Genomic DNA, 57,671 nt, shown 5'->3' with positions numbered 1-57,671 from the left:
AATCCCCCGACAGGCGATGCTTTTGCTTCAAGGAATGAATTTGCCATGCAAATTGATTATGAGCAACAGCCACCGATGTTTAAGGTGTCTGATACACATTACGCGGCAACATGGCTTTTGCATCCCAAAGCACCCAAAATTGAGCCGCCGTCTATTGTCAGAGAAAAGTTAAAGGAACAGGTGAAAACTACTGCCACATCATCTCAAGTTCCAAAGAAGGAACAAGTACCCCTTGTGAAAATTCAAAACTTGAAAAAATATTTTAAAGTTAATGAGAAAGATTCTTTAAAAGCAGTAAATAATATTAGTTTTGATATTTATCGTGGAGAGACCTTAGGTATAGTAGGCGAGTCGGGTTGTGGAAAATCTACCACTGGCCGAACAATCATGAGATTATACGAGGCGACTAGCGGCGAGGTATTTTATAATGGAAAACCAATCCATGGGAAGCTGAGTCAAAAAGAGGAGAGTTTACTTAAACGAAAGATGCAAATGATTTTCCAGGATCCGTATGCTTCATTGGATCCGCGCAAAACGGTAGAGGATACGATTGCGGAAGGTCTGGACATTCATGGTTTAGTGGGAAATCAGGCACAAAGAAAAGCGAAAGTAAAGGAACTGTTGGAAACAGTTGGTTTGAACAAAGAACACGCGAGTAGGTACCCCCATGAATTTTCAGGCGGTCAGCGCCAACGGATTGGGATTGCCCGTGCGCTAGCTGTTGACCCAGAATTTATTATTGCCGATGAGCCGATTTCGGCACTAGACGTTTCTATCCAAGCACAAGTTGTGAATTTGTTGAAAAAACTTCAGAAGGAGAAAGGGCTAACTTATTTATTTATTGCCCATGATCTTTCGATGGTGAAGTATATAAGTGACAGGATAGGGGTCATGTATCTGGGGAATCTAGTAGAGCTTGCGACCTCAGATGATTTATATGACGAACCGCTTCATCCTTATACGCAAGCGCTACTCTCCGCGATACCTATTCCGAATCCAAACGTAGAGAGAGAGCGTGAAAGAATCATGCTGGAAGGCGAATTGCCGAACGCAATTGATCCTCCAACGGGTTGTCCTTTCCGAACACGTTGTCCGGCAGCGATGGAAGTATGTAGTCAACCGCCAATTTGGAAAGAAGCGAAACCGAATCATTGGGTCGCCTGCCATTTGGTTAATGAAAATTGAGATGTGGAAAGTTCAAGGTAATGCCATTTCTTATATAAAAGCATTACTAAGTGCAGTTCCAATATTGCGAGGTTAACTGGATGCGAAAACTTCATGTTATATCCATACAAAAAGCTTATTTAGACACCGTGGTCAATCAATTAGCAGAGATATTCGGGGACGAAATCGAGTTATCCGCAATCACATTGCAAGAGCTCACAATGGATGTCATTGAGGAACAGGATATCGTTATCCTTTCTAAAGGGATATTAAAGGGAATCACTCGTCCGTTCATTCCGGAGTCATGTCCAATCATTATAGCTAATCGCGAAGTAAATATAGCAGCAACGAAAGACTTGTATAAACTGCTAGGAGGACAACGGATTTTAGTCATAAATGATACGATTGAACATGCGGTAGAAACAGCGACTTCCCTTAAAAGTATCTATTTTGAGCATGATTATATTGCTTATGATCCTATGAATTTAATGCCATCCAATATCGATTGGATTGTTACTCCTGGAGAGATGGAACTTGTTCCAAGGGAATTTGGAAATGTGATTGATATTGGACCGAGGACACTGGATTTCAAAACTGTGCTGGAGGCAGCTAAATTCGTAAAATGTGAAATGGAACAGGTTTTATTAATGAATCGATTTTTCAAATCGCAATTGGCATTGGCGGAAAAATTGAATGATAAAAACGGAATTCAGTATAAGGAAGTGTTGATTCAACAGACTGATGAGCGTTTAAAAGTCGAGGATAGTAGAGAAAGGTATGGCTGCTTGCCGGAAGAAACGATGAGTTCGATTATCGATAAAATCGAAGAACATGGTTTTTTAGAAGAGAGTATAGCAATCTTAGCTGTCTACAAAGAAGCCAAGGGGAATTTCGAATCCTTTGGTCGTGCGAAAGTGAAACTGAAATTGCGCGATGCTGGTTTTACGTTTTCTGATCAGCAACTCCGACTTCGATTAGAAATAATGCAGGAGATAGGTTTGGTCAATGCGCGTCAAGGGAGGGGTGGGACGAAGTTATCGGATAAAGGCGAAACGTTTTTGAAGCAGCGCAATGAAGTACCAAGCGCTGGGTTTTAGGAGTTGGCTCTGATATAGACAAACTAAATCTTTGGCATTTACCAGTCCACTAGGCTAATAACAACGCACTATCTTAAAGAGAATTATTAAATGACGATTGGTTATTTAATGGTGAATTCATTTCAGTTGAGCAGCTTGTTACTTCCATCGACGAACGAGGTCATCAATTTGGCGATGGTGTTTCTGCATACTTGATGGGCATTCATCTGAAAAAACGCTACTGCTTGGAGTGAATAAAAATGAAGCTACAAGAACCCCAAAAAATTAGGGCTAGAGGTATCACGATTGGTCGTCTTCCGGTCGGGATAAAAAACTGTATTACGGATGTAGATGGTGTGAAAGTTGGACATGTCACACTGGATAATCCATTGCGGGGGGATGAATTTGCTGCTACAGGCGTGACGGCTATTCTACCGCATGGCGACAATCTATTTTTGAATAAAGTAGTGGGTGCGAGCTATGTATTGAATGGTTTCGGTAAGACAACAGGACTCGTTCAAGTGGATGAATTAGGTCTGATTGAGTCCCCGATTATGCTGACCAATACGTTTGGTGTTCCCGCAGTTACACAAGGGACGCTCCACTATATGTTAGAACAAAACCCTGAGATTGGAGATACAACTGGAACGATTAATTTGGTTGTCGGGGAATGTAATGACAGCAGGCTAAACTCAATCCGCGAGCTACCGATTCAACCAAGTCACGCGGTTGCTTCTATTAAAGGAGCTTCCACTGATGCTTCCGGGGAAGGGGCGGTTGGAGCTGGAAAAGGCATGATTTGTTTTGGTTATAAAGGCGGAATCGGCTCTTCATCACGAATTATTAAAGACGGTGAAAGTGGAAGGACCTATACAATTGGTTGTTTAGTTCTTAGTAATTTTGGGCGGAAAGAAGATTTTCAAATTGACAGATATAAACTGAGTGACAATCAGGATGTGCCTACCTATCCTAAACCTGCTGACGGATCCATCATGATTGTTTTGGCTACAGATGCACCGCTGGGGAGCAGGCAGCTAAGGCGGGTGGCGAAAAGATGTGGCATCGGACTAGGAAGAACGGGCAGTCATTTTAGTAATGGTAGTGGTGACATTGTCATCGCTTTTTCGACGGCACATAAAATACCGCATTTCACTACGGATACTGTTGAGACAAGGCTAGAGCTAAGAGAAGATCATCCGATTATGAATGACCTTTTCTCTGGTGCATCGGATGTTACAGAGGAAGCGATTTTAAATTCATTATCACAGGCCGGGACGACTACGGGACGGATGGGGAATACCGTTTACGCCTTTCCGTTTAGGTGAACAAGCATAGAGTTGGAATGAAGTATGGGCCTTTTCAAGCATATGGAATTAACAAAGCAATTCGCCGTGCAGACAACATTTTGATTGTTACAATCGACTTGTCTAGCGAGCTTCTTTCTATTGAACAATAACTGCAACACTTAAATATGCAGATGGCAAAAATGTTGAAAATGCGTCAGATTCTAATAGGAAAGTACTTCGCGTTACAAAAGCCGAACTAGCTCATCTTGAGCGCGTTCGGCTTTTATTTGTCTTGGTGACTGTCACACAGGCAACATAATGATGTGAACGATATGTGAAAGGTCTGGTTAGTTATTTGACAATGTGAATCTATAAGCTAATATAGAAAGAGTAATAGTTGATAATCATTCTCACAATGAAATCTTCCACTGTGGAGGGGGGAGGTATTATCTTTTTGAACAAGAAACTAGTTATTCCGTTTTCATTCATCCTATATCTAAGCATGATGGTTGGTTTTCATACGCCAAGGGTCATCGCCGCTGACTTATCGGATGGTACGTATGTTGTCGACTACGAAATGTTGCAAGCTGAGAATGATTCCGTCTCGATTGCAAATGATTATTTCGAAAAGCCCGCAAAGTTGACGATTGATAAGGATGGGCAGTATTTACAATTCACGTTGAACCATGCTAAATGGGTCAAGTTCATAAAATCGGTAAGTGGTGAATCGTTTGCTGACGTGGATGTGGTCAATGAAGATCTTGAAAATGACAAGCGTGTAATTGCATTTAAAATAGACGGGGACGTTACAGAGCCGTTGCTTATGCAAATGCATGTCATCATTAAAGAGATGGAACCGTCGTATGACCACAAATACTCGGTTCGTTTGAATCTTGACTTAGAAACAATGGAAGTAACAGACGCTCCAGCTGTTGTTGTGAATACTTCTGTTGCTGAATCAAAGTCCGTCGACACGAATGAAAAGCAGGATGAACCAACAAGCAACAATGCAGTAATTTATATGCTGCTCGCAGTAGTCGCTATCATTGCAATACTATTTGTACGCAAGACTAGATCATTGAAACAAAAAAATAAAACACCAAAAGGGGATTAACGAATGAAAAAGCTAATAATGACGTTATTTTCAGCACTACTAGTATTATTTACAGTACTACCTTCTATTCAACCTGAAGCAGCTGAAGTGACTATACAAGCAAAACAAGAATTTGAATTGCCGTTTGAAATATTAAAAGCTGAAAATGATGAGAAGTCTACAGCAGGAGATTTTGTGAAAAGTCCAGCAAAAGTTGTTGTTGAAGACGGAAAGACGTATGTTTATGTGACATTGTTGCAAAGTAAGTTTTGGCAGTCGCTAAAAGTTCAAACGACGCAACCTGGTACATTTAAAGAAAATAACTTTGTAGATGCGGTAGAAGTAAGTCAAGATGAAAAAGAAGATACAAAAGTTGTTAAATTTGAAGTTCGGGATGTTACGAAAATATTGAATGTAAAAGCTCATATTATCGTTACGGGTGTACCAGGAATAGGGAAGTATGATCACAGCTATGATCTTCGTTTGAAGCTTGATAGCAGCAAAATCCCTACAACTCCGGTATCAGAAGTAGTTAAAGATGGCGCATACACAATCGACTTTAAAACATTACATGCAGAGAAAGATGAAGCGTCTACAATGGCTAGATATATCGAAACACCAGCAGCGCTTTCAGTAAAAGACGGTAAAAATTTTGTAGCACTAACACTTAATGACAATGAACAAATTACAGCATTCCAAGCAGAACAAAATGGTAAACTTGTTGATGCTACTGTGATCAAAGTAGATGAGAAAACGAACAAAAGAGTTGTAGAATTCGAAGTAGCTGATTTGTCAGCAATCATCAATGCCAAAGTTTCAGTTTATGTGGCATCAGCAAACCATACAGGTAACTATACTATCCGACTTTCATTTGATAAAGCTAGCATTAAAGCCATAAAAGGTGAAGAAACACCGGCAGTAAAAGTATTATTTACAGATATCAAAAATTCATTTGCAAAAACATATATTGAGTCACTTACTTCAAAACAGATCATAAAAGGACTATCGGCAACAACATTCGCTCCGGATGCACAAATTACAAGAGCTCAGTTCACTGTAATTTTATCCCGTGCGCTAGAGTTACCGAAGCAAGAATATAAAGGGACATTTTCTGATGTAACAACTAATATGGAGTGGGCTGTTTCTGAAATTGAAGCGGCAAGTCGTGCAGGTATCGCAAATGGTAGTGGTGGAAAATTCATTCCGAATGAACCAATCACACGCGAACAAATGGCGGCAATGATTATCCGTTCGATTGAATACAAAGACGCTAGCGTATTAACAGGCGTAAAAAATGATGTGTTATTCACAGATGCGAAAAACATTAGTGCTTATGCAAAAACATCTGTCGACTTGGCAGCTGGTCTTGGGATCATTAGTGGTAAAGAAATAAACGGTAAAAAGGTATTTGAACCGAAAGAGAAGGCAACACGTGCACACTCAGCTAAAATGGTTTATTATCTACTTGAAAAGCTAGAAAAATAAAATTAAAATCAATCAATGCCGGCGTCACTGCATCATTCGTGACAGCCGGCTTTGTACTGATTAAAATGGTTTGGTAAAGGAGCTAGTAAATTGGGGAAAAAAGTGAGTTTTACAATGGCGATATTGTTCGCTTTATTTATGATATTACCTGCGTTTGCACCTGAAAAAGCTGCGGCGGCATCTAAATTTGCCGATGGCGAGTATACAGTTCCGTTTACGGTGCTAAAAGATACAGGTAATGAACAGTCAACGACAGCCGAATATATGGTTAGTCCAGCGAAAGTGATCGTTCAAAACGATAAAACGTATGCCGTTGTTACATTGAAAAACAGTTCTTGGTGGCAATACTTTAAAGTGCAAGTCGGTGGTGGTTTTGCCGATGTGCAAGTAGTAAGCAATGATACAGCAAATGACAAACGCGTTGTGAAATTTGAAGTGAAAGACATTGAGCAATTGGTAAATGCCAAAATTCATGTCATTGTAACGGGCATCCCCGGTTTTGCATATGACAACAAATACGATATCCGCTTCAAATTTAACAGTACTGCCATTCCTTTGGCGCCTGTCGCCGAGAAGCCCGCAACACCTCCAGCTTCTAAACCAACACCTAAACCGGTACAACCAACGCCTAAACCAACGCCTAAACCAGCGCCTCAACCTGCAGTGACGGAAAAGGCAACTGCAACACCTAAACCAGTTGAAAACAACCAAGCTGTAACAAAAGTAGAAACGAAAACTGAAGAAAAAAACGAAGCAAAACCAGTAGAATCTAAAGAAGTTGCAAGTGAAAAATCAGATACAACAACAGAAGAAAAAGCCCCTGAATCAGCTGAAGCAACCGAGCAGCCGAAAGATGAAGCTAAGTCTGAGGCAAGCGAAGAAGAACTTGTAGCCGAAGATCAAGCAGTGGCAAAAGAAGAGTCAGCCGAAGTAACGAAAGAAGCCAATGATGCTGAGGTTGAAGCAGATTCAACATCTGAGTCGGAATCAAGTTCTACATGGTTTATCGTCATTTTCGCAGTTGTAATTCTTGGTGGAGCTATCATCTTTGCTATGAGACAGCGCACAAGGACTGAAAAGTAAGAGGAATATGGTAGTTGGGTCTTGAGAGCAAACAGCGAGACCCTTTTTTATATTAGCTACAAGGAGTTGTGATTGAAAATGCAAAAAGTACGTACTATTCTCTATATGCTTCTAGTCATTGTAGTTCTGGCTGGTTGTTCGTCTCAAAAAGGCACTTCATCCCATGAAGAAAATGCCAATCCAGCGGGTGAGCGGGTTGTTGCAACTACGGTCGCGTTGACGGAAATTATGGATGCCCTAGAAATCGATTTAGTCGGGATACCATCGAGTTACAAAGAGTTGCCGAAACGCTACGCTGACGCGCAAGAAGTTGGGAATCCGATGAGTCCTGATATGGAAATGCTGTTGTCACTGAAACCGACAGAAATTCTGTCTGTTACAACACTAAAATATGATTTGCAAGAGATGTTTGACGAGCGTGACATCGATATGACTTATGTAAATTTGGAAAGCATAGACGCGATGCACAGCGAAATCTTAAAATTAGGTGAGAAGTATGATCGCCAAGAACAAGCGAAAGCGATTGTTGATCAATTCGAAGAGAAAGTTGCCGAAATTGATAAGCTGTCAGAAGGCAAAGAGCAGCCGTCCGTGCTCATTTTACTTGGTATTCCAGGGAGTTATCTAGTTGCAACAGAACATTCCTATATCGGAGACCTTGTTAAACGAAGCGGCGGTAAAAATGTCATTACGGGAGAAAAAGTAGAGTTTCTTTCTTCTAATACAGAATACTTACAGCAAGCAAAACCGGATATCATTTTGAGAGCATCACATGGTATGCCAGAACAGGTCATTCAAATGTTTGATGAAGAGTTCAAATCGAATGATGTTTGGCAACATTTCGAAGCCGTTAAAAATGACCGTGTGTATGATTTAGACGAACTGCTATTTGGAACGACAGGCAGTCTAGCGGCAGTCGAAGCACTTGGCGAACTGCAAAAAATGTTGTATCCAAACTAAAAGGTAGGGATAATAATGTTTCGGAAAAATAAAAAGGCGCTTAGTTTTATCAGCGTCATTATTCTACTCATACTAGTTAGCATTCAATCTGCACTTACGGGAAGTATTAAAGTTACACCGTTCGAACTGATTCATGGACTAGTAACGGGGACAAATGATCAGGTTGCCATCATTAAGGATTTGCGGCTTCCGCGGATTCTAATCGCTTTATTTGCAGGAGCAGCTTTATCCGTGGCGGGTGTACTTTTACAAGCAGTTATGCGTAACCCATTAGCAGACCCAGGAATTATTGGCGTTTCTGCTGGTGCCGGGTTTATGTCTATAGTTGTTGTCGCGTTCTTCCCGACACTGTACTTTTTCGTGCCGCTTTTTGCTTTCTTAGGCGGGGCTTTGGCGTTTTTCCTCGTGTACTCACTATCGTGGAGATCTGGACTTGATCCACTGCGCATGATTTTAATCGGAATAGCGGTGAATGCCTTATTTACAGGGCTGAGCCAAGGGCTTGGTTTTAGCGGAAGTGCACTTACACAATCGATGAGCCAAGTGATGACTTCGACACTTACGATGAAAAAGTGGAGTGATGTCGATGTACTCCTTTTATATGGAACGATTGGCCTCGTGTTAGCGTTTGTCGTTTATTCATGGTGCAATTACTTGGCATTAGATGATAAGACAGCAAAGAATCTTGGGATTAATGTAAACCTGGCGCGATTGGTGATTTCGTTAGTGGCTGTACTGCTTGCTTCCGTTGCAACTGCAGTCGCAGGTCTATTTGCATTTGTCGGCTTGCTTATACCTCATATTGGGCGGTCATTGGTCGGAACGGACCACAAGGTGCTTATTCCGTTTTCAGCACTGGCAGGGGCCTTGCTGATCTTAACAGCGGATACGCTAGGCAGAACGATTATCGCGCCGAATGAGATTCCAGCTTCTATTATTATGGCCGTCATCGGGGGACCTTTCCTTATATTCTTGCTGAGAAAGAGTGATCGTATTTATGGACATTAAGGCTATTACTTTCTCCTACGATAAAAAAGTAAATACGTTACATGGCGTCAACAGTACGATTGATAGTGGGAAAGTGACGACGATTATTGGGCCGAACGGTTGTGGGAAATCGACACTACTTAGCGTGATGGCCAATAATAATCATCCGCAAAGTGGACAGGTTCTATTAGAGGGAAAAGCACTCGCTGATTTTAAACCGAAAGAGCTGGCGAAAAAATTAGCCGTTGTTCATCAACAAAATAATGCTCCGTCCGATATGACCGTCGAAAAACTAACGGGTTATGGCCGGATTCCATATAAGAGTTTGTTCACTTCAGCAACGGATGACGATGAACAGGCAATTGAGTGGGCGCTCGCGTGTACCAATCTGACGGATAAGCGAACAGTACCAATAGACGAATTGTCTGGAGGTCAAATGCAGCGCGTCTGGATTGCGATGGCGTTAGCGCAAAAAACGCCTTTCCTCCTATTAGATGAACCGACGACTTATCTTGATATTTATTACCAATATGAATTATTGGAACTGATCAAGGGCTTGAATCGCGCACATGGTATGTCAATCGTCATGGTTTTACACGACATTAATCAGGCGATACGTTATAGTGACATCATTATTGCGATGAAAGATGGAGAAATCGTTGCCAAAGGTACACCGAGTGAAGTGATCACTGTTCAAACCGTGAAAGAGATTTACGGAGTTGACGTAGTTGTGAAAAATGATGAAGAAACAGGGATGTATATCATTCCTATAGGGATTTGAATCACGTGGGTGATTGTCGACCACATAAGTAGCCACTCCAGTAAACAACTTTGGAGTGGTTTTTTATCGTTTAGACTCCTTCTAGCCCCACACGAAGTGGGTTAGAGGCCGCTGGAAAGTTCTTGATATATGGGGAATGAATCAGAAATCCTGCTAATACCGCTTTGGCGCTTTGTGGATGCCTCCCGCGATAAGCCGGAAAGAAGACCGCTTTCAGCCTTATCGCTCCGGCTACCACGAAGACGCGCCTGCGCTGGATGGTCTATGTAAGGAGGCGTATTTCGGTATCGGGGGTGAGAGTGACAGTCGCAATACATGGAGTGAATCAGAAATCCTACTAATACCGCTTTGGCGCTTTGTGGATGCCTCCCGCGATAAGCCGAAAAGGAGACCGCTTTTAGTCTTATCGCTCCGGCTACCACGAAGACGCGCCTGCGCTGGATGGTCTATGTAAGGAGGCGCATTTCGGTATCGGGGGTGAGAGTGTCAGTCGCAATACATGGAGTGAATCAGAAATCCTACTAATACCGCTTTGGCGCTTTGTGGATGCCTCCCGCGATAAGCCAAAAAGAAGACCGCTTTTAGTCTTATCGCTCCGGCTACCACGAAGACGCGCCTGCGCTGAATGGTCTATGTAAGGAGGCGCATTTCGGTATCGGGGGTGAGAGTGACAGTCGCAATACATGGAGTGAATCAGAAATCCTACTAATACCGCTTTGGCGCTTTGTGGATGCCTCCCGCGATAAGCCGAAAAGGAGACCGCTTTTAGTCTTATCGCTCCGGCTACCACGAAGACGCGCCTGTGCTTGATGTGTCTATGTAAGAAAGCACATTTCGGTATCGGGGACTAAACCTGGAAATTGTAGTGCTTCCTTCTTCCAGTTAAATTAGTGTCAAATAGTAATCACATTATAATTTCAGCATATCCATCCCAAAATCATTTTGAAATCCACACCTCGAATCACAACTCTCCCGATATTGAACACTCTAGCGCAGGCGCGGCAAAGGGGTAGCCGAAGTCCTAAGACTGGATGTGAAGCGCCAATCCAGGCTTAGGGCGAGAGGCATCCCCAAAGCGCCAAGCGATCTATAATCGACACTCCGAATCACAACACTCTCTATAATGAACAACCCCAGCGCAGGCGCGGCAAAGGGGTAGCCGAAGTCGTGAGACTGGATGCGAAGCGCTAATCCAGGCTCAGGGCGAGAGGCATCCCCAAAGCGCCAAGTGATCTATAATCGACACTCCGAATCACAACACTCTCTATAATGAACAACCCCAGCGCAGGCGCGGCAAAGGGGTAGCCGAAGTCCTAAGACTGGATGTGAAGCGCCAATCCAGGCTTAGGGCGAGAGGCATCCCCAAAGCGCCAAGCGATCTACAATCGACACTCCGAATCACAACACTCTCTATAATGAACACCCCAGCGCAGGCGCGGCAAAGGGGTAGCCGAAGTCGTAAGCCTGGATGCGAAGCGCTAATCCAGGCTCAGGGCGAGAGGCATCCCCAAAGCGCCAAGAGATCAACAATTTTCACTCAGAACCACAACACTCTCAATAATGAACAATTATAGCGAAGGCGCTTGCGCGGCTTTTAGAAAAGTCCCAATTCCGGAAAAATCATTAAAAATAGAATTCATAAAAAAAAGTTTGAAAGTTTTTTTAAATGTGCTATATGCGATATATCGCTATATAACTAGCATGTAAGCGGATACATTTAAATGTACTATTCATAATTGGTTAACAATTTTAAAAACACTGTTGACTCCAGCCGGTATCCAAGATATGATGACATCAATCCAATATCAGTTCGTGATTCAATTCACAAACTACATAACCTAGACAGCAAGATAAACAGAATTTCAACATGTAAGTGATTTGATGAGGGGTGACTACAATGGAAAAACCAATGAGAAGTGACATGATTAAAAAAGGTGTAGATCGTGCACCGCATAGAAGTCTGCTGTACGCTACAGGCGTTAGAATGAAAGATATGCACAAACCTTTCATCGGTGTCTGTAACTCCTATATTGATATTATTCCGGGACATATGCATTTGAACAAATTCGCAGAAGTCGTCAAAGAGGCGATTCGTGAAGCTGGCGGGATCCCGTTCGAGTTCAACACAATCGGTGTTGACGATGGGATTGCAATGGGACATATCGGAATGCGCTATTCATTACCAAGTCGTGAACTCATCGCAGACTCTGCAGAGACGGTTATCAACGCTCACTGGTTCGACGGTGTATTCTACATTCCAAACTGCGACAAAATTACGCCGGGTATGTTGATGGCAGCAGTTCGTACGAACGTTCCATCCGTATTCGTCTCAGGCGGACCAATGGAAGGCGGCGTATCATCGACTGGTAAGCCTTTATCGCTCGTCTCCGTATTCGAGGGTGTTGGAGCTTACAAACAAGGTACGATGACAGCAGAAGAGCTGCTCGACATTGAACAGAGTGCATGCCCGTCATGCGGATCATGCTCCGGAATGTTCACAGCAAACTCCATGAACTCTTTAATGGAAATGCTGGGAGTAACAGTTCCGGGTAACGGTACAATTCTTGCTACTTCGAATGAACGACATAGACTCATTAAAGAAGCCGCGGAACATCTTGTTCGCATGGTGAAAGAAGATATTAAACCGCGTGACATTATAACAAAAGAAACAATTGATGATGCATTTGCACTTGATATGGCAATGGGCGGTTCTACAAACACAGTGCTCCATACACTTGCAATCGCACACGAAGCAGAAATTGAATACGATGTCCGTGATATCAACAAAGTTGCCGAACGGATTCCGTATTTATCCAAAATCAGTCCATCTTCTGACTACACCATGCACGATGTCCATCTTGCAGGCGGTGTCAGCTCCATTATTAAAGAGCTATGTGAAATTGAGGGAGCGGTTCATCCAGACCGGATGACGATTACCGGAAAATCACTTTATGAAAACGTAAAAGACTCTCACATACTTAACGATGAAGTCATTCGACGTCACGATAATGCATACAGTCCTGTAGGTGGCTTGTCCGTCCTATTCGGTAATATTGCACCGGACGGCGGCGTCATCAAAGTAGGAGCCGTTGACCCATCGATTACAGCGTTTCGAGGAAAAGCCATTGTGTTTGAATCGCAAGAAGATACACAAGAAGGTATTGACAACGGAACAGTAAAAGAAGGCGATGTTGTTGTTATTCGTTACGAAGGTCCGAAAGGTGGACCGGGAATGCCTGAAATGCTCGCACCGACTGCTGCAATTGCAGGACGTGGGCTGGCGACGAAAGTAGCGCTCATTACAGATGGACGTTTCTCAGGGGCATCCCGAGGCATCTCGATTGGCCATATATCACCTGAAGCGGCTGAAGGCGGACCAATCGCGTTAGTTGAAGATGGTGATATCATCTCAATCGACTTAACAAACCGGACAATTGAACTTGAAGTTTCTGATGAAGAACTTGAAAAACGTAGAGCAAACTTAAAGCCATTCGAACCTAAAATTAAAAAAGGCTATCTAGCCAGATATTCAGCGCTTGTCACATCTGCAAGTACAGGCGGAGTTATGAAAATTTAATAGTTAAAATCAATGATGGGGCAAAAGTAATTAGAGCCTGTATTCACAGAGAGCCGGTAATGCTGAAAGCCGGTAATACAACTAGTTACGACATCACCCCGGAGTGGATTGCTGAAAGTAAAGTAGGCAATCCCGGGCGACGAGAAATCGGCGCTCGTTATAAAAAGAATAGACCTAGTCTATTCATGAGGCGGCTAGATTGCTGCGAACAAGGGTGGTACCATGAAAAGTTTTTTCATCCCTATGTAAAGGAGAAGTTCTTTGCGTGGGATGAAAAGGCTTTTTTTTTCGACAAGAAGATTGATTATTCAAAAGTATGAGTAAGGAGGAGTTTATAGATGAATGCTGACGTTCAAACGAAGCAAGTGGTAAAGGAAACGGCGCCAGAGACTGTGCAGGAGCCACAACAGACTGTACAACCGAAAGATGGGTCTGCTGTACTCATTCAAGCTTTGAAGGATCAGGGTGTCGACGTTATTTTCGGTTATCCTGGAGGAGCTGTATTACCGATTTATGATGCATTGTATCAAAACCCTATTTCCCACATACTTGCACGTCACGAACAAGGCGCGATTCATGCGGCTGAAGGATATGCACGTGTTTCAGGAAAACCTGGTGTCGTCATTGCGACATCTGGACCTGGGGCGACGAACTTGGTGACGGGAATTACCGATGCAATGATGGATTCACTGCCACTCGTCATCTTCACCGGGCAAGTGGCAAATACAGTCATTGGTACCGATGCGTTCCAAGAAGCGGATATTATTGGGATCACGCAACCAATCACAAAGCATAACTACCAAGTGAATGATGTAGCTGATTTCCCAAGAATTATCAAAGAGGCATTCCACATTGCTTCAACAGGACGCCCAGGACCCGTACTCGTTGATATTCCTAAAAATATTGCAACGGGGCTCTTCATTCCAACGGGCGATATGGACGCGGAAGTAGATTTACCGGGTTATCAGCCGACAACGACTCCGAACTATTTACAAATACAAAAAGCAGCAGAAGCCATTTCTGGGGCGAAAAAACCACTGATCCTAGCAGGTGCAGGTATCTTGCATGCGCAGGCGATGGATGAATTGAAAGAACTTGTAGAGAAACATCAGATTCCTGTGACGAATACACTTCTTGGTCTTGGCGGTATCCGTGGTGATCATGAACTATTCCTAGGAATGGCCGGCATGCATGGAACGGTTACATCCAATATGGCGCTCAGTGAATGTGATGTACTTGTCAATATCGGCGCACGTTTCGACGACAGGCTGACAGGTAATCTGGCATCATTCGCTCCGAATGCAAAGATTATCCACATCGATATCGATCCTGCTGAAATCGGGAAAAATGTACCGACGGAAATCCCGATTGTAGCGGACGCTAAAGAAGCACTGCAAGCCCTGTTGAAACAACAATTCTCGTCACCGGAAACAGCGCTTTGGCTGACATACTTAAAAGAATCGGCCGAGAAGTTTCCATTGTGGTACAACAACGATGATGAAGGAGCAATTCTTCCACAACAGGCGCTTGAAATCATCCACCGCATTACAAAGGGTGATGCAATCGTCACAACGGATGTCGGACAGCATCAGATGTGGACGGCTCAATACTATTCACTGAATAATCCGGACCATTGGGTAACTTCAGGCGGTCTTGGCACTATGGGCTTCGGCTTCCCGGCAGCAATTGGTGCACAAATCGCCAAGCCGGATGCACGCGTCATTGCAATTGTTGGAGATGCTGGATTCCAAATGACAGCGCAAGAGTTGTCGCTGTTACAAGAAATGCGCATTCCAGTCAAAATTATTATTCTAAACAATGGCTGTCTTGGAATGGTTCGCCAATGGCAAGAAACATTTTACGAAAAGCGTTACTCCCAATCATTGATGCCCGTTCAGCCAAACTTTGTGAAATTAGCAGAGGCGTATGACATTAAAGGGTATCGGATCGACACATTGGAAGAAGCAGAAGCAGTATTTCAAGAAGCACTGTTGTCTGATGAACCCGTTCTCATCGATTGCCGTGTAAAACAACTCGAAAACGTCTATCCAATGGTTGCACCAGGTAGAGGACTACATGAAATGATCGGGGTGAGTAAACTATGAAACGAGTTATTACAGTAACTGTAATCAACCAAAGTGGCGTGCTCAACAGGGTGACCGGCTTGCTGATGAAAAGGCAGTTCAATATCGAAAGCATCACAGTCGGTCACACCGAAATAGCAGGCAGGTCCAAAATGACGTTCATCGTCAATGTAGAAGACGAACGGAAAATCGAACAGCTCGTTAAACAGCTGCAAAAACAAATCGATGTTCTTAAAGTCAATGACATCACGGATAAAGCGATCGTTATGCGAGAGCTTGCGCTAGTGAAAGTCATTTCACCGCCACATGTTAGAAGTGAAATGAACAGCATTATCGAACCATTCCGGGCAACGGTTATCGACACTGGGAAAAACGTCGTCACCTACCAAGTGATTGGAAATCCGGAAAAGATTGAGGCATTTATCGATTTACTTAGGCCTTATGGCATCAAAGAATTGACAAGAACAGGCGCTACGGCATTTGTTCGTGAAACACAAAAGGTTCAATCACCTCAGCTATCTATATTAAAGTAGGAAAAGCGAAGGGCATCCCCTAGCGCCGTAGCAGATTCAATGAAATTCATTATTACAACCTATCTAGACAGAATTACCAAACTAAAAAAACCCAACTATTAGGAGGAAAACAATTATGGCTAAAATGTATTATAACCAAGATATCAACGAAGGACTTTTGAAAGATAAGCTTGTAGCAATCATCGGATACGGATCACAAGGTCATGCACACGCACAAAACTTGAATGACTCTGGATTCAATGTCGTTGTCGGCGTCCGCGAAGGTAAATCATTTGATCAGGCAAAACAAGATGGACTACAAGTATTGACTGTTCGTGAGGCTGCTGAAAAAGCGGACGTTATCATGATCCTACTTCCGGATGAAAGACAGAAACAAGTCTATGACGCAGAAATCGAGCCAGCACTTAAAGCAGGTAAATCACTTGTTTTCGCACACGGATTCAACGTTCACTTCGGTCAAATCGTACCACCTGCTGATGTTGACGTATTCCTAGTTGCACCAAAAGGACCTGGACACCTTGTTCGTAGAACATTCGAAGCGGGCGCAGGTGTTCCAGCATTGTTCGCAGTCTATCAAGACGTTTCGGGCCAAGCGAAAGACGTAGCTCTTGCTTATGCAAAAGCGATTGGATCTGCACGTGGCGGCGTACTTGAAACGACGTTCAAAGAAGAAACAGAAACAGATCTATTCGGCGAACAAGCGGTACTATGTGGCGGACTGACTTCACTTGTTAAAGCTGGTTTTGAAACACTAGTAGAAGCAGGTTACCAACCAGAACTTGCTTACTTCGAAACATTGCACGAAACAAAACTGATTGTTGATCTTATGTATGAAGGCGGAATGGCAGGCATGCGCTACTCGATCTCAGATACAGCTGAGTGGGGAGATTTCGTTTCAGGACCACGTATTGTTGACGCGGATACAAAAGCGCGTATGAAAGATGTACTAACAGACATTCAATCAGGTAAATTTGCGAGAGAATGGATTGAAGAAAACGAAAATGGTCGTCCGAACTTCAATCGATTTGAAGAAACGGAAGCACAGCATGAAATTGAAATTGTTGGTAAAAAACTTCGCGCAATGATGCCTTTCGTCAATGAAGGTGCAAAATCAAAAGAGGAAGAAGTGGTGGGTAGTGCGAAAAATTGACATATTTGACACAACTCTTCGGGACGGTGAACAATCTGCAGGTATTAACCTAAATACAGCGGAGAAGTTAGAAATTGCACGGCAGCTTGAAAAATTCGGGGCAACAATCATCGAAGCAGGGTTTCCTGCTTCATCCCCGGGTGATTTTGAAGCGGTACAGAAAATCGCAAACGCAGTGAAGAAGTCGACGGTAACTGGTCTTGCCCGCGCAATGAAAAGCGATATCGAAACATCTTGGGAAGCACTTCGCGGTGCGGAACAACCTCATCTACATGTGTTTTTAGCAACTTCACCTATCCATATGGAATATAAGCTTCAGAAAACACCTGACCAGGTCGTAGAAATTGCAGTAGAAGCCGTGAAATATGCCCGTAAGTTCTTCCCGCAAGTTCAATGGTCTGCTGAAGATGCATTCCGCTCAGATCGGGAGTTCCTAGTGCGTATCATCAATCAAGTAATCGCAGCTGGCGCATCCGTTATCAATATTCCTGATACGGTCGGCTACGCAACACCACAAGAATACGGTGCATTATTCAAGTTCCTGAAAGAAAACGTCACAGGCATCGATAAAGTGAAGCTTTCTGCACATTGTCATGATGACCTAGGTTTTGCAGTAGCCAACTCAATCGCAGCGATTGAAAATGGTGCCGATCAAGTCGAAGGTACAATCAATGGGATCGGAGAGCGTGCAGGAAATGCAGCGCTTGAAGAAATTGCTGTTGCACTCCATATCCGCAAAGATTATTACGGATTGGAAACGGGTATTAATTTACACGAAATTAAACGCACAAGCCAACTTGTCAGTCAATTAACAGGCGTTGTCATCCAGCCAAACAAAGCAATTGTTGGCAAGAACGCATTTGCTCATGAGTCAGGAATTCACCAGGATGGCTACCTGAAAAATCGTGAGACATATGAAATCATTACACCTGAATTAATCGGGGGCAAAACTGAACCGCTTGCGCTAGGTAAACACTCTGGCAGACACGCATTCAGTGACCGCGCCATTTCAATGGGCTTTGATCTTAGTGCTGATAAGTTAAATGAAGCGTTTGCTGAATTTAAGAAACTTGCGGACCGTAAAAAAGAAATTACAGAAGATGATCTGTTTGTATTATTTACAGATCAGCAAATTCAAACTAATGATGTACCTGTTTATAAATTTACAGATGTTCAAGTTCAATATGCAACTGCGAATGTTCCATCTGCAACCGTTACAGCTGTTAATCCGGATGGAAAAACAGTCACTGCGACAGCAACAGGTTCAGGATCAGTTGAAGCCATTTTCAATACGCTAGAAATACTTGTTGAAGGCGAAGTTCATATTCTAGATTACCGTGTTACATCGATTGGCAAAGGACGCGATGCACTTGGCGAAGCGGTTGTTAATCTCAGTATTAATGGCGAAGTGTCTATTGGACGCGATGTCGCACAGGACGTGTTGGGCGCATCTGCAAAAGCCTACTTTAATGCAATTAACAGACAATTGGTCAAAAAGCATTCCCAAACAAAAGTTAGCACAGCTCAAATAGTCTGAATAAATAGAATTAAAAACAATAAGGAGGAGAAGTTCTATGGAGAAGAAAGTAGCAGTATTACCAGGTGATGGAATTGGTCCAGAAGTGACTGAAGCGGCAGTGAAGGTGCTTGAAGTGATTGCAAGACGCTTTAACCACACGTTCCATGTAGAGTACGGAGTAATTGGCGGCGCTGCAATTGACAAACATCAAAATCCGCTTCCAGATGAAACAGTGGCACTCTGTGAAGCGAGTGACGCGGTACTTCTTGGCGCTGTAGGCGGTCCGAAATGGGACCAAAATCCTTCAGCACTCCGACCGGAAAAAGGACTGCTTGCGATTCGGAAACGTTTCGACTTGTTTGCCAATCTTCGGCCTGTGAAAGCTGTGCCATCCTTACTCCATGCATCTCCTCTAAAACCAGAAGTGGCAAAAGATGTAGATATGATGATCGTACGGGAACTGACAGGTGGTCTATATTTCGGCGAACCAAGTCGGCGGACAGCAGATGCTGCAGTGGATTCACTGGTTTATACACGCGAAGAGATTGAGCGTATCGTAGTCACGGCGTTTGAAATTGCCCGCTTGCGCCGAGGAAAAGTAGCTTCTGTTGATAAAGCAAATGTACTTGAAACGAGTAAGCTATGGCGTGAAGTTGTTGAAGAGAAAAAGAAAGCTTATCCCGATATTGAAGTGGAGCATATGTTAGTCGATTCTACGGCTATGAAATTGATTACGAACCCAGCGGCATTTGACGTTGTCGTTACGGAAAATATGTTTGGCGACATTTTAAGTGATGAGGCATCTGTCATTACAGGATCACTTGGCGTACTTCCGTCAGCAAGTATCCGTTCGGACGGTTTTGGTTTATACGAGCCAGTCCACGGTTCCGCACCTGAAATTGCAGGACTTGGTTTGGCAAATCCTGCAGCAGCGATTCTATCGGTTGCCATGATGTTGAAGTATTCATTCAACCTAGATACGGAAGCGTCTGCAATTGAAGAAGCGGTTAACACAGTGTTTGAAGATGGTTTCTTCACAGCAGATCTTGTAGAACCGGGTAAACGGGTTTTATCGACAAAAGAGTGGACGGACAAAGTCATTGACGAACTTGATACACAATTCGTCTCGAATAGCATTATGTTTTCATACGTTTAAGAGAGGGAGGGCTGCCATATGGAGCAAAATATTATCGAGAAAATCTGGAATCAGCATATCGTTTACGAAGAACAAGGGAAGCCTGATCTGCTCTATATCGATCTTCATTTATTGCATGAAGTGACTTCTCCGCAGGCGTTTGAAGGGCTGCGACTTGCGAATCGTACTGTGCGCAGACCCGATCTCTGCTTTGCAACGATGGATCATAACGTTCCGACACGAAATCGTGATGAGATTAAAGATCCAATTGCGCGGAAACAAATCAACACATTGCAAACAAATTGTGATGAATTTGGCGTCCCGCTTGCAAATATGGATCATCCGGATCAAGGAATTGTTCATATAATCGGGCCAGAACTTGGACTAACGCAGCCAGGTAAAACAATTGTCTGTGGTGATAGCCATACATCTACACATGGCGCTTTCGGAGCAATTGCATTTGGCATCGGTACGAGCGAAGTCGAGCATGTCCTTTCAACGCAAACATTGTGGCAATCAAAGCCGAAAACAATGGAAATCCGCATTAACGGGAAACTTGGATTCGGTGTTACCGCAAAAGATGTTATTTTAGCGATTATCGCCAAATTTGGAATTGATATGGGTACGGGGCATATTGTTGAATTTACGGGTGAAGCAATCCGTAATTTGACGATGGAAGAACGGATGACCGTTTGTAATATGTCCATTGAAGCAGGGGCAAAAGCCGGTTTGATCAGCCCAGATGCAACGACTGTTGCTTATTTGAAAGGCCGTAGATATGTTCCAGAAGGTCAGGAATTTGAAGAGGCATCGGCGCATTGGCTGTCGCTTGCATCTGATACAGACGCGACTTATGATACGGTTCTTGAAATGAATGCAGATGAAATCGAACCGTTCGTGACATGGGGTACTAATCCTTCAATGGGATCTGGTATTTCGGCAAGTGTTCCTTACGCGAAGGATTTTGAGTCAGAATCAGATAAAGATGCACTGAAACAAGCACTGGCGTATATGGGGCTTGAAGAAGGCGCTCCGCTGAAGTCAATTGATATCCAGCATGTCTTCATTGGTTCGTGCACAAATGCAAGATTGAGTGATTTACGTGCAGCGGCGAAAGTGATTGCAGGGAAGAAAGTCCATCCTTCCGTCACGGCAATTGTTGTACCAGGTTCACGCACTGTTAAAAAACAGGCGGAGGATGAAGGGTTAGATTCAGTATTCCTTGAGGCTGGATTCGAGTGGCGGGAATCGGGTTGCAGCATGTGCCTTGCGATGAATGATGATGTTGTTCCAGCAGGTGAACGGTGCGCTTCAACATCGAACCGGAATTTCGAAGGGCGTCAAGGAGCAGGGGCACGTACACATCTTGTAAGTCCGGCCATGGCAGCCGCTTCAGCAATTGCAGGCCATTTTGTAGATGTCCGCGAATTGGAAGTTGTTCATTCATAAGTGAGGAAAGGATGATTAGATGGAACCGATTAACGAAGTCGTTAGTGTAATAACACCGCTTGACCGTAAAAACGTCGATACCGACCAGATTATTTCGAAAGAGTTCTTGAAACGAATTGAACGTACAGGGTTCGGGAAATATTTGTTTTATCACTGGCGACATAATGCTGATGGAAGCGAAGTTCAAGATTTCGTCTTGAATGATGAGCGGTTCAAAGAGTCTAAAATCCTCGTTGCTCAAGAAAACTTTGGCTGCGGATCCTCTCGTGAACATGCACCGTGGTCGATTTTAGACTATGGATTCAATGTCGTTATCGCGCCAAGTTTTGCGGATATATTCTATAATAACTGCATGAAAAACGGCTTGCTTCCGATTAAATTAACAATGTCGGAAGTGGAAGAGTTATTGGCAAACGGTCAAAAAGATCCTTATTCAGTTGAAGTTAATCTAGTTGAACAGACGGTGACGGGGCAGGATGGCAAGTCCTATTCGTTTGAAATTGATCCGTATTATAAAGAAATGTTGTTAAATGGCTGGGATGAAATATCCTTGACATTCCAATATGAAGAACAAATAGCCAACTATGAAAAACAACATCAGCACACGTAAATGCCGACTAAAAGGGGAGATGGTGTAATTGGGAATTTGTATGAAACAACGCGCTTATTCGAAGCATTTGAACGCTTAACCGAAATTGTTCACCGTACGCCAATTAAACAATCGGAGACATTGAATGAATGGACACAATCCGAAGTGTATTTAAAACTTGAAAACTTACAGAAGACAGGGTCATTTAAAGTACGTGGCGCGTTCAATAAAATCTCTCAATTGACAGAGGCAGAATGCGCAAAAGGTTTACTTGCGGCTTCCGCGGGAAATCATGCACAAGGTGTTGCACTGGCAGGACGGAAAGTGGGCGCCAAGGTTACAATATTCATGCCTGAAACGACTCCAGCGGCAAAAGTGGATGCTACCCGGAAATACGGAGCGACTGTTAAGCTTGTTGGGAAAAGTTTTGATGAGGCTTATAAGGCGGCGCGTACCGAACAACTGGCAACAGGTGCGACGTTTATTCACCCATTCGACGATCTAACAATTATCGAGGGTCAGGCAACTGTTGCGATGGAAATGCTACAACAGCAACCTGATCTGGACACGATTGTTGTACCAGCAGGTGGTGGAGGTCTGCTCGCAGGGACTGCACTTGCTGTGAAGACAATACGGCCTTCGGTAAAAGTGATTGGTGTCCAGGCCGCAAACGCACCGGCTATTGTTTCGGCTTATCACGGTAGAAAAAGTAATTTGGCTCACTTTTTACCGACGATAGCGGAAGGGATTTGCGTCAAAGAACCAGGTAAAGTAACGATGGATATCATTCATAATTATGTAGACGATATGATTACGGTAACTGAACGGGAGATTTCTTCAGCGATTCTTTTCATGTTAGAACGCGAGAAGTTGCTTGTTGAAGGGGCGGCAGCTGCAGCGATTGCAGCTGTTCTGAATAAGAAATTGCCAACTTCTGCTGCACGAGTCGGTGTGATTGTCTCAGGCGGAAACTTCGATATTGCGAAGCTAGGAAATTGTATAACGGCATGTAATGATACTGTGCTTAATTTTTAATATCTAAGCTATGTGTATTACACAATAATGATTATCGTTAGAATTACTAATGTTTAATCATCGAATTGAAAAAGCCCCTTTCATTTTTATTAATGAAAGGGGTAATTTTTTGTCTTTTGGCAGTCTATGCTATTCCATGTCAACTATGCTTCTTCGTGTGAATTTTATAAACTAATTGTCAACCCTGCACTTGCACCACCTGTTACAGTGTTTATTAGAGAAAGACCTGTGGCACTTGAAGAGAACACCATCAATAGGCGGTCACCTTGTGCTACCGGAACTGAAATTGAGCTAGATGAAGCAAAACTAAGGTTACCAATAGCGATCAAACCTGTTAATGATGGAGCTAGAGTTAAAACAGCAGCTGTAGGGCTAAAGGTGTTGTTACCTGCTACCGCACGATATACTTGTGCGGTAATTGTTATAGTTGTACCAATAAGTGTCAATGCCAATGTATTCTTGAATGTGGCTGACATTGCCGTGATAGTACCAGCTTGAGGTACTGTGAAAGAGTACTCAATCGGGAGTAACGCTGTGGAGATATCAGTACCCAAAAGAGAAACACCCGCAATAGACCCTCCGAACCCTATTAAACTTGTAGTACCAACTAATCCACCCAAGACAGTGGTCATGACAGCTGGAATACCTGATGCAAAAGGAATAAAGGCACCAGCTCCGGTTGCGCCCGTAGCTCCGGTTCCGCCAGTAGCACCAGTAGCTCCGTCAATGCCGTTAGTTCCTGTAGCACCAGTAGGACCTGTAGATCCAGTCGCGCCGTCAATGCCGTTAGTTCCTGTTGCTCCAGTAGGACCCGTAGATCCTGTCGCGCCGGTCGCTCCAGTAGCTCCGTCAATGCCGTTAGTTCCTGTAGCTCCAGTAGGGCCAGTAGATCCTGTTGCCCCGGTAGCACCATTAATGCCGTCAGTTCCAGTAGCTCCAGTAGGACCGGTAGATCCCGTTGCGCCGGTAGCGCCGTTAATGCCGTCAGTTCCCGTCGCACCAGTAGGACCAGTAGATCCCGTTGCACCTGTCGCTCCGTCAATGCCGTTAGTTCCAGTCGCTCCAGTAGATCCCGTTGCACCGGTAGCGCCGTTAATGCCGTCAGTTCCTGTCGCACCAGTAGGACCAGTAGATCCCGTAGATCCCGTTGCGCCGGTAGCACCATTAATGCCGTCAGTTCCTGTTGCTCCAGTAGGACCAGTAGATCCTGTTGCACCTGTCGCTCCGTCAATACCGTTAGTTCCCGTCACGCCAGTAGGACCGGTAGCTCCAGTGGCCCCGTTAATGCCATTAGTTCCTGTTGCACCAGTAGGACCCGTAGATCCAGTCGCGCCGTCAATACCGTCAGTTCCTGTAGCTCCAGTAGGACCAGTAGCGCCGTCAATGCCGTTAGTTCCTGTAGCTCCAGTAGATCCTGTTGCCCCGGTAGCTCCGTCAATGCCGTTAGTTCCTGTTGCTCCAGTAGGACCCGTAGATCCAGTTGCACCAGTAGCCCCGTCAATGCCGTTAGTTCCCGTCGCACCTGTAGGACCGGTAGATCCGGTCGCTCCGGTAGCTCCGTCAATGCCGTTAGTTCCCGTCCCACCTGTAGATCCGGTAGCACCAGTGGCTCCGTCAATACCGTTAGTTCCCGTAGGACCTGTAGATCCGGTTGCTCCAGTAGCTCCGTCAATGCCGTTAGTACCCGTAGATCCAGTCGCACCAGTAGTTCCGTCAATGCCGTTAGTTCCTGTAGCTCCAGTAGGACCCGTAGATCCCGTCGCACCAGTAGCCCCGTCAATGCCGTTAGTTCCGGTAGCACCAGTAGGACCGGTAGATCCCGTCGCTCCAGTGGCTCCGTCAATACCGTTAGTTCCCGTAGGACCTGTAGATCCGGTAGCACCAGTGGCTCCGTCAATACCGTTAGTTCCCGTAGGACCTGTAGATCCGGTCGCACCAGTAGCTCCGTCAATGCCGTTAGTTCCCGTAGATCCCGTCGCACCAGTAGGACCGGTAGATCCGGTCGCTCCGGTCGCTCCGGTAGCTCCGTCAATGCCGTTAGTTCCCGTAGGACCTGTAGATCCGGTCGCTCCAGTAGCTCCGTCAATGCCGTTAGGACCCGTAGATCCAGTCGCACCAGTAGCCCCGTCAATACCGTTAGTTCCCGTAGGACCTGTAGATCCGGTCGCACCAGTAGCACCAGTGGCTCCGTCAATACCGTTAGTTCCCGTAGGACCTGTAGATCCGGTCGCTCCAGTAGCTCCGTCAATGCCGTTAGGACCCGTAGATCCAGTCGCACCAGTAGCCCCGTCAATACCGTTAGTTCCCGTAGCACCAGTCGTACCAGTCACGCCGGTAGCGCCAGTCGTACCAGTCACGCCGGTAGCGCCAGTCGTACCCGTTGCTCCAGTAGCACCAGTTACTCCAGTCGCGCCAGTAGATCCAGTATCACCGGTAGTTCCGGTAAATCCAGTAGCTCCGGTCGCCCCGGTAGCGCCAGTAGCCCCTCTTTTACAACAACACGGATCGTAATTACATGTTTCAGGTTTGATACAATCAATACATTTATTACATTCAATACATTTATTACATTTTCGTTTATTTTAGTCATAATAATTCATTTTTTCACCTCCTATCTCTAACATCCTATTCGAGCATTATATGGGGGGACGGGCATTCAACTGCGTGCCTAAAATAATAGTTAATTAAATATGTACTAATGGGTGGAGGAATTCTCCACTATTTATACTTCCGAATAAAAAAACAACCGCCTGATAAATTATCAGTGGCTGTTTTATTTGGATAGGCAAATTAAATTTTATCCTCAATACTTCTAATAACTTCATCTAAATACTTTTTGTTATTCACTATTTTGTCATAATTTGGTTTGTATTTCCCGGCTAATTCATTATGATGATAGGCTTTGTCGTACTGTTTTAGTCGATCATAAAGAACACATAATTGAAGATTGGGTAGCCATGTGGAAAATGAAGTGTTCTGAAAGCTTATCTGTTGATGATTTTCATAAAGGAGCGCTTGACTATACCAGTGGATAGCCTCGGCGTTTTTAAATTGTTCCATAAAATAATACCCGAGTCGGCAACACGCTTCGGGCCGAGGAACATCAAAGGCGAGGGTTCTTAAGGTAGAACTAAGCTCCTTATCCTTGTCGTTTAAATTATGGTAGCAGTCCGCAAGTTTAAAGCATGCCCTGATATTATCTTCGACCCAGCCTAGTTTCGATTCAAGAAACATTTCGTAATAAAGGATTGCTTGTTGAAAATCACTATGATCCATCAATTCATTGGCGTAATAGAATGTATCCCGCGGAGAAAGTGTTTCCCCTGACTCCACCAACTTTTTATATATTGTGATATTACGTTCACTATCATGGCTTAAAGGGGAGTGGGTGACTGCCACATCACTAGCGTATAGATTCCCTGATACGGAAAGATACTCGTGCACGGCTCCTATCCATTTAAACTCGTTGATTCTTTTAACTAGACGATACCTCCTCAAAAGGGAAGTCACATTTCCTTCATGATCAAAACTTAAATGATAATTCATTGAAACAGCATCAATCTCTGGTTGTAAGGATTGTTTCAACAACTTGAACTTTTCCTGATCTTCAGCTGTAAATACGTCATCTGCGTCGAGCCAGAGAACATAATCCGTTGTTGCTTGTTCGAATGAGAAATTACGTGCCGCTGAAAAATCGTCAATCCACTGAAAATCAAAAATTCGATTGGTGTACTTATTGATGATTTCCTTTGTTCGGTCGTCAGACCCCGTGTCCACAATATTGATTTCATCCACTAACCCACTAACAGAATCTAGACACCTCCCAATCACTTCCTCTTCGTTTTTTACAATCATACACAAACTTATCGTTATCACTTTTTATCCCTCCAAGCTTTCCATCTATTTATATGCAGTCTCCGAGATTTTGACGAACAAATTACTCCTGGGTATTACGAATATATATATTTTTTCTAGAGAAAGTTTTCTTGGAGGCTATCTAATTATGTCGGATATATCTCTTTGTTTAAAAGGTTTTTAGTTACTCGTTAATTGTGAATTCACTAAGGAATTCGGAGTTGTCCGTTAAGTTTACTAAGGCATTAAAAGATGTTATCTTAGTGAAAGTTGATAAAAAATTATGCTTTTTATATTCGTGTAATCGGTTACATAGATGTTAAGAGAGGGGCATTTAATTCAGCAAAAAATAATGTATAGATTAGGAGAATAATAATATGGATTTTTCACCATGGGTTTTATTTACGGATATCGGTTTGATTTCATTGCTACTGCTTGTAGGGACGATTATTCGAGCGAAGGTTAAGTTCATCCAGCAAATGTTTTTGCCGGCTAGTATTATTGCTGGGCTTCTGGCTTTACTGTTAGGGCCGAATGGTTTAGGGCTTTTGCCGTTTTCAGATCAAATTAAAGTCTATCCGGCAATCTTGATAGCAGTCATCTTTGGAACACTGCCGTTACTGTCACCACGGATTGACTGGAATGCGATTAAGACAAGAGTCGGAAGCATGTGGTCGTACTCTCAAATTGCTATGGTATTAATGTGGGGTGGAGGATTGTTATTCGCGCTCCTACTGATTAATCCATTTTGGGATGTACATGACGGTTTCGGTTTGTTACTTGCAGCCGGCTTCGTAGGGGGACACGGAACTGCAGCGGCTATTGGTGCGACGTTTGAGCAAAATGGCTGGGAAGAAGCGACTTCGTTAGCTATGACATCTGCAACTGTAGGGATTATGAGTGCCATCCTAATTGGGATCCTCTTCATTAAATGGGGTTCTTCGAAGGGGCATACGTCATTCCTCGCTTCGTTCAAAGATTTGCCGGACGAGCTTAGAACGGGATTAATCCCACCTGAATCGAGAACGAAGTCTGAAACGGATACGGTATCGTCAATTTCGATTGATCCATATGTTTTTCACCTTTCTATCATTACGATTATCGCCATGGGCGGTTATTATTTAAGCCAATTAGGTGCAACTCTATTGCCAAGCGTTGTTATACCGGCATTTTCACTGGCATTTCTTGTTGGATTGTTCGTGAAGAAGATATTGAATTCTACGAATACAGATAAATATGTCAGTAAGGATGTTGTGTCAAGAATTAGTGGAAGTGCGACGGATATTCTCGTTGCATTCGGAATTGGTTCAATCAGTATTGCAGTTGTACTTGATTACGCTGTTCCGTTACTAATGCTGTTTGTGTTTGGTCTCGTGTATGCTTTCTTATTTTTCGCAGTCTTTTCAAAGAAGTTTTTCCCGGAATACTGGTTTGAAAAAGGGATATTCACATGGGGCTGGACAACAGGAACAGTTGCTATGGGTATGGCGCTGCTTAGAATTGTCGATCCAAAATCTGAAAGTAAAACGCTGGATGATTACAGCTTGGCTTACATACCAATTGCGCCAGTTGAAATTATGCTCGTTACATTCGCTCCGATGCTTGTATTAAGTTCACAAGGATTTATTTTTGTTGCGATCACATTTGCATTCGCATTCGTTATTTATTTGATGGCAATTAAAAATAAATGGTTAAATAGAAAAGCATAAAAGAACAGCATAAAAGAACAGGATCCTATTGCCGTCGAATGACGGTTGAAGGGTCCTGTTTTTGTTGTGGTGTTATTGGGTGACTGTCACCCCATAAGCCGATTATATCCCCGTGCGAACCGATCATAAACCCCTCCCAACAACCTAAAACCCCAGGGCCTTCCTAACATCAGCCATATACGTCTGGCCAACAGGTAACTCTGTACCATCTCTTAATGTAAGTACTAGATTAGAAGTAATGTCTCTGGAAATGCGCTGGATTGCTGGAATGTTAACAATGTAAGACCGATGGATACGTAGAAACGTCTTTGGTAATCGTAATTGCAAATCTTTCAGCGTATAGCTGGTACAGAATTGTTCACTGGCTACATAAAACCAAGTTTTCTTTTGTAAGCTTTCTATATAAGCAATTTCTTCAATTGCAACCGGGCTCCATTCATCTTCTTGTTTTCCAGTGAGGAAGCGAAACGGTTCATGTCGCAGTACATGATAATACGGTGGCAAGATAACGATTAGCGCACCGGGTTCGCCTTGGAGGTCGACTGGATAACCAATTCCATAATAGGGGATTCCGAACAATGAGTTATCCATGATTTTATCAACCTTGAGTCGATGGTTAATGACTTTATCCGCAATGCTACCAGGCATGACAGGCTGCCCTTCTTTTAAGCGGATATTATGAATACCTTCCACGTAATAGATGTAGGTATCACCCATCGCAATTGCAATAGCAGCATCTTTCGGTACCCAATCTTCCAATATAGAAGCATATTGCTGTAACACTTCTCTCGCAATCTCCATATTCACCATCCTCACATCTGTATCCCCCTTTGTTTTCTATGAAACTTCTACTGGCGAACTATTTCGTCATCTATAAACCGCTTTCATCCTAAAATTACAACCTTTTGTCGGAAAGTACAGACAACTTTGTATCTTCTGTTATATATTACTGTATAACAACTTCGGCTGTTATGAAACAGTGCGAAAGAATTAATTTCACAACTAGCTGAACATAAAAAAACTGGAAGGTGTGACTGAGATATGACTAGACAAGAGCAGATTGAACAATTGGAGAAAAGCTGGGCGGAGGATAGCAGATGGAAAGGAATTGAACGTCCTTACACTGCTGAAGATGTTGTTAAACTTCGTGGATCCGTTTTGATTGAACAAACACTGGCAACAAAAGGTGCGACTCGCTTATGGAGTTCATTGCATGAAGAGGATTTCATCAATGCCCTTGGCGCTCTAACAGGTAATCAGGCAGTTCAACAAGTAAAAGCTGGACTTCAAGCAATCTATCTTAGCGGGTGGCAAGTGGCGGCGGATGCAAACCTTTCAGGCCAAATGTATCCTGACCAAAGTTTATATCCAGCAAATAGTGTTCCTTCTGTCGTCAAACGTATCAATCAAGCACTTCAACGGGCCGACCAAATCGATCACGCAGAAGGGCGCGCAGATGGTTTCGACTGGTTCGCACCCATTATTGCAGACGCTGAAGCAGGTTTCGGTGGACCCCTTAACGTATTCGAATTAATGAAAGGCATGATAGAAGCTGGAGCAGCAGGCGTTCACCTTGAGGATCAACTTGCATCCGAAAAGAAATGTGGACACTTGGGCGGTAAAGTATTGTTACCGACACAAAATGCGATCCGGAACTTAGTGGCAGCAAGACTTGCGGCTGACGTTCTAGGCGTACCAACTGTTCTTATCTCACGTACAGATGCGGATGCAGCAGATATGGTCACCAGCGATATTGATCCAGTAGACGCTGAATTCCTTACTGGGGAGCGCACACCTGAAGGATTCTACCGTACAAAACCTGGTATCGACCAAGCGATTGCACGAGGATTGGCATATGCACCTTATGCAGACCTTGTCTGGTGTGAAACATCGCATCCATCTCTTGAAGAGGCACAACAGTTTGCGGATGCAATCCATGCGGAATTTCCTGGGAAAATGCTTGCTTACAACTGCTCGCCATCATTCAACTGGGAAGCAAACTTGGACGAAGCGACAATCGCGAAATACCAAGTGGAACTCGGTAAAATGGGCTACAAATTCCAGTTCGTTACACTTGCAGGCTTCCATTCATTGAACCACAGCATGTTTAATCTTGCGCATGACTACAAAGACAATGGCATGGCAGCTTATTCAAAACTGCAACAGGCTGAATTTGCCAATGAAGATAAAGGGTACACAGCGACTAGACATCAACGTGAAGTTGGAACAGGTTACTTCGACGAAGTGTCACAAATCATTTCTGGCGGTACTTCTTCTACAACGGCGATGAAAGGCTCAACTGAAACCGCACAATTTGTTTGATCTATCGGTGCCAGTAACAATCGGAAAGGATGATTCATCTGACTATAAAACAAGAAATATCTCATACTATAGAAGTTTTAGGCGAACTGACGGCCGAGAGTGAAGAGATTTTAACACCGGAAGCACTGGCGTTTCTACAATCTCTTCATGATAACTTTGACGAGAGACGGAGAGACCTTTTAGCTAACCGTCAACAGCGTCAAAACGCTATCGACAGTGGAATAAAACTGGATTTCTTAGCCGAAACAAAACACATTCGGGATGGGGATTGGACAATTGCCCCCCTCCCGCATGACCTACAGGATAGACGGGTAGAAATTACAGGTCCAGTCGGTCGGAAGATGGTCATCAATGCATTGAATTCAGGCGCAAAAACATTCATGGCTTGCTTTGAGGATGCGACATCACCCACATGGGCCAACATGTTGGAAGGTCAGCTTAATATGAAAGATGCCGTGCGGCGGACGATTGAGTTTGAACAGCATTCCAATGGTAAGACATATAAGTTGAACGATGACACCGCAGTGTTAATGATACGACCGCGCGGATTGCATCTGCTAGAAAAGAATGTCGTGGTTGATGGAGAGCCGATTGCAGGAAGTTTCTTTGACTTCGGACTTTACTTTATTCATAACGCCAAGGAATTAATCACACGCGGATCAGGACCTTACTTTTATTTACCGAAGCTTGAAAGTCATCTGGAAGCAAGGTTGTGGAATGATGTATTTATCTTTGCGCAGCAGCAACTAGGTATTAAGGATGGGACAATTCGGGCGACGGTGTTAATCGAAACAATCGCGGCAGCATTTGAAATGGACGAAATTCTTTATGAACTTCGGGACCATTCAGCAGGCCTTAATTGTGGCCGTTGGGATTATATATTTAGTTATATTAAACGGCTGCGCAATCAACCAAACGTTATTTTGCCAGATCGTGGGCAAGTAACAATGACGTCGCCATTCATGCGGGCTTATACATTGCTTTGTATTCAAACTTGTCATAAGCGCAATGCTCCAGCAGTCGGTGGGATGGCCGCGCAAATCCCGATTAAAAATGACCCGGAAGCAAACGCGGCGGCATTTGGCAAAGTGAGTGAAGATAAACGCCGTGAAGCGACAGACGGTCATGACGGAACATGGGTAGCGCATCCAGGACTCGTCGAAGTTGCGATGGAGCAGTTCAACGAGCATATGCCGACACCGAATCAGATTGACCGGAAGCGGGAAGACGTGAAAGTCATCGCTTCAGACTTGCTTGAAGTCCCTGAAGGAACGATTACGGAACAAGGACTGCGAATGAATTGCAGTGTAGGCGTCCAATATATTGCTTCCTGGTTCAGAGGAAACGGCGCCGCACCTATCAACAATTTGATGGAAGACGCGGCGACAGCTGAAATTTCAAGATCACAAGTATGGCAATGGATCCGTCATCCACAAGGTAAACTTAGCGATGGGCTGGATATTACTGGGGAACTGGTTACAAAAGTATTGCAAGAGGAATTGGAATTAATCAAACAGACTGTTGGTGACACTGCGTTCCGTTCAGGCCGATATACTGAAGCAGCCGAGCTGTTTTCATCCTTGATCGTGCAAGATGACTTCGTTGAGTTTTTGACACTGCCGGGTTATGAATTATTAAATTGAACTACAAATGGAGGTCAAACAATATGAGAGTGGAGGAGATTTATATGCAAACAAACAATAATAGGAAAGAAATGCCCAGAAAGATTTGTCGTGAATGTGGTTGTGAAATAATAGAGCAAGTTGAATCCCCATTGTTCGAGTGCGAGCGGTGTATGGGTTCGAACGAAGAGTGACATAGTAACGGCTCTATTCCTACAAGTGGAATAAAGCCGTTTTTACTTGCTTTGATTAACTATAAGAGGATTTAAGCGACATGTATGGAAGTAGTACTAGAGCTAGAAAGTATATTTTGAAAATAGGTAGGGGGAAATAAAATGCGAAACGAAGAAATGCTACTGATACCTGGACCGACGCCTGTTGTAGATTCCATTTATAATGCGCTGGCGAGTGAAACGAGAGGACATACTGATCCACGGTTTGTTGCGATTTACAAAAATGCTATTGAGCAGACGCGTGAAATGTTGCAAACAGACGGAGAAGTGTTTGTCGTTGCTGGATCAGGAACGATTGCAATGGAAATGGCGCTTGTTAACACGGTCGCAGCTGGGGAAAAGATATTAGTCGTCAGCCAAGGTTACTTCGGGGACCGGTTCATTAAGTTAGGGCAAGCTTTTGGCATAGAAGTGGATGTACTTCAATCGGAATGGGGCAAGCAAGTTACGCCTGAAGAAGTGGAAGCGAAACTTACTGATGGGCATTATAAAGCAGTGACAATTACGCATGCCGACACTTCGACTGGTGTTGCAGCTGATCTCGAAGCACTTGTACCAATCGTGAAAAAGCATGGTGCACTTGTCATTTTAGACGGTGTCTGTGCAACGGCTGCGATGGAAGAAGATATGAGTAAAACATATGGCCATCCGGACTATAAAATTGATGTCATTTTGACAGGTTCTCAAAAAGCGATTGGTGTACCACCGGGATTGGCTATTGTCGCCTTCAATCAAACAGCATTAGCCGCAAGAAAGCAGTTGGAACGCGTTTCCGCTTATTATTGCGATATCTATAATTGGATTCCTGTCATGAACGATCCTTCAAAATATTTTGCAACACCGCCCGTGAACTTGATTTATGCCTATGATGAAGGTATGAGACTCGTACACGCGGAAGGCTTGTCGACTAGAATTGTTCGCCATACTGCATTCGGCAAAGCAGTACGAGCCGCGCTGTCTGAATATGGCATGAAGGCAATTGCCGGTGAAGATGTTGCAGCATCAACATTGAGCTGTATCCTTTATCCAGAGGGAGTCAACGACGCGGAATTCCGCGCAGCACTTGGTAAAAAAGGTGTGATTGTCGCAGGCTCACTTGCTCATTTAGCAGGCAAAGCGTTCCGCATTGGGCATATGGGGAATACAACGGAGGAAATGTTGGAAAAAGCGGTTGAATTAATTGGTGACACCTTGAATGAATTGGGCCATCCAGCTGATTCGGCGAAGGCAGTTGAACGGTTTAAGCAAGAAGTACAAGTGGTTGTTTGAGTAAGGAAATAAAGGGGGCTATCCTTTAATGGATAGTCCTTTTTTTGCTAAAAAAAAGGTTGAGCGATTTTCTAACCCCGCGAACCAATCAAATAACCCTGTCGACCAATTCTATCCTGCTGCGTATAATCACAAAAAAGGGGCGCCCAAAAGCTAAGCAGCTGGGTACCCCTTGCTTATTCAATCTCTCGTGATTTCTTAAAGACGACTAACTCGTAAGGATCGATAGATGTAAATTCACCTATTACTTCCTGTTGCGCTGTGTTCTTTTCAAAATTATTGTTCGCCATAATTCGCCATATTGCCGATGAAGGTAAGCGCAACTGATAGGCTATTTTTGTTGGATTAACATAGATGGCGAAGTCTTCGTTATCGCCAAGTAATATGAAGCCAAAAACAGGAGCCGGTGTGTCTACTATATATAATCTTCTTCTAATCTCTTGTTTAGAAGTCAGGCGAAATACATCATATTTTTTTCGTAGCGCAATCAGCGTTTTAATAAATTCAACATTGTCATTTTCTACTTCTCTTTTCCGCCAATCTAATTGATTGATGCGATCACCGGAAATATAGCTATTCTCATCGCCCTGTTTCGTTCTAAACCATTCTTGACCGGCATGGATAAACGGAATCCCTTGGCTTAATAACGTGATTCCTGAAGCAAGTTGATGCATTTTCTTACGCGTCAAATCGCTGTCTTGCTCATTGCTAAGTAGAAGCCGATCCCATAGTGTATGGTTATCGTGACATTCGACAAAGTTAATTGTTTGGTTCACCTCGTACACAAATGGTGCACCTAATTCTTCTAATGCGGTTCCAGATACGAGATTGTGTAGCCTTTCAACGAAACGACCTTGACCATTTATATAACCAGTATCAAGTTTGTTAAACAACTGCCCCTTAAGTGAATCGCGGAAGTAGTCATTGAAAAATTTGATATCCATTAATTGATTGGCGTGCATGGAAGTAGCTTTCTTTTCGGGAGCTAATGCCGTTGGAAGATCCCAACCTTCACCTAACAACATAATCGGTACTGATTCTTCTTTACAGCGTTCATGAATTTTGTTCATTGTCTCGATATCAATGGCCCCCATTAAATCGAAACGGAATCCATCTACATGATAGTCATTAAGCCAAACATCAATCGTATCTACTATGAATTTCCGCGCCATTGCACGTTCTGTTGCAAAATCATTACCTACCCCAGTTCCATTACTAAGGCTTCCATCACTGTGATACCTGAAGTAATAGCCAGGAACAAGCTTTTCAAAAGGTGATTCTTCCATGATAAAAACATGATTATAAACGACATCAAGGATGACCGCGATATCTTCCTGATGAAACGCTTGAATCATCTCTTTACATTCAATGATTCTTGCCAAGGGGTCATTGGGTGTCACGGAATAACTTCCTTCTGGTACTTGAAAGTATAATGGATCGTAGCCCCAATTATAGTTGTCGTTCGGACTAGTTTCATCTACGCGTGCAAAATCATTAATTGGTAAAAGTTGAACATGCGTGCAACCCAATTCTTTCATATAAGTGAGCGCTGTTGAAAAACCATTTTTAGTTGTTGTAGCTGTTTCTGTCAAACCTAAAAATTTCCCTCGATTAACGATCCCACTTTCTTCTTGAATTGTTGCGTCTCTTACATGTAACTCATAGATAATTGCATCTTGTAAATTTTGAAGTTTTGGTCTGTTTCGTTTGCTGAAATTAGGCAGGTCTGTTTTAGCGGGGTCTATAATCACGCTTTTTTCACTGTTAGCAAGCATAGCTTTCGCATAGGGGTCATTCAAACATGTCGTTTGTCCATTGACGACAATTTCATAATGATAAGCAAAACCATGCCAGTCACCATCTATTTTTAGTTGCCAAAGACCACTTTTTTGTCGATTCACTAAAAAATTACGATTATCTAAATGTACCTTTACAGAAGTAGCCGTCGGGGCCCAAATAGAGAATGTTGTTGCAGAGTCTTCGTAGTCAGTCCCTAATTTGGCTGTCAAATTGCCATAGTGCTGATCAAACCAATCTGTTCGGACGATTGCTCTAGGATAAACAGGGATCTTTGCTGTGCCCCATAAGAGTACAAGACTTTCTCCGATTGGCAGTTCTTCTAAAAGAATGATTCTTACGGTGGAATCAGCGTTTACTTTTTCAACCTTTGTCGAAAAGTACTTCTCTTTTGCTGCCCAATAAATGATGGGTGGTTCTTCCGTGTGCAGCGCTATTGAACTATCGTTCACGATAACGGTTAGCACGTGAACATCATCGATCCAAGCTACATGAGTTTCCACAAAAGTACCCCCTTATTTTGTTTAGATTTAACATACTGGACGTACGGGTGCCAATGTCTCTATTATCATTACCTAAAATCTAACCCTGTAATTTCCATTCATACGTGCTTAATCTTAGTATATGTTCTTCCACCAATTTAAGAAACGTACCTAAACTTTAACCGGAAATCGATATTTGTTGTTCATTGAAGTTATTGTCATCCTATTAAAAGTTTAAACAATATCTGCTTATTTACCATAAATAATCAGTAAATAAAGTAATCAAACCCTAGGCGCTTCTTGTATAGTTGCATTTGGATTGCTTTGGATTAAACGTCTACTATACCATTACCGGGATGTCTGGTTGTGTAGGGATGCGACTTTGTCGCATCTCTACACATTTTTTTCGGTAATCGTAGGGTGGCCCTTTATCCGCCCTGCTCCAAATGGATAAGTATACGTAGTGCTGATGCTTTTTAGGACGAAAGAATAGCTGCTTTCTTACCTGGAGAAAAGCCGCCAAAGATGCAATTTTGGCTGCTGATACTTTCTCTATGGTTTATTCTTTTTTATTTTAAGGAAGTGTTAATATCTACAGGTAAGCACATGATGACAAGCACAATTTTGCTAGAAGTAAGTAAGGAACACATTGTAGAAAATGCAAACGTGCCCGAAATTGTATCTTCGGGCACTTACACCTTCTGTGAAAAGTCATCTATTCTTATTTTCCAAGCAACTGCAATTTTCATTTGAACGTTGTAGGTACACGACAGGCAACTATTCGCAACAGGATTATCGAAAAGGGTGTGGCCAGAAGTGACGAAGTCACTTCTGGCCACACTAGTCCCACGGTAATACTGTCGTGATTAGTTTAGCCGAAAGCGAGCCGGAAACGTACTAGTCCAAATGAAGACTTTTGCGCCTACCTGACCAGTATCTTATGCAAGAAAATGTTTAATCAACAGACAGGGGTTTAATTAATTCACTTAATTTATATATGGAAATGAAGTCAGCGTTAAGTCCTTCATTCGACAAAAACTAACATTAAATTCACAAAAAAAGAAATTTGTAGAACGATTTAAAATTTATTTACATACTAATCTGCTAACATAGAATGTGATATAAGCGATAGCAATAAGGGTTCTACGTAGCATAGGAAACTAGAAAATTACGAACTATGGATAAGCAGTGACATAGAGATTTCACGTCAAGACTTCAGCGCCTCTGAACAGGTGCTTGCACTTTTGTTCTTCCAATTGTAATTGCTTAGGATATGAAAGTTGTGTCATTCCAATACTCAACTATTACAAAGAAGTAAATAATAAATGATCCACGACAAAGAAGAACTAGTCATATTCGTATACCTTCATGAATATAATCTTAATTGGCTCAAGAAAGGAGTCAGCACGATGCATTACGATATTTCAGAACAGGAACTATTTTTATTTCACCAAGGTACTAATTATCATAGTCACCAATTAGTAGGTTGCCATACGATTGAATGGGAAGGTACTCAAGGTTATCGATTTGTAGTGTGGGCACCTAACGCCGAAGAAATCCATGTAGTCGGTGACTTTAATCAATGGAAAGGCAATTTACACCCATTAAAGAGAATCACGAACGAAGGGTTATGGGTTGGTTTTTATACGGACATTCCTGAAAATACCCCTTATAAATATGAAATTGTATCGGAGAATGGTCAGGTGCTATTGAAGGCAGATCCATATGCTCTTCAATCTGAGCTTCGCCCTGAAACGGCATCTTTAACCCCGATGCTATCCGTATATGAGTGGAGCGATACTGATTGGCAAGAAGAAAAGAAAACGTTTGATGTGTATACATCACCAGTATCGATTTATGAAGTTCATCTAGGCTCTTGGAAAAAAGACGTAGACGGTGAATTTTATTCATATCGCGAACTTGCTGATCAATTGATTCCTTATGTGAAATCGCTCGGCTATACACATATTGAATTACTTCCACTTGCAGAGCATCCATTTGATTTGTCATGGGGTTATCAAATAACTGGGTATTTTTCTGTCACGTCGCGTTATGGTCCACGTGATGAATTTAAATATTTTGTTGATCAATGCCATCAACACAACATCGGAGTCATTATGGACTGGGTTCCTGGTCATTTTTGTAAGGATGATTTTGCACTTCGTCAATTTGATGGGGAGCCATTATATGAATATGCCGATCCCCGAAAAGCTGAAAAAAAGTTGTGGGGAACATTAACCTTCGACTTTGGGCGACCAGAAGTACAAAGTTTTTTAATCTCCAATGCGCTTTTTTGGCTAGAAGAATACCATATCGATGGGATTCGTGTAGATGCAGTAGCTAGTATGCTCTATCTTAACTTCGATAAATCAGAAGACAAGGATAAAATCTACAATTCATACGGTGGAGATGAAAATCTTGAAGCATATGCCTTTATTCGCAAATTAAATGAAGTTATTTTTTCATATGAGCCAGGCGTAATGATGATGGCTGAAGACAGTTCAGATTTACCACTTGTTACGGCGCCTACACATGTAGGAGGGCTTGGTTTTAATTTCAAATGGAATATGGGCTGGATGAACGACACGCTTACATATTTGGAAGCTGATCCATTTCACCGTAAATGGCACCACAATTTACTTACGTTTTCATTTATGTATACACATACGGAAAATTTTCTACTACCGCTGTCACACGATGAGGTCGTTCATGGTAAAAAATCATTGCTTGATAAAATGCCTGGTGACCAGTGGCAACAGTTTGCAAATCTTAGATTGCTATATGGCTATATGATGGCGCACCCTGGTAAAAAGTTATTATTCATGGGAGGCGAGCTAGCGCAGTACGCTGAATGGAAGGATCAAGAACAATTGGATTGGCATCTACTGGAGTATCCACTTCATAAAGCGATGTTTAACTATGTCAAAGCGCTCAATCATTTCTATCTAGAATATCCAGAACTTTATGAATTAGATCATGATTCTGAAGGGTTTGAGTGGATTGATCCTCATAATATCAATCAAAGTGTGATTGCTTTTCGGAGACGTAGTACAAGTCCAGGGGAAGAACTAATTATTGTCTGCAATTTCACACCGGATGTCCTTTTTGACTATAAAATCGGTGTGCCAAGGGCCGGGACTTATCACGAAGTTTTTAATTCCGATGCTGTTCAATTCGGGGGATCTGGACAAGTAAACGATGCTAACCACTTTAGCATCCCGCAAAAATGGCACACATTATCACAGCATATAAAAATAAAGGTACCACCTTTAGCTATTACTATTTTCAAATGCAAACTAATACCGGAATTCATCGAGGAGGCTAATTAATGAAGAATTGTGTAGGCATGTTATTGGCTGGCGGAGAAGGAAAACGTTTAGGAGAATTAACGAAAAACTTAGCGAAACCAGCGGTGCACTTCGGTGGTAAGTATCGGATTATTGACTTCACGTTAAGTAATTGTACAAATTCTGGGATTCATACATTGGGCGTGATGACTCAATATTCACCGCTCGAATTAAATAAACATATTGGGAATGGAAAACCGTGGAACTTGAATCGGCAAAATACGGGTGTGACGATACTGTCCCCTTATACAGCGAAAGAAGGAGGAAACTGGTATTCTGGCACGGCCGATGCAATCTATCAAAATATTCATTTTATCGATCGGCATGACCCAGAATATGTCCTTGTCATTTCGGGTGATCATATTTATCAAATGGATTACGCAGCAATGTTGGAAGATCATAAAAAAACGGGCGCTGATGTCACCATTTCTGCAATCCCAGTGAGTTGGGAAGAAGCATCACGGTTTGGAATTTTGAATACGACCGAGAACATGCGCATCTACGAATTTGATGAAAAACCGCAAAAACCAAAAAATAATTTAGCATCTATGGGCGTTTATATATTTTCCTGGGCATTGTTAAGAGCCTATTTAGTGGAAGATGCTGCAAATAGTCACTCCAGTCATGATTTCGGAAAGGATATTATTCCAGCGATGGTTACTGATAATCTTCGCTTGTATGCTTATCGTTTCGAAGGGTATTGGAAGGACGTCGGTACAATTGAAAGCTATTGGGAAGCCAATATGGACCTACTTGATGAAGATTGGAGTCTCTTGTTAAATAATGCGAACTGGAGAATCTACACCAATGAAACGAACATACCCCCGGAATATATCGGGGAAACTGCAGTTGTAAAGCATTCATTGATCAATTCTGGTTGTCGGGTGTGTGGAACAGTTGACAGTTCTGTATTATTTGAAAATGTAGTGATTCACCCTGATAGCATGATTAAGCAATCAATTTTGTACCCAGGCGTAGAGGTGGGTAAGAACTCGATTTTAGAACGAGTGATTGTAATGGAAAATACAAAGATACCTGAAGGAACACATATTAGCATCGGTCTTACTGAAGAGCCGCTCGTCATCAATCAAGAAACACTTGAGGAGATTTTAGCGTTAAGTTATTAGGCTAAGCAATAGAAGCACAAATTGAACTTTTCAATGAAAGAATGTCGTGAACATTGGAACTATAGTTCTCAGTTGGACTAGTACGTTTCCGGTCCGCTTTCGGCCAAACTAATCACGACAGGTTTGGGGAGGAATTGAAGTACATTCCTCACCGACCTTGATCATCCTGTTGCGATTAGTTGCCTGTCGCGTACCTACAACGTTCAAGTGAAAGTTGCAGTTGCTTGGAATAGTAGAATAGATGACCTTTCATAGAAGTTATAAGTGCCCGAAGATGCAATTTCGGGCACGCTTGCACTTTCTACAATGCGTTCCTAACTTACTTTTTAACCAAGGGTACGCTCGGGATCATGTAATTCCCTATAGAAAGTGTCACTACCTAAAATTAAAAATGGAAAAAATCATAAAGAAGGAGTGAGCAGCCAAAATTGCATCTTTGGCGGCCTTTATCCAGATAAGAAGCCAACTATTCTTTCGTCCCAAAAAACTTTAGCACTTCGTGTACCTGTAACTTTGGAGAGCGACGGACGAACGGCCACTATACAATTAACGAAAAAGCTGCGTAGGAAATCGCGGTAAGTGTATAGGAGTCGATCAGTCTAAAGCAATCCGAAAGCACCTGCACATAGGGCGCCTTGTGTTTTATCACAAAAGTAAGCTGCTTGGCTAAGGGTGGGGGTATCCCTGAGTGCCGCAGTGGATTTGAAGGGAATAGTTATTTTAACTTAGCTAGACAATTTAAGGGGGAAAAATAGATGAACACAATGATGGGCCTTATTAATCTGGAACACGAGCATCATTTTTTTCATGAATTAACTTATTTTCGTAGTGGTGCCTCAATTCCATTTGCAGGTCGTTATCGCTTGATTGATTTTCCGCTTTCCAATATGGGAAATTCGAATGTAGAGTCAGTAGCGATTTTTACCCGCAATAAATATAGATCCCTAATGGATCATCTTCAAACAGGGGATAGCTGGGAGATGGATGAGCGCAATGGAGGTTTGTTTATTCTTCCACCGGACTGGAACGATCCATCCGATATTTCAAAAGGCGATCTAAGTTTTTTCCATAATAACCGTGATTATTTTGATCGTGGAAAATCTTCCTATGTGCTGGTTAGCGGAAGTCAATTTATAACAAATACGAGTTATCAAGATGCGTTTAAGAGTCATCTTGCAAATAAAGCAGATATAACGCTGATCTCTACTCATGTCGAGACGTTAAATACTGAACATGATTCTGCTTTTCGTATTGAAGCAGACGAAGATGGCCGGGTTACTACTATCACGAATGATAAGCAGAATAACAACCTTTTCACGGGTGTTTATATTATAAACAAAGACTTATTAATGACGTTAGTTGATCAATGTATCGCACACCACCAAGATCACTTTTTTGTCCATGGCATTAAAGAGAATCTTGCTACGTTAAAGGTTCAAACTTATAACAACGATGGTTACGGTGTGTTTATCAATTCAATCGAGAGTTATTATCGTCATAATATGAACCTATTATCCGAGGAGAATTATCAGGAACTGTTTTATAAACAACCGTTTATTAGGACAAAGGTTGGGAATCAGCCACCTACGAAATATCGTAATGAAGCGAGTGTCAAAAAGTCAATTCTAGCAAATGGTTGTATTATTGCTGGCGAGGTAGAGGGTAGTGTGTTGTTTCGGGGTGTAACCGTAGAAGAAGGAGCCACGATAAAAAACTCCATTATTATGCAGCGATGTACGATTGAAGCAGGTGTCTATTTGGAGAATGTGATATTAGATAAAGACGTTCATGTGACCGCCAATCAAAAATTAATCGGGTCGAAGGATAAACCATATGTCGTTGCAAAAAGACAAGTTATGTAAAATAAGAAATCGTTGGTTGGAAAGGGAAGATTTCATATGAGAAACGTATTATTTGTAGCTTCGGAATGTACTCCTTTTATTAAAACTGGTGGATTAGCAGATGTGATCGGGTCACTTCCACAAGCATTGAAAGCGAACCAACGAATCGAGGTGCGAGTGATTCTTCCACTTTATGATGAAATACCGGAAGAGTGGCGAAATCAAATGGAGTATCATATGAGCTTCAATGTACCGCTTGGGTGGCGTAATTCGGAAGCAAGTCTTTATTCTTTAAACTATAATAATATTATTTATTACTTCGTTTCAAATGAGTATTATTTCACCCGTAAAGGGGTATACGGGTATTATGATGACGGTGAAAGGTTTTTGTTTTTTAGTCGTGCTGTTATTGAAGCATTAACCCATCTAGACTTTAAACCGGACGTACTCCACGCACATGATTGGCAAGCGGGTATGGCTGTTGCTCTTGCTAAAATACTTCAGCCAATCGCTGATATGAAAACGGTCATGACAATTCATAATATTAAGTACCAAGGCATGATGCCAATCGACATATTTGAGGATTTCTTTGATATGTCACGGGAGCATATTGGTGGTTTTGAATGGAATGGGATGTTGAACTGTTTGAAAAGCGGTTTGTTTCATGCCGATAAAATCACAACCGTTAGTCCTAGTTATGGAGAAGAAATAAAAGACCCTTACTATGGTGAAGAACTTCACCCATTTCTCTTGGAACGGTCCGCTGATTTAAGCGGTGTGCTTAATGGTATTGATACTAAAGATTATAATCCTCAAACAGATCCGGCAATTGCAGTTAACTTCCGCTCTTCGAGGGCTAAAAAGAAGGAAAATAAAATGATGATTCAAGAGAAACTAGGATTGCCGATTGCCGCTGAAAAGCCGCTCTATATTATTATCACTCGGCTTGTTGAACAAAAAGGCTTGCATCTTGTTCAACATATTTTAGATGATTTTCTCCACGAAGATGTTCAATTCATTATCTTAGGAACCGGTGATGAAGAATTTGAAACGTATTTTACAGAAGCAGCTGAAAGTCATCCGAATAAACTTGTGACCTTGTTGGCTTTTGATGAAGCATTAGCGCGACAATTATATGCAAGTGCTGATTTCTTTGTCATGCCATCAAAGTTTGAACCTTGTGGATTAGCCCAACTCATTGCCTTACAATACAAAACGGTACCAATTGTGCGGGAGACGGGGGGACTGAAGGATACAGTTCAATCGTTTAACGAACTAACTGGTGAAGGAAATGGATTTAGTTTTACGAATTACAATGCGGATGATTTATTAGCTACCTTACGCTATTCGTTACGAATTTATCATGATCCTCTACAGTGGTCTGTAGTGGTTAAGAATGTGAATAAAAGTCAGTTCAGCTGGCAGGATTCAGCTCGGGAGTATGCAACTATTTATGACCAGTTAATGACAATAAACGTATAGGGGGTAGATCCTTGCTTGAACTAACTGTGGATGGATTTAAAGAACGGATCATAAGTAAATTACAAACAGACCAAAGAAAAGAAGTAGCGGATGCGACCGGTAAAGATATGTATTATGTGATTGCTTCAATTGTCAATGAGGAGATCCTACCTCATTGGCAATTGACTCAAAAAAAATATATCGAGAAAAGTTGTAAACAAGTTTATTATTTATCGATGGAGTTTTTAGTTGGCAGTTTACTCGAAAGTAACCTGCTTAATTGTGGGATGCTTGAACAGTCAAATGAGGCGCTGAAGCAGTTAGGATTTGACCCTGATACTATATATGCCCAAGAACATGATGCCGGTTTAGGGAATGGCGGGTTAGGTCGATTAGCAGCTTGTTTTCTTGATTCATTAGCTTCCCTTAAATATCCTGGACATGGTTTCGGAATAAGATATCGTTACGGATTATTCGAACAACGAATTATCAATGGTAACCAGATTGAACTTCCGGATTATTGGTTAAAGGATCAGTACGCTTGGGAAACGCGAAAAGAGGACGAAGCCATTTGCATTCATTATCACGGAAACGTACATATGTTTCAGCGAAATGATGGCAATATCGAATTTAAACATGAAAATACAGATAAGGTCATGGCGATACCTTATGATATTCCTATAGTTGGCTATAAAAATGAAGTGATCAATACACTTCGTCTTTGGAGTGCAGAATCAGTTGGTCAAGACCTAGATGACTCACATTTTTACCATGATCTAGATCATAAGCATTCGATTGAGCAAATTTCAGGGTATTTATATCCGGACGATTCGAAGTATGAAGGAAAAGAGTTGCGCTTAAAGCAACAGTATTTCCTTGTTTCTTCCAGTATACAAAATATCATTAACGACTTTAAAAAGAATCATCAAAAATCGTTAAAGTATTTACCTGAAAAAGTGGTTATTCAAGTGAATGATACGCACCCAACTTTAGCAATCCCTGAGCTCATGAGAATTCTTATGGATGAAGAGCACTTCAGTTGGGACAGTGCCTGGGATGTAACGACAAAAGTAATTGCCTACACGAATCATACGACATTGAGTGAAGCGCTTGAAACCTGGCCAAAAGGAATGATGGAGCATCTACTTCCGCGTATTTATATGATTATTGATGAAATCAACGAGCGTTTTTGTAAAGGACTCTGGTTTGATCATCAAGAGCTTAGGGAGAAGATTCCGGAGCTAGCCATCATCGCTGATGAGCAAATTCACATGGCGCGGCTTGCAATTGTGGGTAGCTTCAGTGTGAATGGTGTTGCGCAAATTCATACGGATATTTTAAAGAAAAAGGAAATGAAGAACTTTTATGAACTTTTCCCAGATCGTTTTAATAATAAGACGAACGGAATCACCCATCGCCGTTGGCTGTTGCAAGCAAATCCGAAATTGTCGGAACTTATAACAGAGTCAATTGGTCCGCAGTGGATACAGCGCCCCAAACAGCTTATCAGCTTATTAAAGTATTCCAAGGATGCTTCATTTTTAGAGAAATTTAGTCAAGTGAAGCATGAAAATAAGCGAGTATTAGCTAACCTCATTCATGAGCGCACGGGTATTTTAGTGGATGATCAATCAATTTTTGATGTGCAAATTAAACGGCTTCATGAATACAAACGTCAATTGCTTAACATTTTCCACATTATTTATTTATACAATGAATTGAAAGAAAATCCAAATCTGAATATGATTCCACGCACATTTATTTTCGGAGCAAAGGCCGCACCGAGCTACCATTTAGCGAAAGAAGTAATTAAGCTTATTAATAAGGTGGCCTCGATTGTAAATCATGATGCGGGTATTCAAGGTAAGCTGAAAGTTGTTTTTTTAGAAAACTATAATGTCAGCCTCGCTGAAAAAATCATACCGGCAGCCGATATTAGTGAACAGATATCAACTGCGAGTAAGGAAGCATCAGGTACTGGCAACATGAAAATGATGATGAACGGCGCTTTAACAATAGGTACGCTAGATGGTGCAAATGTTGAAATTAAAGAAGCCGTTGGCAATGAAAATATTTTCATTTTCGGTTTAACAGCGGATGAAGTATTGAATTACTATCAACATGGCGGTTATAATGCTATGGATATTTACAATACGGACGACAGGGTTAGCCGGATTTTAGATCAATTAAATCACGGTGAGTTTGGATCGCATGAAATTGAGTTTAAAGATATTTATTACAATCTTTTATCCCAAAATGATCCTTATTTTGTCTTAAAAGATTTTGAGCCTTATCTTGAAACCCAAGAGCTAGTGGAGCAGACGTACCGTGATAAATTATCCTGGCTCCATAAGAGTGTTACGAATGTCGCTCATTCAGGAAAGTTCTCCAGCGACAGGACAATTCAAGATTATGCGACAGAGATCTGGAAATTGAAAAAACAGGTTTGAAGTGAACGGAAAGCAACCTTAATCGTAGTGTAAAGGGAGTTCAAAACTAAGCTGATTCATTACTAAACATTTTGTCGAATTAACTAAATAACCCATACAAAAAATCCTGTAAGAAGTGAATTTACTTCTTACAGGATTTTTTCAATTCATGTCTTCTGTTAAGCTTTTCGACCGAAATTGACGAATCCACACAAGCAACATGATTTCGACAATAAAGAACACAATCGCCATGAACATCCTACTTGGCATCCAAACTTCTTTCTTCACTTTTTACGCGCACGGCTACATCCGGATTATCTGTAAACACTCCATCAGCACCCATTTTCATAAGTTTTCGGATCAATTTTTTATCATTAACGGTAAAGGGATGGACATCCAATCCTTCTTTATGCATTGATTTGATGAACTTTTTCGTCACCGAATCCACGTTGACACCTACACCTGATGCATATTTTTTAAGTTGTTGCACTTTCTTCTTTGAAAGACGGGCTTCTTTGTCGAATGAATATAACTTTATAAGCGGAATGGAAGGTTCCATGGCGAATATAGCCTTCAAACTATTTTCGTTGAATGATTGAATGATCACTTTTGGTATCACATCATCACCACTTAGAAGGTTATTTTCTCGAAGTAGATGTAGCAGGTCTTTTTCAATACCCGGATACGCATTGGGTGATTTCATCTCGATATAATAGTTGACTGAGTCGCCGAAATGGAGAAGGATGTCCTCTAATTCTACAACGCGTAATTGTTTATAAATAGGAGAAGCATATCGGGGATTCCTTTCGTTAAATTCCTCACCGGGCATATAAAGTTGAAGTTCATTAAATGTCACATCAGCAATGGCTTGTTCTGTGTCTTGAAATGTTAAATAGGAATCGTGCATCGCAACAAGTTTTCTATCTCTTGTCATGTGTACATCAAGTTCGATGTAGTCTGACCCCATTTGAACAGCTAACTCATAGGCGACTATCGTGTGAGGAGGTGCATAGGCGGATGCCCCACGGTGGGCGATGACGAGGAAGTCATCAGGTAAAGACGCACGTTCAACAGTGGGCTTCGTAGAACCAGATGACAGTAAAAGTACTAGAAGCACCACCAATACTCTTTTCATCGCAGTCACTCCTTATTTAATCTGCAAATGTAAATGTTTGTAAAGATTTCATCAACAATGAAGGGAATAGCGTCTATTTATCGAAAGGTATAGCAGAGAGTTGTACTTATCGCCTTTTAAAAAGATTAGGAAGTATTAGCTTTTCACCTGGAGCGGTGTCTAGACTCCAGGCGCCAACCCCTCGGAGGCTCACAGGATGTGAGTCAAGCAGCCATTGCCGCAGGACGCGGCGAAATTAGGCTGTGATCCTTGAAAGCCATTTTGCTGTGGGGGCGAAGTACGCCTCCTCGTGCCTGCAAGGAGGCAGGTATGCAGTTGTTGCGACAGGACGTCGCGCTCTTAGACTGCCTTCTTCCTTACTTATGCCTGTCGGGGCTGGACGGCGCCTTGTGCTTTTCTTAATTAATGGAAAGGGATTGAGTTTGTGAAAAAAGTGGAGCTTATTAATTTGTCAAAGTCATACGATAAACAGGTAGATGTTATCTCAAATATAAACGTAACCATTGAGCCTGGCGAGTTTTTTGTCCTTGTCGGTCCATCCGGTTGTGGGAAGAGTACGATGCTCAGGATGATTGCGGGCCTTGAGACTATTACCAGTGGCACGCTTAAAATTGGTGATCAGGTTGCCAATCACTTATCACCGGATAAGCGTGACCTTTCAATGGTATTCCAAAACTATGCGCTTTATCCACATTTGACAGTTCAGCAAAATATTACGTTTGGGCTGGACGTGAAAAAAGTGAAGAAAGCGACTCAGCAAGAAAGAGCGGCTGAAGTGGCGGAAACGTTGGGGCTCACCGATTATTTAAAAAGAAAACCACGTGAACTGTCAGGCGGTCAGCGTCAGCGAGTTGCGCTTGCCCGTGCAATTGTGAGTGAATCGCCAATTTGCCTTATGGATGAACCGTTATCCAATTTGGATGCGAAGTTGCGGGCTCATATGCGTACGGAAATCAGACGGATCCAGCGTAAGCTAGGTATTACCATGATTTATGTGACGCATGACCAAGTTGAGGCGATGACGATGGGTGACCGTATTATGATTCTTCATGAAGGGGAAATCCAACAAGTCGGAAAACCAATTGATATTTACAATAATCCAGCCAATCCATTTGTAGCTACCTTCATCGGTTCACCGCCAATGAATTTAGCGTATTCCGATGCCGATAAAAAAGCGTCAGAAATTGTCATCGGAGATATACTGCGTTTGCCGGTACCGTCAAATGAAATCATTACTATTCCCGAGTATCAACTTATTGCCGGTATCCGCCCGGAACATTTACGACCCGCCTTAAAAGAGTCGCCAGAAGAGGACAAGTTGTATGTCGTCGTAACGAACGTTGAAGTTTTAGGCAATGAAACTGTGTTTTCATTTAAATTGGGTACTAATGAATGGAAGGCAAAATGGAGTGGACAATGGCATATCGAGATTGGAGATTCGATTCCAATCCTTATTGACTACGGTGCGTTCTGTCTCTTTGAAGCAAGAACTGGAGACTTAATCAAAAAGTCGACGGACCTTGGAAACGTCGTGTTCGGCAAAGAGGTGCTCGTATGACTTCGCTTGAAAAGCCTGGAATCTGGAAAAAGACGGCGAATGGCAGAACTGCGCTTCTTTATTTATTGCCATCGATTCTCCTCTTTTCAGTGTTTGTCTTTTATCCAATGTTTAGAACAATTTACTTAAGTTTTTTCTTAACTGACCAAAATGGAGATGCCGCGATATGGGTTGGCTTTGAAAACTATAGTTATTTACTAGAGTCCACTGCATTTATCAACAGTATGAAAGCAACCGGGTTATTTGTCTTATACACAGTACCCATTGGCATCGTCTTGGCGCTATTTTTCGCCTTGTTAGCGAATGAAAAACTGAAGGGAATTGGATTCTTTCGAACAGTGTATTCGTCGACAATGGGCATTTCCGTAGCCGCTTCATCCGTCATCTGGTTATTCATGTTTAATCCGAGTATGGGGATGTTCAATCGGCTACTGAGCTTGTTGAATTTACCACAAATCCAGTGGTTGCTTGATCCGCAGTGGGCACTTCTATCCGTCTCCATTTCGACGATTTGGATGAATATCGGCTTTTCGTTTCTCATTTTACTTGGAGGGTTACAAAATATTGATGAACATCTCTATGAAAGTTCCAGGATCGATGGAGCAGGATATTTTTACCGGTTGCGCCGGATTACACTTCCGATGTTGTCGCCAACTTTGTTTTTCATCATTACCATTTCACTCATTAATGCGTTCCAATCGTTCGGCCAGATTGATATTTTGACGCAAGGCGGTCCGTCGGCGTCGACGAATCTTATCGTTTACTCCATTTACCGTGAAGCCTTCATCAATTATCAGTTTGGAACGGCGAGTGCGCAGGCGGTCACTTTGTTTATCATTATTTTGGTTGTGACTATTCTTCAATTCAAACTGGGGGAAAGGAGGGTCCATTACCAATGACAACAAGCCTTCCTAAAAAGATTTGGATCTACTTCCTGCTAATTAGTACGTCATTTCTTGTATTCTTTCCAGTTATGTATGCGTTTTTGATTTCATTTATGACAGGGCCCGAACTATTGCAGGGGAAGTTTCTGCCGCAATCATTTAGTTTGGATAACTATATTAAAGTGTTTGATAGGTTGCCATTGTTGAATTACTTATTGAACAGTTTCATCGTTTCCGTAAGCGTCATGCTTGGGCAACTAGCGGTGTGTAGTCTTGCTGCTTATGCGTTTGTTTTCATCCACTTTAAGGGACGCGATTTCATCTTTTTCCTTTTCATATCGACAATGATGATCCCGTGGGAAGCAACAATGATTCCAAATAAATTCACTATCCAAAAACTCGATTGGCTAAATACGTATCAAGGGTTGACGCTACCATTTTTTGCACTGGCATTTGGGACGTTCCTACTGCGACAACATTTCAAAACGATTCCGAAAGAGTTGCACGAAGCGTCTCAAATCGCAGGGTTAAGTAAATTCGCCTTTTTCCGGCGTGTGATCCTGCCTGTCTCTAAAACGAGTCTTGTCACGTTAGGTGCATATGGCTTTTTGACGACTTGGAATATGTATTTATGGCCGTTGCTTATTACGACAAATAAATCCGTGCGAACCGTTCAAATTGGCTTAAAGCAATTGCAGTCGCAAGAAACAGGAACAGAATGGGGGGTGGTTATGGCAGGCGTTATCGTAGTCATTATTCCGACATTGTTATTGCTGTTTCTCGGACAGAAGCAGTTGCAGAAAGGTTTATCTCAAGGAGCTTTGAAATAAGGTTCACTACTATATCAAAGGGGTGCTTACTATGATAAAACTATTGAAATCATCAATTTTCTGGCTTCTTATTTTGAGTTTGGCAGTTCTGACAGCGTGTACGAACAGTGATAATGCTACAAAAGAAGATGAGAAGGAAACACCCAAACCAGGTGCTAGTGAAGGAACAGTATCAGAGGACGCGATAGTATCCATTGAATTTTGGCATGCGATGTCTGGTACAGGGCAGGAATCACTCGATTCAATCGTTAAGGGTTTTAATGACTCACAAGATAAGTATGAAGTGGTTGCTGAGTTCCAAGGGACTTATGAAGAATCACTGACAAAACTACGTGGTGTCGGCGGTACAAAAGACGCGCCAGCCATTACGCAGGTATTCGAAGTCGGTACAAAGTATATGATTGACAGCGGATATATTGAGCCGATACAGTCATTCATCGATAAAGATAATTATGATTTATCGCAGCTTGAAGAAAATATTCTAAATTACTATAAAGTCGACGGTGAGCTCTATTCGATGCCATTCAACTCATCGACTCCAGTAATGGTCTACAACAAAGATGCGTTCAAGGAAGCAGGGCTTGACCCTGAAAAAGCACCCGAAACGTTTTCAGACGTAATCAATGCGGCAGCAAGACTGAAAAAGGGTGAGATGTATGGATTCTCCATGTTGACGTATGGGTGGTTTTTCGAACAGCTCGTTGCAACGCAAGGCGGATTATATGTCAATGAAGACAATGGACGTTCAGGAGACGCAACAGAAGCACTCTTTAACGGACCAGAAGGACTTAATGTCTTTGACTTTTTGGATACAATGAATAAAGCGGGTACATTCGGTAACTTCGGAACGAACTGGGATGATATCCGCGCAGCATTCGCATCCGGAAAAGTTGCCATGTATATGGATTCATCAGCAGGAGTAGCGGGTGCCATCACGACAGCGCCATTTGACGTAGGTGTTGCCTATATCCCATATGCGGATGAAGTGAAGCGAAACGGTGTTGTAATTGGTGGTGCTTCGCTTTGGATGTCCAAAGGCATCGCTGAAAAAGAACAAGAAGCGGCATGGGCGTTCATGAAATATTTAACAACGCCAGAAGTGCAGGCACAATGGCATTTGGATACAGGCTATTTCGCCATTAACCCAAAAGCCTATGATGAAGAGAATGTAAAAGAGAAGTGGGCGGAATTCCCGCAGTACAAAGTAACGGTAGATCAGTTGCAAGACACGGTACCAGGCCTTGCGACACAAGGTGCGCTAATTTCAGTCTTCCCGGAATCACGCCAGCAGATTGTCACTGCGTTGGAAGACCTTTATCAAGGGAAAGACCCAAAAGAAGTACTTGATAAGGCGGCTGAAGCAACAAATCGTGCAATGGAGATTGCCAACAAAACGAAGAAATAGAATCATAATAGGTAAGCCCCTATTTGCGTAATGCGAATAGGGGTATTCCGTATGTCGAATTAGCTCTCGTTGGAATTGTGAGAGAAGGCAACGCTTCGGCACAAGTAGACATCGTATCGCAAAACTGAAACAACCTACAACCCCAAATGTGCCCCCAATACCTTTGACACCTCGACCAGTTCCTCGTCATCCAACAGATAATACCAGATTCCATTCATCTTTTGACCATTCCCATCTTGGAAGTGAAGCTGTTCCACTTTACCTAAAGCAGAACAATATTTTTTTTGAACATCTGTCATTTCATCGAATGTCATGTTTGTCCGAACATTATTGCCAAGTGCATTAAAAATACCTTAATAGTTCATAAGGTCCATTAAAGAGGCACCTTTACGTAAAACGCCTTCGATGATTTTCATTTGTCTGTTCTGTTTACCGAAATCACCACTAGGATTCTCATACTTCATCCGAACTTAAATGAGGGCAACTTCTCCATCCAATTGGATCTCCGCTTTAGGGAATACATGATCATCTACATGGAAATCGAGTTCATTCTCGATCGAAATGCCACCGACAGCGTCGACAATGCTTTCAATCCCTTCCATATTAATGGTCGCACTATAATCAATTGGGATGCCACGGCCATTGACTTTCCCCAAAATGCATAGGCATGATTGATTTTATCATTAGTGTTCAGACCAACTTATCTTGTTAGTCATATGCAATCTCCTTAGTTAACCACTTTTGTATAATTCGATATATGCAAGTAGTGGCGTTGTATTCATCCATAGGAAAAGTCGTTGATCCACTAAGTAGTCTGAATTGGTATAAAAGTAGTGCTATTATACCTTAATAGCTATATAATCTAAATAGGATAAAAGATCGTGGGGGAAAATGATGAAATTTACTGTAGCGAGAAAATTATGGGCGGGTTTTTCGACAATTTTGGTATTACTTGTAATTGTAGGCGTGATAGGTTTATTGACGTCTATTCGTCTAAACTCGGATTATACCTTTTTACTAGATGACCGTGTAAAAAAAGTTGAGTTAGTAGATGAATTCATCTTAAAGCACAACGAAATTCAAGATGATGTGCGAGGCTTTATGTTATTCAAGGATGATTCACTTTTGGAGACACGTACAGAACATGTAAATCGTTACAATGAATTGTACGACAAATTGCACGTTATTCTACTTAATAAAGACCATCAGATGTTATTGGATGAACTTGAAGTGGCTCGAACAAAATATTTAAATCTGCAAAATGAAATTGTATTAAATGTCCAAGATGGAAAAGATCACAAAGCATCAGCACTTGGGCGGGCATCTGCCAATGTTGGCTCGCTTGTCTTGGAAAATGCAAAGATTATCAAAGAGGGACAATACAAGGCATTAGAGGAAACGCGAACTGAATTGAAAGGTTTAGTGGCCGTTTCGAAACTACTTATTATCGGTACGATTATTTTTGCAACGATTGCTGGTATCATAATTTCCTTATTAATCAGTCGCAATATCTCGCGTCCAGTACGCGTTGTGACAGAGGGCTTGAATGAAATCGCGGCAGGGAATTTGACGATTGATTTACTAGTGGTTAGCAACAAAGATGAAATTGGAGATATGGCGGCAGCGTTCAATAAAATGGGGACAGATGTCGCGAATATGGTTCGTAAAATCAACGTTTCAGCTGCTCAATTAGCAGTTCAGTCAGAAGAATTATCAGCGAGTTCCGAAGAAAGTATGGCCTCTTCAGAAATGGTTGCCAAGACCGCTGAAAATCAGCTGATCGGCAGTGAACAGCAGCAGAGGATTATCGGACAGTCTAGTTCATCTATGGAAGAACTATCATTAGGCGTTGCTGAAATTGCGACGAATAATGAAGAAATGCTACAGGCGGCAGAAACCGTAGCGAACCTCGTTACGACAGGATCGAGTGTAGTTGGGGAAATGTCAAATCAGATGTCGACGATCCATTCAACAATCCATGAGTCTTCCAAAATTATGGAGGAAATGGCACAGCATTCGAATGAAATTCAAAAAGTCACGACGCTCATTACGACGATTGCGGAGCAAACGAATTTATTAGCACTTAATGCAGCGATCGAAGCTGCACGTGCAGGGGAATACGGTAAAGGTTTTGCGGTTGTAGCAGAGGAAGTCCGGAAATTGGCAGAACAGTCGAAGACGTCTGCCTCGGAAATCGGTAAGATGGTAAGTATGATTCAAAATGCCTCGAAACGGGCCGTCACTTCCATTACGGCAGGAAATGGGCGAGTAGATAGCGGTATCGCAGCAACCGAGCAGTCACGTCTAGTTTTTGAAGAAATTCAACAAGCAGTCGGGGATGTTGCCGCTAAAGTCGAAACGGTTTCTGCGGCAATTGAGGAAATCCAGGCGATGGCAGAAGACGTGAGCCATGGTGCTAACGAAATTGAACAGTTGAGTGGTGAAGCTGCTGCTGCTGCAGGCGATACAAGCGCAGCAACGGAAGAACAGCTAGCGGTCAATCAGGAAATTTCATCAAGTGCACAAACATTATCGAAACTTGCTGAAGATCTTCAAGTGGAAATGAAGCATTTCAGAGTGTAATAGTAAAATAGAAATAGCGAAAGCGAACAACTAGTCTTCGGACATGTTGTTCGCTTTTTTGCTTAGCACTATATAAAACTCCCGTGAGTAGTTTTCCGAAAGCGAGCCGGAAACGTACTCGTCCAATTGAAGAATTTTACGCCTACCTTATCAGTATCTTAGGCAAGAAAATGGCTAATCAACAGACGTGCTAATAAATAATTATACTTAAATTTTTAGATTAAAAAACCGGATGTTCCATTTAAGGAACATCCGGTAATAAGAAATTAGTTATTGAGACGATCAGTGAATTTCTTGAACTGACTTGCAGTAACTTTATCATTTAGACCAAAATTACCATCGCCATAACCGGTTGTAATTTCATTGTGATAAAGAATGTTAATATATTCACTTGCCCAATGATCTTTTGGAACATCTTTGAAGGAAGTTTCTGTAGACCCTTTAAGATTGAATGCTCCTACAAGTACTTTAGCAAGTTGCGCACGTGTCATTTCACTACTAGGATCAAATTTACCGTTATTACCAGAGAAGATACCTGCATCTGACACTGCAATGATGGCATCATGTTGTGGATGATCTGCAGCTACATCAGAATAAGAAGAGTGAGTGCTCGTTTTTTCCAAATCCAGTTCTTGGACAAGTATCTCAGCAATTTCAGCACGAGATGCGTATGTAACAGCCTTTTTAACTGCAGTTGGTGTATCAACCGATGCGACGAGAGTGCCAGGCGTGAAATCATTTACTCGTCTCGCGCCGATATAACGGCTGCCCCAGTAAGCAGGGTCGTTTATTGATGAAATCATGACGCCCTTGCTTGAAGAAGAGTGGATGAATTTGCCGGAACCAATGTAAATTCCATCATGTGAAACTCCACTTCCGCTTGTATTGAAGAATACAATGTCGCCTGTTTTCAAATCACTTTTTGCAACGGATGTTCCCGTAGCATACTGTTGGTCAGTCGTTCTAGGAATGGATATCCCTTGTTTTTTAAATACGAATTGCGTATATCCTGAGCAGTCGAAACCGGAAGTGGTTGTCCCTCCGTATGAATAAGGTGTACCTATATATGATTGAGCTGTGTTTACAAGATTAGTTGCAGAATTTGCCGATGCCATGGACGGGATGGACGTTGAAAATAGTATACTTGCAAAAACTAATAATAAAAGACGTTTCATTAGGTTCTCAAAATCCCCTTTCGCACATATAATAGAGTGTGCTTTATCTGTCAATATCTTAGCATAGCTAAACCTCTAATTAGGTTACAGTTACATTACAATAGCATTACAACGCTTTCATTTTATTCATAAGTAGTCGTGAAACGCCATTTGACAGGATTCTATTCTATCAAATGGTGTATTTGTTATGGGAAGTAAATAGTATTAGATTGCAGTATTGGCTGTCGGGAGGTCGAATGTCAGAGGATATGCTATAATTATTGAATCTAAATATAGGTCTTACTAGTTAGGTTATTGAAAGATGGGGTTGAGAACTGAAATGAGAAAAATAGTCGTATTCAGCAATATGTATCCATCAACGCAACATCCAACATACGGTCTTTTTGTGAAAAATCAGGTTGGCCTTCTTCAGTCTGCTGGTCTTGATATCGATGTGGTTGCTATTGAGAGTCCTGGAAAAGGGAAAATCCAGGCATTAAAAAAATATACGACATGGTTTTGCCATTCTATTTTATACATGATGAAAAATCGTAAGCATGTATCCTTAACACATGCGCATTATGCGTTTCCAACAGGAATCATTTCATTGATTGGGAAAAAAGTGTTTGGTATTCCCTATGTTGTGACTGTTCACGGTGGAGATATCGATAAGATGGCGGCAAAGAGTCAGCGCATTGCCGACATGACAAAAAAAATCTTACAACAAGCGGAATCGGTCATTGTTGTCGGCGACAAACTTCGGGAAGATGTGATAAATAACTTCGAAGTTCCGGAAACGAATGTGCATGTCATGAGTATGGGTGTCGATACATCCGTTTTTAACTATGTAGCTAAAGTAGAAGCGAGGGAAAGTCTCGCCCTTCCTATAGAAGAGAAAATATTGATCTTTGTCGGAAATGTGATTCAAGCGAAAGGCCTTCTTGAACTTGTCGAAGCATTTGATTCACTGAAAATGTCCTTCCCTGATAGTTCGTTGTATGTAATTGGTTCGCAGAAAGACGGTCAATTTGTCGAAGAGTTACGGTCGTTCATCCGAGAAAAGGATGTTGAAGATATTCATTTCAAAGAGCCTCTTGGTCAAGCCGATTTGGCGCTTTGGATGTCTGCGGCTGATGCGCTTGTACTCCCTTCCTATCATGAAGGGTTCGGATTGGTTGCACTCGAGGCAATGTCGGCTGGAACGAAAGTAGTCGCAACGAACGTTGGAGGGCTTTCTTATTTGTTGAAAGACCGTGCAGGAATTCTGGTTGAGCCGAAAGATCCGGATTCATTGGCGAAAGGTTTATGGACTGCACTGGATGAGAATTCTACTGTCATCGATGAAGTAGTAGTGCAGGCGAAAATAGCGCAGCATTCATATAAGTCGATTTTAGAGGACTTATTGTCGATTTATCGTTCAGCCGTGAAGGGGCAGGTTGATCAAAACGAGTAAAATGATGAAGATTATCGGTGCTGTTGCGGTTATCTATTTGATGATTGACACGTATGGTGTTTCAGCAATAGCATACGGTACGGTTATTAGTGCCGCGGTGAACTTCGTGCTGCTCGCTATTTATGAAAGAGTGAAGTGGGCGTTATAATTTACTATAGTAATGGAGTTGCCCTGGAATATATGGGGCAA

General features: G+C 42.3%; 42 protein-coding genes and 1 other annotated feature (1 of these 43 running past the window's edge). Of the genes, 34 read left to right on the top strand and 8 right to left on the bottom strand.

What is annotated here, in order from left to right; genetic code table 11:
- The 18 genes from H2672_RS19830 to ilvA all read left to right on the top strand — a co-directional run.
- Window positions 1–1,185 carry the 3' portion of an ABC transporter ATP-binding protein gene (locus tag H2672_RS19830; RefSeq protein WP_186672556.1) on the top strand. 837 nt of this gene lie to the left of the window's left edge, so 1,185 of the gene's 2,022 nt are visible here — the last part of the coding sequence; its start codon lies off the left edge, out of view; the stop codon is at window positions 1,183–1,185.
- Between the two features lie 80 nt (window positions 1,186–1,265).
- Window positions 1,266–2,261, top strand: a complete 996-nt coding sequence (locus H2672_RS14515) for a winged-helix domain-containing protein (RefSeq protein WP_186672555.1) — start codon at window positions 1,266–1,268, stop codon at window positions 2,259–2,261.
- 239 nt (window positions 2,262–2,500) lie between these two features.
- Complete coding sequence (locus tag H2672_RS14510; protein WP_186672554.1) at window positions 2,501–3,565, top strand: DmpA family aminopeptidase; 1,065 nt, start codon at window positions 2,501–2,503, stop codon at window positions 3,563–3,565.
- Between the two features lie 415 nt (window positions 3,566–3,980).
- On the top strand, window positions 3,981–4,640 hold the full coding sequence (locus H2672_RS14505) for an NEAT domain-containing protein (RefSeq protein ID WP_186672553.1): 660 nt from the start codon (window positions 3,981–3,983) through the stop codon (window positions 4,638–4,640).
- Window positions 4,641–4,643: 3 nt separating this feature from the next.
- Complete coding sequence (locus H2672_RS14500) at window positions 4,644–6,104, top strand: NEAT domain-containing protein (protein ID WP_186672552.1); 1,461 nt, start codon at window positions 4,644–4,646, stop codon at window positions 6,102–6,104.
- A 90-nt stretch (window positions 6,105–6,194) separates the two neighbouring features.
- Window positions 6,195–7,187 (top strand): NEAT domain-containing protein, encoded by a 993-nt coding sequence (locus H2672_RS19825; RefSeq protein WP_186672550.1) that lies wholly within the window; start codon window positions 6,195–6,197, stop codon window positions 7,185–7,187.
- Window positions 7,188–7,265: 78 nt separating this feature from the next.
- Complete coding sequence (isdE, locus tag H2672_RS14490; RefSeq protein ID WP_186672548.1) at window positions 7,266–8,147, top strand: heme ABC transporter substrate-binding protein IsdE; 882 nt, start codon at window positions 7,266–7,268, stop codon at window positions 8,145–8,147.
- A 15-nt stretch (window positions 8,148–8,162) separates the two neighbouring features.
- Entirely contained in the window at window positions 8,163–9,155 is a 993-nt protein-coding gene (locus H2672_RS14485) for a FecCD family ABC transporter permease (protein WP_186672546.1), read from the top strand.
- Window positions 9,145–9,915: an ABC transporter ATP-binding protein gene (locus tag H2672_RS14480; protein ID WP_186672544.1), complete on the top strand. Its 771-nt coding sequence runs from the start codon at window positions 9,145–9,147 to the stop codon at window positions 9,913–9,915. Before H2672_RS14485 ends, H2672_RS14480 begins: the two co-directional genes overlap by 11 nt.
- Window positions 9,916–11,824: 1,909 nt before the next feature.
- A complete protein-coding gene (ilvD, locus tag H2672_RS14475) occupies window positions 11,825–13,492 on the top strand; it encodes a dihydroxy-acid dehydratase (RefSeq protein ID WP_186672582.1) in 1,668 nt (555 codons plus the stop codon).
- Between the two features lie 3 nt (window positions 13,493–13,495).
- Window positions 13,496–13,738: a binding site (T-box leader), on the top strand.
- A 92-nt stretch (window positions 13,739–13,830) separates the two neighbouring features.
- Window positions 13,831–15,597: an acetolactate synthase large subunit gene (gene ilvB / locus H2672_RS14470; protein ID WP_186672542.1), complete on the top strand. Its 1,767-nt coding sequence runs from the start codon at window positions 13,831–13,833 to the stop codon at window positions 15,595–15,597.
- A complete protein-coding gene (ilvN, locus tag H2672_RS14465) occupies window positions 15,594–16,109 on the top strand; it encodes an acetolactate synthase small subunit (RefSeq protein WP_186672540.1) in 516 nt (171 codons plus the stop codon). The genes ilvB and ilvN overlap by 4 nt, the downstream gene beginning before the upstream one ends.
- 115 nt (window positions 16,110–16,224) lie before the next feature.
- Window positions 16,225–17,259, top strand: a complete 1,035-nt coding sequence (gene ilvC, locus H2672_RS14460) for a ketol-acid reductoisomerase (protein WP_186672539.1) — start codon at window positions 16,225–16,227, stop codon at window positions 17,257–17,259.
- Complete coding sequence (locus tag H2672_RS14455) at window positions 17,246–18,796, top strand: 2-isopropylmalate synthase (protein WP_186672537.1); 1,551 nt, start codon at window positions 17,246–17,248, stop codon at window positions 18,794–18,796. Before ilvC ends, H2672_RS14455 begins: the two co-directional genes overlap by 14 nt.
- A gap of 37 nt (window positions 18,797–18,833) precedes the next feature.
- Complete coding sequence (gene leuB / locus H2672_RS14450) at window positions 18,834–19,934, top strand: 3-isopropylmalate dehydrogenase (RefSeq protein WP_186672535.1); 1,101 nt, start codon at window positions 18,834–18,836, stop codon at window positions 19,932–19,934.
- Window positions 19,935–19,952: 18 nt separating this feature from the next.
- Window positions 19,953–21,362: a 3-isopropylmalate dehydratase large subunit gene (leuC, locus tag H2672_RS14445; RefSeq protein ID WP_186672533.1), complete on the top strand. Its 1,410-nt coding sequence runs from the start codon at window positions 19,953–19,955 to the stop codon at window positions 21,360–21,362.
- Between the two features lie 19 nt (window positions 21,363–21,381).
- Window positions 21,382–21,972 (top strand): 3-isopropylmalate dehydratase small subunit, encoded by a 591-nt coding sequence (leuD, locus tag H2672_RS14440; protein ID WP_186672532.1) that lies wholly within the window; start codon window positions 21,382–21,384, stop codon window positions 21,970–21,972.
- Complete coding sequence (gene ilvA / locus H2672_RS14435; protein ID WP_186672531.1) at window positions 21,973–22,986, top strand: threonine ammonia-lyase; 1,014 nt, start codon at window positions 21,973–21,975, stop codon at window positions 22,984–22,986.
- Window positions 22,987–23,150: 164 nt separating this feature from the next.
- Here the strand turns inward: ilvA and H2672_RS14430 are convergent, their stop codons facing one another.
- From H2672_RS14430 to H2672_RS14425, 3 genes are all read right to left on the bottom strand, one after another.
- Window positions 23,151–25,343 carry an exosporium glycoprotein BclB-related protein gene (locus H2672_RS14430; RefSeq protein ID WP_222439411.1) on the bottom strand — a complete coding sequence of 731 codons (2,193 nt, stop codon included), beginning with the start codon at window positions 25,341–25,343 and terminating at the stop codon, window positions 23,151–23,153.
- Between the two features lie 41 nt (window positions 25,344–25,384).
- Window positions 25,385–25,576, bottom strand: coding sequence for a hypothetical protein (locus tag H2672_RS19420; RefSeq protein ID WP_222439410.1), 192 nt, complete (start codon window positions 25,574–25,576; stop codon window positions 25,385–25,387).
- Window positions 25,577–25,776: 200 nt separating this feature from the next.
- Window positions 25,777–26,862: a glycosyltransferase family 2 protein gene (locus tag H2672_RS14425; RefSeq protein ID WP_186672530.1), complete on the bottom strand. Its 1,086-nt coding sequence runs from the start codon at window positions 26,860–26,862 to the stop codon at window positions 25,777–25,779.
- Between the two features lie 356 nt (window positions 26,863–27,218).
- On the opposite strand from H2672_RS14425, the gene H2672_RS14420 reads away from it, so the two are divergent.
- Window positions 27,219–28,550 carry a sodium/glutamate symporter gene (locus tag H2672_RS14420; RefSeq protein WP_186672529.1) on the top strand — a complete coding sequence of 444 codons (1,332 nt, stop codon included), beginning with the start codon at window positions 27,219–27,221 and terminating at the stop codon, window positions 28,548–28,550.
- A gap of 144 nt (window positions 28,551–28,694) precedes the next feature.
- Here the strand turns inward: H2672_RS14420 and H2672_RS14415 are convergent, their stop codons facing one another.
- Complete coding sequence (locus H2672_RS14415) at window positions 28,695–29,360, bottom strand: LytR/AlgR family response regulator transcription factor (RefSeq protein ID WP_186672579.1); 666 nt, start codon at window positions 29,358–29,360, stop codon at window positions 28,695–28,697.
- A 231-nt stretch (window positions 29,361–29,591) separates the two neighbouring features.
- Between H2672_RS14415 and aceA the strand changes: the two genes are divergently transcribed.
- From aceA to H2672_RS14400, 3 genes are all read left to right on the top strand, one after another.
- Complete coding sequence (aceA, locus tag H2672_RS14410; protein WP_186672528.1) at window positions 29,592–30,872, top strand: isocitrate lyase; 1,281 nt, start codon at window positions 29,592–29,594, stop codon at window positions 30,870–30,872.
- A 29-nt stretch (window positions 30,873–30,901) separates the two neighbouring features.
- Window positions 30,902–32,515 carry a malate synthase A gene (aceB, locus tag H2672_RS14405; protein WP_186672527.1) on the top strand — a complete coding sequence of 538 codons (1,614 nt, stop codon included), beginning with the start codon at window positions 30,902–30,904 and terminating at the stop codon, window positions 32,513–32,515.
- 314 nt (window positions 32,516–32,829) lie between these two features.
- Window positions 32,830–33,996 (top strand): pyridoxal-phosphate-dependent aminotransferase family protein, encoded by a 1,167-nt coding sequence (locus tag H2672_RS14400; protein ID WP_186672525.1) that lies wholly within the window; start codon window positions 32,830–32,832, stop codon window positions 33,994–33,996.
- Between the two features lie 176 nt (window positions 33,997–34,172).
- On the opposite strand, the gene pulA is transcribed toward H2672_RS14400, so the two are convergent.
- The gene (gene pulA, locus H2672_RS14395; RefSeq protein ID WP_186672524.1) at window positions 34,173–36,296 is read right to left on the bottom strand and encodes a type I pullulanase; all 2,124 of its coding nucleotides are present in this window, start codon (window positions 36,294–36,296) and stop codon (window positions 34,173–34,175) included.
- 1,388 nt (window positions 36,297–37,684) lie between these two features.
- On the opposite strand from pulA, the gene glgB reads away from it, so the two are divergent.
- The 5 genes from glgB (at window position 37,685) to H2672_RS14370 (ending at window position 46,501) form a co-directional block, all read left to right on the top strand.
- Window positions 37,685–39,604: a 1,4-alpha-glucan branching protein GlgB gene (gene glgB, locus H2672_RS14390; RefSeq protein ID WP_186672523.1), complete on the top strand. Its 1,920-nt coding sequence runs from the start codon at window positions 37,685–37,687 to the stop codon at window positions 39,602–39,604.
- The gene (locus tag H2672_RS14385) at window positions 39,604–40,749 is read left to right on the top strand and encodes a glucose-1-phosphate adenylyltransferase (protein WP_186672522.1); all 1,146 of its coding nucleotides are present in this window, start codon (window positions 39,604–39,606) and stop codon (window positions 40,747–40,749) included. The genes glgB and H2672_RS14385 overlap by 1 nt, the downstream gene beginning before the upstream one ends.
- A gap of 755 nt (window positions 40,750–41,504) precedes the next feature.
- The gene (gene glgD, locus H2672_RS14380; RefSeq protein WP_186672521.1) at window positions 41,505–42,611 is read left to right on the top strand and encodes a glucose-1-phosphate adenylyltransferase subunit GlgD; all 1,107 of its coding nucleotides are present in this window, start codon (window positions 41,505–41,507) and stop codon (window positions 42,609–42,611) included.
- Window positions 42,612–42,647: 36 nt separating this feature from the next.
- A complete protein-coding gene (glgA, locus tag H2672_RS14375) occupies window positions 42,648–44,072 on the top strand; it encodes a glycogen synthase GlgA (RefSeq protein ID WP_186672520.1) in 1,425 nt (474 codons plus the stop codon).
- 11 nt (window positions 44,073–44,083) lie between these two features.
- Window positions 44,084–46,501, top strand: coding sequence for a glycogen/starch/alpha-glucan phosphorylase (locus H2672_RS14370; RefSeq protein ID WP_186672519.1), 2,418 nt, complete (start codon window positions 44,084–44,086; stop codon window positions 46,499–46,501).
- Between the two features lie 238 nt (window positions 46,502–46,739).
- Here the strand turns inward: H2672_RS14370 and H2672_RS14365 are convergent, their stop codons facing one another.
- Entirely contained in the window at window positions 46,740–47,615 is an 876-nt protein-coding gene (locus tag H2672_RS14365) for a glycerophosphodiester phosphodiesterase family protein (protein ID WP_186672517.1), read from the bottom strand.
- 424 nt (window positions 47,616–48,039) lie between these two features.
- On the opposite strand from H2672_RS14365, the gene H2672_RS14360 reads away from it, so the two are divergent.
- From H2672_RS14360 to H2672_RS14345, 4 genes are read left to right on the top strand one after another with little or no spacing between them, the layout of a single operon-like run.
- Complete coding sequence (locus H2672_RS14360; RefSeq protein ID WP_186672515.1) at window positions 48,040–49,173, top strand: ABC transporter ATP-binding protein; 1,134 nt, start codon at window positions 48,040–48,042, stop codon at window positions 49,171–49,173.
- Window positions 49,170–50,072 carry a carbohydrate ABC transporter permease gene (locus H2672_RS14355; protein WP_186672514.1) on the top strand — a complete coding sequence of 301 codons (903 nt, stop codon included), beginning with the start codon at window positions 49,170–49,172 and terminating at the stop codon, window positions 50,070–50,072. The genes H2672_RS14360 and H2672_RS14355 overlap by 4 nt, the downstream gene beginning before the upstream one ends.
- Entirely contained in the window at window positions 50,069–50,887 is an 819-nt protein-coding gene (locus H2672_RS14350; protein ID WP_186672513.1) for a carbohydrate ABC transporter permease, read from the top strand. The genes H2672_RS14355 and H2672_RS14350 overlap by 4 nt, the downstream gene beginning before the upstream one ends.
- 31 nt (window positions 50,888–50,918) lie before the next feature.
- Window positions 50,919–52,292 (top strand): ABC transporter substrate-binding protein, encoded by a 1,374-nt coding sequence (locus tag H2672_RS14345; RefSeq protein WP_186672512.1) that lies wholly within the window; start codon window positions 50,919–50,921, stop codon window positions 52,290–52,292.
- A gap of 470 nt (window positions 52,293–52,762) precedes the next feature.
- Here H2672_RS14345 and H2672_RS14340 read toward each other — a convergent pair whose 3' ends face one another.
- Window positions 52,763–52,948 (bottom strand): LCP family glycopolymer transferase, encoded by a 186-nt coding sequence (locus H2672_RS14340; RefSeq protein WP_186672511.1) that lies wholly within the window; start codon window positions 52,946–52,948, stop codon window positions 52,763–52,765.
- A gap of 238 nt (window positions 52,949–53,186) precedes the next feature.
- Between H2672_RS14340 and H2672_RS14335 the strand changes: the two genes are divergently transcribed.
- Window positions 53,187–54,875, top strand: coding sequence for a methyl-accepting chemotaxis protein (locus H2672_RS14335; protein ID WP_186672510.1), 1,689 nt, complete (start codon window positions 53,187–53,189; stop codon window positions 54,873–54,875).
- A gap of 266 nt (window positions 54,876–55,141) precedes the next feature.
- On the opposite strand, the gene H2672_RS14330 is transcribed toward H2672_RS14335, so the two are convergent.
- Window positions 55,142–56,050, bottom strand: a complete 909-nt coding sequence (locus tag H2672_RS14330; protein WP_186672509.1) for a C40 family peptidase — start codon at window positions 56,048–56,050, stop codon at window positions 55,142–55,144.
- A 319-nt stretch (window positions 56,051–56,369) separates the two neighbouring features.
- Between H2672_RS14330 and H2672_RS14325 the strand changes: the two genes are divergently transcribed.
- Window positions 56,370–57,482 (top strand): glycosyltransferase, encoded by a 1,113-nt coding sequence (locus tag H2672_RS14325; RefSeq protein ID WP_186672507.1) that lies wholly within the window; start codon window positions 56,370–56,372, stop codon window positions 57,480–57,482.
- Window positions 57,466–57,630 carry a hypothetical protein gene (locus tag H2672_RS14320; RefSeq protein ID WP_186672505.1) on the top strand — a complete coding sequence of 55 codons (165 nt, stop codon included), beginning with the start codon at window positions 57,466–57,468 and terminating at the stop codon, window positions 57,628–57,630. Before H2672_RS14325 ends, H2672_RS14320 begins: the two co-directional genes overlap by 17 nt.
- Window positions 57,631–57,671 lie beyond the last annotated feature (41 nt).

The organism is Sporosarcina sp. BP05, assembly GCF_014282005.1.
Lineage (GTDB): Bacteria > Bacillota > Bacilli > Bacillales_A > Planococcaceae > Sporosarcina.
Note: the sequence above shows the minus strand (reverse complement) of the source record. Positions and strands in the feature narration are given on the sequence as shown.

Bases quoted from the DNA above. Each gene is read 5' to 3' on its own strand.
- aceB (WP_186672527.1), top strand. From the start codon at position 30,902: ATGATTCATCTGACTATAAAACAAGAAATATCTCATACTATAGAAGTT.
- H2672_RS14355 (WP_186672514.1), top strand. From the start codon at position 49,170: ATGACTTCGCTTGAAAAGCCTGGAATCTGGAAAAAGACGGCGAATGGC.
- glgB (WP_186672523.1), top strand. From the start codon at position 37,685: ATGCATTACGATATTTCAGAACAGGAACTATTTTTATTTCACCAAGGT.
- leuC (WP_186672533.1), top strand. From the start codon at position 19,953: ATGGAGCAAAATATTATCGAGAAAATCTGGAATCAGCATATCGTTTAC.
- ilvD (WP_186672582.1), top strand. From the start codon at position 11,825: ATGAGAAGTGACATGATTAAAAAAGGTGTAGATCGTGCACCGCATAGA.
- H2672_RS14485 (WP_186672546.1), top strand. From the start codon at position 8,163: ATGTTTCGGAAAAATAAAAAGGCGCTTAGTTTTATCAGCGTCATTATT.
- glgA (WP_186672520.1), top strand. From the start codon at position 42,648: ATGAGAAACGTATTATTTGTAGCTTCGGAATGTACTCCTTTTATTAAA.
- H2672_RS14510 (WP_186672554.1), top strand. From the start codon at position 2,501: ATGAAGCTACAAGAACCCCAAAAAATTAGGGCTAGAGGTATCACGATT.
- ilvN (WP_186672540.1), top strand. From the start codon at position 15,594: ATGAAACGAGTTATTACAGTAACTGTAATCAACCAAAGTGGCGTGCTC.
- leuD (WP_186672532.1), top strand. From the start codon at position 21,382: ATGGAACCGATTAACGAAGTCGTTAGTGTAATAACACCGCTTGACCGT.
- H2672_RS14500 (WP_186672552.1), top strand. From the start codon at position 4,644: ATGAAAAAGCTAATAATGACGTTATTTTCAGCACTACTAGTATTATTT.
- H2672_RS19420 (WP_222439410.1), bottom strand. From the start codon at position 25,576: ATGACTAAAATAAACGAAAATGTAATAAATGTATTGAATGTAATAAAT.
- H2672_RS14345 (WP_186672512.1), top strand. From the start codon at position 50,919: ATGATAAAACTATTGAAATCATCAATTTTCTGGCTTCTTATTTTGAGT.
- H2672_RS14400 (WP_186672525.1), top strand. From the start codon at position 32,830: ATGCGAAACGAAGAAATGCTACTGATACCTGGACCGACGCCTGTTGTA.
- H2672_RS14350 (WP_186672513.1), top strand. From the start codon at position 50,069: ATGACAACAAGCCTTCCTAAAAAGATTTGGATCTACTTCCTGCTAATT.
- H2672_RS14420 (WP_186672529.1), top strand. From the start codon at position 27,219: ATGGATTTTTCACCATGGGTTTTATTTACGGATATCGGTTTGATTTCA.
- ilvA (WP_186672531.1), top strand. From the start codon at position 21,973: ATGCCGACTAAAAGGGGAGATGGTGTAATTGGGAATTTGTATGAAACA.
- glgD (WP_186672521.1), top strand. From the start codon at position 41,505: ATGAACACAATGATGGGCCTTATTAATCTGGAACACGAGCATCATTTT.
- H2672_RS14515 (WP_186672555.1), top strand. From the start codon at position 1,266: ATGCGAAAACTTCATGTTATATCCATACAAAAAGCTTATTTAGACACC.
- H2672_RS14480 (WP_186672544.1), top strand. From the start codon at position 9,145: ATGGACATTAAGGCTATTACTTTCTCCTACGATAAAAAAGTAAATACG.
- H2672_RS14365 (WP_186672517.1), bottom strand. From the start codon at position 47,615: ATGAAAAGAGTATTGGTGGTGCTTCTAGTACTTTTACTGTCATCTGGT.
- ilvC (WP_186672539.1), top strand. From the start codon at position 16,225: ATGGCTAAAATGTATTATAACCAAGATATCAACGAAGGACTTTTGAAA.
- H2672_RS14325 (WP_186672507.1), top strand. From the start codon at position 56,370: ATGAGAAAAATAGTCGTATTCAGCAATATGTATCCATCAACGCAACAT.
- ilvB (WP_186672542.1), top strand. From the start codon at position 13,831: ATGAATGCTGACGTTCAAACGAAGCAAGTGGTAAAGGAAACGGCGCCA.
- leuB (WP_186672535.1), top strand. From the start codon at position 18,834: ATGGAGAAGAAAGTAGCAGTATTACCAGGTGATGGAATTGGTCCAGAA.
- H2672_RS14330 (WP_186672509.1), bottom strand. From the start codon at position 56,050: ATGAAACGTCTTTTATTATTAGTTTTTGCAAGTATACTATTTTCAACG.
- isdE (WP_186672548.1), top strand. From the start codon at position 7,266: ATGCAAAAAGTACGTACTATTCTCTATATGCTTCTAGTCATTGTAGTT.
- H2672_RS14415 (WP_186672579.1), bottom strand. From the start codon at position 29,360: ATGGTGAATATGGAGATTGCGAGAGAAGTGTTACAGCAATATGCTTCT.
- H2672_RS14385 (WP_186672522.1), top strand. From the start codon at position 39,604: ATGAAGAATTGTGTAGGCATGTTATTGGCTGGCGGAGAAGGAAAACGT.
- H2672_RS14335 (WP_186672510.1), top strand. From the start codon at position 53,187: ATGAAATTTACTGTAGCGAGAAAATTATGGGCGGGTTTTTCGACAATT.
- aceA (WP_186672528.1), top strand. From the start codon at position 29,592: ATGACTAGACAAGAGCAGATTGAACAATTGGAGAAAAGCTGGGCGGAG.